The sequence below is a fragment of the Rhizobium sp. LjRoot98 genome, from assembly GCF_964252935.1.
Lineage (GTDB): Bacteria > Pseudomonadota > Alphaproteobacteria > Rhizobiales > Rhizobiaceae > Pararhizobium.
In genome coordinates this window covers 278,511-322,072 of the sequence record NZ_CAXUPW020000006.1, presented here as the reverse complement: position 1 = coordinate 322,072, position 43,562 = coordinate 278,511, and the positions used below count along the sequence as shown (strand labels likewise).

The 43,562-nt window shown below is 58.2% G+C and carries 38 protein-coding genes and 1 tRNA gene (1 of these 39 only partly in view); 16 read left to right on the top strand and 23 right to left on the bottom strand.

Going from position 1 to position 43,562, the window contains the following annotated elements:
- Positions 1-141 precede the first annotated feature (141 nt).
- On the top strand, positions 142-1,086 hold the full coding sequence (locus ACSQ3J_RS20700; RefSeq protein WP_060505634.1) for a phosphoribosylaminoimidazolesuccinocarboxamide synthase: 945 nt from the start codon (positions 142-144) through the stop codon (positions 1,084-1,086).
- A gap of 10 nt (positions 1,087-1,096) precedes the next feature.
- On the opposite strand, the gene ACSQ3J_RS20695 is transcribed toward ACSQ3J_RS20700, so the two are convergent.
- The 7 genes from ACSQ3J_RS20695 to ACSQ3J_RS20665 form a co-directional block, all read right to left on the bottom strand.
- Positions 1,097-1,933, bottom strand: coding sequence for an MBL fold metallo-hydrolase (locus ACSQ3J_RS20695; RefSeq protein ID WP_060505420.1), 837 nt, complete (start codon positions 1,931-1,933; stop codon positions 1,097-1,099).
- 1 nt (position 1,934) lies between these two features.
- Entirely contained in the window at positions 1,935-2,714 is a 780-nt protein-coding gene (locus tag ACSQ3J_RS20690; protein ID WP_060505419.1) for a TatD family hydrolase, read from the bottom strand.
- A gap of 12 nt (positions 2,715-2,726) precedes the next feature.
- Entirely contained in the window at positions 2,727-4,277 is a 1,551-nt protein-coding gene (gene metG / locus ACSQ3J_RS20685) for a methionine--tRNA ligase (protein WP_060505418.1), read from the bottom strand.
- Positions 4,278-4,399: 122 nt separating this feature from the next.
- Positions 4,400-5,443: a DNA polymerase III subunit delta' gene (locus ACSQ3J_RS20680; protein ID WP_060505417.1), complete on the bottom strand. Its 1,044-nt coding sequence runs from the start codon at positions 5,441-5,443 to the stop codon at positions 4,400-4,402.
- Positions 5,440-6,138 carry a dTMP kinase gene (gene tmk / locus ACSQ3J_RS20675; protein WP_060505416.1) on the bottom strand — a complete coding sequence of 233 codons (699 nt, stop codon included), beginning with the start codon at positions 6,136-6,138 and terminating at the stop codon, positions 5,440-5,442. The genes ACSQ3J_RS20680 and tmk overlap by 4 nt, the downstream gene beginning before the upstream one ends.
- A 124-nt stretch (positions 6,139-6,262) precedes the next feature.
- Positions 6,263-7,417: a D-alanyl-D-alanine carboxypeptidase family protein gene (locus ACSQ3J_RS20670; RefSeq protein ID WP_060505415.1), complete on the bottom strand. Its 1,155-nt coding sequence runs from the start codon at positions 7,415-7,417 to the stop codon at positions 6,263-6,265.
- A gap of 68 nt (positions 7,418-7,485) precedes the next feature.
- Positions 7,486-8,520 (bottom strand): septal ring lytic transglycosylase RlpA family protein, encoded by a 1,035-nt coding sequence (locus ACSQ3J_RS20665; protein WP_060505633.1) that lies wholly within the window; start codon positions 8,518-8,520, stop codon positions 7,486-7,488.
- A 706-nt stretch (positions 8,521-9,226) separates the two neighbouring features.
- On the opposite strand from ACSQ3J_RS20665, the gene ACSQ3J_RS20660 reads away from it, so the two are divergent.
- Both ACSQ3J_RS20660 and ACSQ3J_RS20655 read left to right on the top strand, forming a co-directional pair.
- Positions 9,227-9,316, top strand: a tRNA-Ser gene (locus ACSQ3J_RS20660).
- 263 nt (positions 9,317-9,579) lie between these two features.
- Positions 9,580-10,413 (top strand): calcium-binding protein, encoded by an 834-nt coding sequence (locus ACSQ3J_RS20655; protein WP_060505414.1) that lies wholly within the window; start codon positions 9,580-9,582, stop codon positions 10,411-10,413.
- Positions 10,414-10,804: 391 nt separating this feature from the next.
- Here ACSQ3J_RS20655 and ACSQ3J_RS20650 read toward each other — a convergent pair whose 3' ends face one another.
- Both ACSQ3J_RS20650 and ACSQ3J_RS20645 read right to left on the bottom strand, forming a co-directional pair.
- Positions 10,805-11,488, bottom strand: a complete 684-nt coding sequence (locus ACSQ3J_RS20650; protein WP_060505413.1) for a glycine-rich domain-containing protein — start codon at positions 11,486-11,488, stop codon at positions 10,805-10,807.
- Complete coding sequence (locus ACSQ3J_RS20645) at positions 11,485-11,940, bottom strand: hypothetical protein (RefSeq protein ID WP_156393870.1); 456 nt, start codon at positions 11,938-11,940, stop codon at positions 11,485-11,487. The genes ACSQ3J_RS20650 and ACSQ3J_RS20645 overlap by 4 nt, the downstream gene beginning before the upstream one ends.
- On the opposite strand from ACSQ3J_RS20645, the gene ACSQ3J_RS20640 reads away from it, so the two are divergent.
- The 3 genes from ACSQ3J_RS20640 (at position 11,933) to ACSQ3J_RS20630 (ending at position 14,264) form a co-directional block, all read left to right on the top strand.
- Positions 11,933-12,319, top strand: coding sequence for a hypothetical protein (locus tag ACSQ3J_RS20640; RefSeq protein ID WP_156393871.1), 387 nt, complete (start codon positions 11,933-11,935; stop codon positions 12,317-12,319). The genes ACSQ3J_RS20645 and ACSQ3J_RS20640 overlap by 8 nt on opposite strands.
- Positions 12,320-12,557: 238 nt before the next feature.
- Entirely contained in the window at positions 12,558-12,980 is a 423-nt protein-coding gene (locus ACSQ3J_RS20635) for a DUF4864 domain-containing protein (RefSeq protein WP_060505411.1), read from the top strand.
- A 96-nt stretch (positions 12,981-13,076) separates the two neighbouring features.
- A complete protein-coding gene (locus ACSQ3J_RS20630) occupies positions 13,077-14,264 on the top strand; it encodes a class I SAM-dependent methyltransferase (RefSeq protein WP_060505410.1) in 1,188 nt (395 codons plus the stop codon).
- A 10-nt stretch (positions 14,265-14,274) separates the two neighbouring features.
- Here the strand turns inward: ACSQ3J_RS20630 and tgt are convergent, their stop codons facing one another.
- The 5 genes from tgt to coaD form a co-directional block, all read right to left on the bottom strand.
- Positions 14,275-15,405, bottom strand: coding sequence for a tRNA guanosine(34) transglycosylase Tgt (tgt, locus tag ACSQ3J_RS20625; RefSeq protein ID WP_436040031.1), 1,131 nt, complete (start codon positions 15,403-15,405; stop codon positions 14,275-14,277).
- The gene (queA, locus tag ACSQ3J_RS20620) at positions 15,402-16,487 is read right to left on the bottom strand and encodes a tRNA preQ1(34) S-adenosylmethionine ribosyltransferase-isomerase QueA (protein WP_436040030.1); all 1,086 of its coding nucleotides are present in this window, start codon (positions 16,485-16,487) and stop codon (positions 15,402-15,404) included. Before queA ends, tgt begins: the two co-directional genes overlap by 4 nt.
- A 79-nt stretch (positions 16,488-16,566) precedes the next feature.
- Entirely contained in the window at positions 16,567-17,076 is a 510-nt protein-coding gene (locus ACSQ3J_RS20615) for a peptidylprolyl isomerase (protein ID WP_436040029.1), read from the bottom strand.
- Positions 17,077-17,117: 41 nt separating this feature from the next.
- On the bottom strand, positions 17,118-17,687 hold the full coding sequence (locus tag ACSQ3J_RS20610; RefSeq protein WP_436040028.1) for a peptidylprolyl isomerase: 570 nt from the start codon (positions 17,685-17,687) through the stop codon (positions 17,118-17,120).
- 29 nt (positions 17,688-17,716) lie between these two features.
- Complete coding sequence (coaD, locus tag ACSQ3J_RS20605) at positions 17,717-18,211, bottom strand: pantetheine-phosphate adenylyltransferase (protein WP_436040027.1); 495 nt, start codon at positions 18,209-18,211, stop codon at positions 17,717-17,719.
- A gap of 358 nt (positions 18,212-18,569) precedes the next feature.
- Here coaD and ACSQ3J_RS20600 point away from each other — a divergent pair, with 358 nt between their 5' ends.
- A complete protein-coding gene (locus tag ACSQ3J_RS20600) occupies positions 18,570-18,710 on the top strand; it encodes a hypothetical protein (RefSeq protein ID WP_156393872.1) in 141 nt (46 codons plus the stop codon).
- A gap of 195 nt (positions 18,711-18,905) precedes the next feature.
- Here ACSQ3J_RS20600 and gyrA read toward each other — a convergent pair whose 3' ends face one another.
- Entirely contained in the window at positions 18,906-21,701 is a 2,796-nt protein-coding gene (gene gyrA, locus ACSQ3J_RS20595; RefSeq protein ID WP_436040025.1) for a DNA gyrase subunit A, read from the bottom strand.
- 231 nt (positions 21,702-21,932) lie between these two features.
- Between gyrA and ACSQ3J_RS20590 the strand changes: the two genes are divergently transcribed.
- Complete coding sequence (locus ACSQ3J_RS20590) at positions 21,933-22,562, top strand: MarC family protein (protein ID WP_060505403.1); 630 nt, start codon at positions 21,933-21,935, stop codon at positions 22,560-22,562.
- A gap of 77 nt (positions 22,563-22,639) precedes the next feature.
- Here ACSQ3J_RS20590 and ACSQ3J_RS20585 read toward each other — a convergent pair whose 3' ends face one another.
- Entirely contained in the window at positions 22,640-23,176 is a 537-nt protein-coding gene (locus ACSQ3J_RS20585) for a single-stranded DNA-binding protein (RefSeq protein WP_436040024.1), read from the bottom strand.
- Between the two features lie 265 nt (positions 23,177-23,441).
- Between ACSQ3J_RS20585 and uvrA the strand changes: the two genes are divergently transcribed.
- Together uvrA and ACSQ3J_RS20575 are read left to right on the top strand one after the other, a co-directional pair.
- Positions 23,442-26,363, top strand: a complete 2,922-nt coding sequence (gene uvrA / locus ACSQ3J_RS20580; protein ID WP_436040022.1) for an excinuclease ABC subunit UvrA — start codon at positions 23,442-23,444, stop codon at positions 26,361-26,363.
- A 23-nt stretch (positions 26,364-26,386) separates the two neighbouring features.
- Complete coding sequence (locus ACSQ3J_RS20575) at positions 26,387-27,190, top strand: DUF72 domain-containing protein (RefSeq protein WP_060505400.1); 804 nt, start codon at positions 26,387-26,389, stop codon at positions 27,188-27,190.
- Here the strand turns inward: ACSQ3J_RS20575 and ACSQ3J_RS20570 are convergent, their stop codons facing one another.
- Entirely contained in the window at positions 27,191-28,675 is a 1,485-nt protein-coding gene (locus tag ACSQ3J_RS20570) for a bifunctional ADP-dependent NAD(P)H-hydrate dehydratase/NAD(P)H-hydrate epimerase (protein ID WP_060505399.1), read from the bottom strand.
- A gap of 336 nt (positions 28,676-29,011) precedes the next feature.
- Between ACSQ3J_RS20570 and ACSQ3J_RS20565 the strand changes: the two genes are divergently transcribed.
- Both ACSQ3J_RS20565 and glnA read left to right on the top strand, forming a co-directional pair.
- Positions 29,012-29,350, top strand: coding sequence for a P-II family nitrogen regulator (locus tag ACSQ3J_RS20565; protein WP_018324798.1), 339 nt, complete (start codon positions 29,012-29,014; stop codon positions 29,348-29,350).
- A gap of 60 nt (positions 29,351-29,410) precedes the next feature.
- A complete protein-coding gene (glnA, locus tag ACSQ3J_RS20560; protein ID WP_060505398.1) occupies positions 29,411-30,820 on the top strand; it encodes a type I glutamate--ammonia ligase in 1,410 nt (469 codons plus the stop codon).
- Between the two features lie 101 nt (positions 30,821-30,921).
- On the opposite strand, the gene ACSQ3J_RS20555 is transcribed toward glnA, so the two are convergent.
- Entirely contained in the window at positions 30,922-31,959 is a 1,038-nt protein-coding gene (locus ACSQ3J_RS20555; protein ID WP_436040020.1) for a TAXI family TRAP transporter solute-binding subunit, read from the bottom strand.
- Between the two features lie 45 nt (positions 31,960-32,004).
- On the bottom strand, positions 32,005-33,036 hold the full coding sequence (locus tag ACSQ3J_RS20550; protein WP_436040018.1) for a hypothetical protein: 1,032 nt from the start codon (positions 33,034-33,036) through the stop codon (positions 32,005-32,007).
- A gap of 188 nt (positions 33,037-33,224) precedes the next feature.
- Between ACSQ3J_RS20550 and hspQ the strand changes: the two genes are divergently transcribed.
- Positions 33,225-33,554 carry a heat shock protein HspQ gene (hspQ, locus tag ACSQ3J_RS20545; RefSeq protein ID WP_436040033.1) on the top strand — a complete coding sequence of 110 codons (330 nt, stop codon included), beginning with the start codon at positions 33,225-33,227 and terminating at the stop codon, positions 33,552-33,554.
- An 87-nt stretch (positions 33,555-33,641) separates the two neighbouring features.
- Here the strand turns inward: hspQ and ACSQ3J_RS20540 are convergent, their stop codons facing one another.
- Positions 33,642-34,280, bottom strand: coding sequence for an invasion associated locus B family protein (locus tag ACSQ3J_RS20540; RefSeq protein WP_060505395.1), 639 nt, complete (start codon positions 34,278-34,280; stop codon positions 33,642-33,644).
- Between the two features lie 224 nt (positions 34,281-34,504).
- Here ACSQ3J_RS20540 and ACSQ3J_RS20535 point away from each other — a divergent pair, with 224 nt between their 5' ends.
- Together ACSQ3J_RS20535 and ACSQ3J_RS20530 are read left to right on the top strand one after the other, a co-directional pair.
- The gene (locus tag ACSQ3J_RS20535) at positions 34,505-36,379 is read left to right on the top strand and encodes an extracellular solute-binding protein (protein WP_436040017.1); all 1,875 of its coding nucleotides are present in this window, start codon (positions 34,505-34,507) and stop codon (positions 36,377-36,379) included.
- Between the two features lie 99 nt (positions 36,380-36,478).
- Entirely contained in the window at positions 36,479-37,144 is a 666-nt protein-coding gene (locus tag ACSQ3J_RS20530; RefSeq protein WP_060505393.1) for a DsbA family oxidoreductase, read from the top strand.
- A gap of 57 nt (positions 37,145-37,201) precedes the next feature.
- Here ACSQ3J_RS20530 and mfd read toward each other — a convergent pair whose 3' ends face one another.
- Together mfd and ACSQ3J_RS20520 are read right to left on the bottom strand one after the other, a co-directional pair.
- Positions 37,202-40,708 (bottom strand): transcription-repair coupling factor, encoded by a 3,507-nt coding sequence (gene mfd / locus ACSQ3J_RS20525; RefSeq protein WP_436040015.1) that lies wholly within the window; start codon positions 40,706-40,708, stop codon positions 37,202-37,204.
- Positions 40,708-41,022 carry a succinate dehydrogenase assembly factor 2 gene (locus tag ACSQ3J_RS20520; protein ID WP_060505391.1) on the bottom strand — a complete coding sequence of 105 codons (315 nt, stop codon included), beginning with the start codon at positions 41,020-41,022 and terminating at the stop codon, positions 40,708-40,710. Before ACSQ3J_RS20520 ends, mfd begins: the two co-directional genes overlap by 1 nt.
- A 118-nt stretch (positions 41,023-41,140) precedes the next feature.
- Here ACSQ3J_RS20520 and recG point away from each other — a divergent pair, with 118 nt between their 5' ends.
- Entirely contained in the window at positions 41,141-43,243 is a 2,103-nt protein-coding gene (gene recG / locus ACSQ3J_RS20515; protein WP_436040013.1) for an ATP-dependent DNA helicase RecG, read from the top strand.
- On the opposite strand, the gene ACSQ3J_RS20510 is transcribed toward recG, so the two are convergent.
- Positions 43,230-43,562: the 3' end of a DUF502 domain-containing protein gene (locus tag ACSQ3J_RS20510; RefSeq protein WP_060505389.1), read on the bottom strand. 378 nt of this gene lie beyond the right edge of the window; 333 of the gene's 711 nt are visible here — the last part of the coding sequence; the start codon falls outside the window, past its right edge; its stop codon occupies positions 43,230-43,232. The two genes, recG and ACSQ3J_RS20510, sit on opposite strands and share 14 nt — an antisense overlap.

Below are 43,562 nucleotides of genomic sequence, written 5' to 3'. Positions count from 1 at the left end.
GATAGATTATGGAACTAATATGCATGAAGAGCGATCTCAATGTTCGTATTTCAGGCTTATGCTGCCTTGACCTTACCGGGTCCCAAGGCTTAAGCGATACCGGTCTCCACCGCTAGCGAAAGACCCCGCCCGATGAGCGATTTGCGCATTCTTTCAGATGCTTTCATTCCTGAATTGCCAGGACGCTACAATGGCAAGGTGCGCGAAAATTACGATCTGCCTGATGGTAATCGCATCATCATCGCCACCGACCGGCTGAGCGCTTTCGATGTCATCCTCACCGCAATTCCGTTCAAGGGCCAGGTCTTGACCCAGACAGCGCGGTACTGGTTTGAGGAAACCGCCGACATTTGTCCGAACCATGTGGTGTCCTATCCGGATCAGAATGTCGTCATCGGCACGAGGCTCGACATCCTGCCGGTCGAGATCGTCGTGCGCGGCTATCTCGCTGGCACGACCAGCACATCGATCCTCACCAAATACAGGAACGGCGAGCGCGAGATGTACGGTATCCGTTTGCCAGACGGCCTGAAGGACAACGAGAAACTGCCGCAGCCGATCATCACGCCAACCAGCAAGGCCTTTGACGGCGGTCATGACGAGCCGCTTTCTGCCGATGAAATCATCGCGCAAAAGCTGCTGACGGCCGAACAATGGGAAACCGTCTCGCGATACGCGCTGGCGCTGTTCGCCCGCGGCCAGGAACGTGCTGCCGAGCGTGGCCTCATCCTCGTCGATACCAAGTACGAGTTCGGCACCGACAAGGATGGCCGTATCGTTCTCGCCGACGAGATCCACACGCCGGACAGCAGCCGGTACTGGATTGCCGAGAGTTACCAGCAGAGCTTTGCTTCAGGCGCGCGGCCAAAGAGCTTTGACAAGGATTTCGTCCGCGCCTGGGTGACCGAACGCTGCGATCCCTACAAGGATCCGATCCCGGAAATTCCAGCCGATCTCGTCGAGCAGACCTCGAAAGTCTATATCGAGGCCTATGAGACGATCACTGGTAAGCGTTTCATCGCCGACCTATCCGGCGCCACCGTTCTCGATCGAATCCGGAAGAATCTGCAGCCTTATTTCAGCTGATCGATCCCGGTTAGCAAGCGACGCCGGCCTCGCCGCTGATATCGAACGCAATTTGCATACCGTCATAGGCCGGCTCGATATGATCAGGCGTCTCGCGCATCACCGTTTCGTAGTCGAGCGGTGTGTGCATATGAGTAAGCACGGCACGCCTGGGGGCAAAGCGCGCGATCCATCCGAGCGATTGCTCGAGCGACAGATGGCTCGGATGGGACTTGTATTGCAGCGTGTCGATCACCAGAGTGTCCAGTCCGGCAAGCTTGCCGATGGTCTCCGGCGGAAAATCGCTGACATCGCTGCAATAGGCAAAATCGCCGATGCGAAAGCCCATCGACATGATGCTGCCGTGGTTTTGAAGGACCGGCTGGAACAGGATCGTGCCGCCTGCGCCGCTGATGGCCACAGGCGCCAGCGATGGATCGATGATTTTTGGTTCGACGATCGGCGGATAGCCGCTGCCTTGCGGCGTCTCCAGGCAGTAGCGAAACCCTTCGCGAATGCGTTCCATGGTCAGCGCATCGGCCCAGATCGGCATGCGTCTGCCGGTGTACTGGACATAGCCGCGCAGATCGTCGATGCCGTGGATGTGGTCGGCATGCGGATGTGAATAGAAGACGGCGTCGATATTCTTGACCTTTGCCGCAATCATCTGCTCGCGAAAATCGGGGCCGGTATCAATAACGACCGTGGTGGTGCCGCCGTCGTCACCTATCTGTTCGATCAGCAAGGCGGCGCGGGTGCGGCGGTTTTTCGGATTGGCGGGGTCACAAGCACCCCAATCGCCGTTGATGCGCGGCACGCCCGGAGACGAACCACAGCCAAGAATGGTGAAGACCCGCCTCACCGCCATCTCACAGTCTCGGCATTTTAGAAAAGACGCGGAACGCGTTGTCGGTGGTGATCGCGGCAATCTCTTGCGTCGAAACGCCGATCGTCTCGGCCAGAACCTGCGCGGTATGCGCCACATAGGCCGGCTCGTTGCGCTTGCCCCGGAACGGTTTTGGCGCCAGATATGGCGCATCGGTTTCGACGATCATCCGGTCATGCGGCACAGTCTTGGCAATTTCGCGCAGCTCTTCCGATTTCGGAAACGTCAGGATACCCGAAAAGGAGATGTAGCCGCCCAGATCGACGCCGACCTTGGCCAGTTCAGGACCGGAGGAGAAACAATGGAGAAGAAAAGGGAAGGCCCCCTTCCCTGTTTCCTCGGTCAGGATCGCCGCCATGTCATCGTCAGCCGAACGGCTATGGATGACCAGCGGCAGCTGCGTCTCCCGGGCGGCAGCGATATGGCGCCTCAGGCCGATCGCCTGGGCGTCGCGCGGCGCATTATCGTAGAAATAATCGAGCCCGGCTTCGCCGATCGCCACGACCTTCGGATGCGCCGACAACCGCACCAGATCGTCTGTCTCTATATCCAGTTCCTCATCGGCATTGTGCGGATGCGTACCGACGGAACAGAAGACGTTGGCATAGTTTTCGGCAATGGCCAAGATCGTATCAAACTTCTTCACGCGCGTCGAGATGGTGATCATCTGCTCAACGCCGACCGCACGCGCCCGCTCGATGATCGCGTCACGCTCGGCGTCAAAGTCCGGAAAATCCAGGTGACAATGGGTATCGATCAGCATCGCTGGATGTCCTCAAACTTCCGGCGGAACATAGCGCGGGAACACAGGCTTCGGTGCTTCCAGCACCGTTCCGGCGGTGAGGCGTCCGGCTTGGCCGAGCGAGGCGAAACTGCGGTTATCCGCAGGCACAGCCACGAGATCGAGCAACTTTCCGGCCGATTCCGGCATGATCGGCTGCAGAAGGATGGCGATCTGGCGCACGACTTCCGCAGTCACGTAAAGCACGGTTCCCATGCGGGCCGGATCGGTTTTTTTCAGTGCCCACGGCTCCTGACCGGCAAAGTAACGATCGGCCTCGGAGACGACGGCGATGATCGAGGCCAGTGCCCGGTGGATCATCAGCGCATTCATGTCGTCGCGGGTCGAGGCATGCAGCGCATCGGCCGCCGCCAGCATCGCCTTGTCTTCATCGGTGAGCGGCCCGCACACAGGGATCTGCCCGTCGCAATTCTTGACGATCATCGACAGCGACCGGCTGGCGAGGTTGCCGATACCGTTGGCGAGGTCGGAGTTAATGCGGGTGGCAATCCCCTCCTCGCTATAGCTGCCGTCCTGGCCGAAGGAGACTTCGCGCAGGAAGAAATAGCGGATCGGGTCGAGACCAAAATGCTCCACCAGATTGACCGGATCGACGACGTTGCCGAGCGACTTCGACATCTTCTCGCCCTTGTTGAGCAGGAAGCCGTGGGCAAAGACCTTCTTCGGCAAAGGCAGGCCGGCCGACATCAGGAAGGCGGGCCAGTAGACGGCGTGGAAGCGGATGATGTCCTTGCCGATCATGTGGATGTTGGCCGGCCAGTATTTGGCGCGCGGGTCTTGCGGATCGGTGAGATATCCGGTCGCGGTAATATAGTTGGTCAGGGCATCGACCCAGACATACATGACATGGCTCGGGTCGTTGGGAACCGGAATACCCCAATCGAAGGTCGTGCGCGACATGGACAGATCACGCAGGCCGGACTTGACGAAGGAAATCACCTCGTTGCGGCGCTCGGCCGGGCCGATGAAGTCCGGATTTTCTTCGTAGTGCTTTAACAGCCTGTCCTGATAGGCAGAGAGCTTGAAGAAATAGCTGGCCTCCTCCACCCACTCCACCGGCGTTCCCTGTGGCCCGTAGCGTACGCCATCGGCGCGCACTTCGGTTTCACCCTCCTGGTAATAGGCCTCGTCACGCACCGAATACCAGCCGGAATAGCTGTCCTTGTAGAGATCGCCCGCCTCGCCCATGCGGTTCCAGATATTCTGGACAGCCTCGTGATGACGCGGTTCGGTCGTGCGGATGAAATCGTCGTTGGAGGCATTCAGCAGAACGGCCATGTTCTGGAATTCGGCCGAGTTGCGGTCGGCCAGTTCCTGCGGGGTGATGCCTTCCTTGCGGGCCGTCTGCTGCATCTTCTGGCCGTGTTCGTCGGTTCCCGTCAGGAAGAAGACGTCGCGCCCGTCCAGCCGCTGGTAGCGGGCCACCGCATCGGTCGCGATCAACTCATAGGCATGGCCGATATGCGGCTTGCCGTTCGGATAGGAGATCGCGGTGGTGATGTAGAATGGGGACGTGTCGGTCATGATCGGGTTTCGGCCTGTGTCTGATCTTGGGTGTCTGGCTATTAGCGCATCCAATGGCGGGATGAAACAGTGCACGCCTAGAAAAGCAGCAATGTGATGCCGCAACGAAATACAATGGAAACTCAGGCCATCGTGCGCGATGCTGCTTTCACGTCGTCCAGAATCGATAAAACCGTTTGCTTGCGATCGAGATTGTAAGCCTGCGCCACGGCAATCCGCTCGTTAATGCTGCTCGACAAACGTGCAAACCGGTCCGCCCTGTCGAGATCGCCAGAGAGCGCGGCGCGGCGTGCCTCCCCCATCAAGTGCCCTGTCACCAGCGCCAGGAAGAACGCGAAAATTGTTTCACTGTCCTTTCCAGCCAGCACGTCGGCAAGTTTGTGCATATCCTTGCGGATACCCGGCTCCTGGCCCGCGATGATCGCCTCGAACGTCGCCATGATGTCGAGGCCGCCATAGTTGATCAGCTTCAGCGCTTCTGAAACGCTGCCGTCGGCCGATGCCAGCACCTTTTGTCCATCCGGCCCGGAAAGATCGAAGCCGAGATTGTTCATCGCGTTGCGCATGGCCTCTGGCGCCAGCGGCTTTAGCTGCAACGGTAGGCAACGCGACCGGATTGTCGGCAAAAGCTTACCCGGTGCATGGGTCAAGACCAGGAACAACGAGCGCTTCGGCGGTTCCTCGAGGATTTTCAGGATCGCGTTAGCGGCGTTACGATTGAGGTCATCGGCCGGATCGACGATGACGATCCGCCAGTTGCCCGTACCCGACGTCTGCGAGAAGAATTTACCAGCCCGGCGCACCTCATCCACCGTAATAGCGCTCTTGACCTTGCCGGTTTTCTCGTCAACGGGCCGCGTCAGGTGCAGAAGGTTGTGCGACGCACCGGAGGCGATCTGTCGGCTGGCGATCGAGTCCGGATCAGGATCGGCAAGCTCCGCTGGAGCTTGCGCCGGATCGGGATGGGTGAGCACGTGATTGGCGAAGCGGAAGGCAAGCGTCGCCTTGCCGATGCCTTCAGGCCCTTCGATCAGGATGGCGTGATGCCCTTTCCCCGACCGGTAGCTTTGTGCCAGAAAATGCCCGGCCTCCCGATGGCCGAAAAGCCGCGTGTTTTCAGCCGGGGAGATGGCGCCGTCGAGAACGTCGAACCTGTCTGTGCTCATTGGGCCGCTTCCGTATCCGGTCCATTACCCGATCCAGGCAACATCGGCTCGATGATCGAAAGCACATGGGCTGCAATGTCGCTGGCCGAGGCAGAGGCATCGACCACGTGGCAACGCCTGGGGTCGGCACTGGCGATATCGAGAAAGGCCTCACGGCGCTTTTCATGGGTCTCGAGTTCTTCTTTCTCGAAGCGGTCGAGTTCGACTTCCTGGCCCGTCAGGACCTCCGCGGCCCCGGCCCTCCGGCGCACCCGCTCAAGACCAAGGGCGGCCGGCAGGTCGAAAACGATCGTGCAATCGGGCACCACGCCATTGATTGCCACGCGCTCCAGAGCTTCGATAAAGCCAGGCTCCAGATTGCCGGTGACGCCCTGGTAGACGCGCGAAGAATCCATGAACCGGTCGCAGATGACGACCGTGCCTTTCAACAGTGCCGGCCGGATCACTTCTTCGACGTGATCGCTGCGCGCAGCGGCAAACAGGATTGCCTCCATGCGCACGCCGAACTCCTGGGCTGCACCGGATAAAAGCACGTGCCGAACGGCTTCCGCCCCCGGCGAACCGCCAGGCTCGCGCGTCGTCAGGACACTATAGCCACGCTCGCGCAAGGAATCGGCAAGCAGGCGAATCTGGGTGGATTTTCCAGCGCCCTCGCCGCCTTCGAATGTAACAAACACGCCTGTTCCGACTGACACTGCTCGATCCCGTATATTATTTTCAATGGAACGCCCGCACAGCGCGGGCGTCCTATCTGTGCCGGGCACAGGGCCTGTTTAACTGATTGTGCCCGGCCGCGAAACCGCTTGCGGCGTCATTTCATCAGAGCCAGAAGAACAACAGCTCCTGTAGTGCATCCAAGGCCCTAGTGGAGAGCGATCCCTGCCCTACCGCAGCATTGGTCTCGACCGGCACCTCACGCAGGAGCCGTTCACCGCTCCAGATTCTCAGCGTACCTGCCTGCTTGCCAGCCTCGACCGGCATCGCCAGCGGCCAGCGGTAGATCACCTTAGCCGAAAGCCGCTCCGGATTATTGACTGGCACAAGCACATCGACAGCCGTGGCCGTGACGAGTTGAACATGCGACACCGCACCGCCATAGACGCTCGCCTCACCGACGCTATCTCCGGCCTCGAACAGCCTCTTTCTTTCAAATGCCGTCATCGACCAGTCGAGGATCTTACGCGTTTCCTCGACGCGCTCCTTGTCGGTCGCAAGGCCACCCAGCGCCAGAAACACGCGTCTTGTGTCCTTCTGCATCGTGGCGACCATGCCAAAGCCGAACCCTTCGGCAAATCCGGTGACAAATCCGTCGACACCGATATTGGCCGAGATCAGCGGCGTGCGGTTACGCTGAAGGATCTTGTTCCACTGGAATTCCGTTTGGGAGTAATATTTGAACAAGTCGGGATAATTGGCCTGAATGTGCTGCGCCAGCAGCGCCATGTCGCGCATCGTTGTCTTGTTCTGAGGATCCGGCAGACCGGTGGCGTTGCGGAAGACCGAACCGGTCAGCCCGAGTTCCCGGGCGCGGTCTGTCATGCGCTTGGCAAAGGCTTCCTCGCTGCCGGTCATGCCTTCGGCGAGAATGATGCAGGCGTCGTTGGCGAGCTGGACGGTCACACCCTGGATCAGGTCGACAACACGAACACGTGATTTCAGCGCGGCAAACATAGTCGACGTTCCCGACGGCGCGCCGCCGGTTCGCCAGGCATGCTCGGAAACGGGGAATTCGGTATCGAGCGTCAGCTCGTTCTTTCGGATTGCGTCGAAGACGACTTCCATGGTCATCAGCTTGGCAAGTGATGCCGGTGGGACGACGGCGTTTTCATCCTTGGCGAACAGAACCGTGCCTGTTTCGGCATCGATCAGGTAGACCTGCTTCGCCTTGGTTTCGAAAGCCTGCGCCTGCGCCACCGACGGAGCGCAGACAATCAAGACAAGAGAAAAGAGAACCGAGACCAGTCGTGTATGCATTCCAAACTCCGGCGCCTTCTCCGGCAATAGCAGCCGGTCCACCGGTGATCAATCACGAAGGATCGGGATTAGCGCGTGACACTCTTGCGCTTGGCATATTCGACAATCGAATTCGGCGTCAGCGGGTTTTGGTCAACGAGAATGGCATCGAAAGCCGTTTCGGAATCGCTGACACGCGCTTCGACGTAGGCCGCCGCATAGGCCATGTTGCCAGCGGGCATCGGAATATAGTCTGGGCGCTCGCGCGGGATCGGGCCGATCTCCGGCAGCATCGCGAATGCGTCGAGCCCGGCCGGCGATGGGCGCGGAATTGCGGTTTCGGCAAGCGCGGTCACCGGCACTCCCATCTCCAGGTTCGATTTGGCCGGAATGGTCAGGGTTCCGAGATTGCCGGCCTGTTTGCGCAGCGGCTCATTCGAAGCGACCATCACGCCCGTGGCGATCTGGCCTTCTGGGAATGCGTTCGGAGTGCGATCGCCCTTCTTGACGTAGGAAGCCATCAGATAGGGCATATCGTTGCCTTCGAGCGGCGCCTTGCCGATATACTGGACGCGAACCTGGGCGCTACCCTTGCGCTTCATGTCGAGGAAGTCGGCGGTTTTTGACGAAACGTCGATGATGCGCCCGTATTCATAAGGACCGCGATCATTGACCCGGACCACGACAGACGTGCCGTTTTCGAGATTGGTAACGCGGGCATAGCTCGGCAGCGGGAATGTCGGATGCGCAGCCGACAGGTGATACTTGTCGTAAACCTCGCCGTTCGCGGTCAAGCGGCCGTGAAAGGCGGACCCGTACCACGAAGACATACCGGTCTTATTGTAACCGAAATCCTCTTTCGGCTGGTACCATTTACCCTTGACCTGATAGGCCTTACCGACCTGGTAGCGGCCGCCGCCCTTGGGAACAGCCTTCCCCTCGCCAACAACGCGCGGACTGGCCTTCACGCCATAGATCGACTCGGCAAAATATTCCTTGCTGCGCGGCTTGTCTTTTTTGATGCCTCCGGTCGATCCGCACGCGGTCAACCCGACGCAAAGCATGGGAATGGCGGCAACCCGCAATCCCTTGAAGAAAAAAGCCGCAGTCAGATTGGAAGTCATGTGCCCCACATCGCCATTCGCAAAACTCGTACGCAGCATTTTCCCGCGCTTGCCCCCGCGAAAATACCGGCGTCACGAAATGTAACAGTCGATTAATCATGACAACAACGTGGCGAAAATGCGAACGGTTAACCGTGCCGGAATGAAACAATTGAATTTATGGTTTATGAATAGTTAATGGAGGTCCAGCCCAGATATTATCGAGATCTGTCGAAAGGCGACCGAAAGCACAGGTGATAGGAGAGTAAAATCAGACGAATACGTTCTCCTAGCAGACATATTCGATATTATGATAACGAATATCGATTATGGCGCTGCCGGCGTTGCGAATAAATGTGGAAAATACTGAGGCTGACGGTAAATTGCGGCCACGTCCTGCGTGGAGGTATCGGGCGTATCGCGGGCGGCATGGGCTTCTGACACGGCCGAGAAAACCCGGTGCATCCTATCACGGCTCATCAACATCGCATGTCCACACAATCTAAACACGGTGTGACGAACCGGACAGCGGTTGTTTTGTTGCACAGCCGCAACGCGCGTCAGCGACACCTATCAATTGCACCGCCACCAGCTACGGCCTGCCACAGGACCGGTTGACGTTCGCAATCGGCAAGCTATAAAGCGAGCCGTGACAGGCTGATGTCAAAAGTTTGCTCGGGAAAACCACCGCCCGGCCAAAACGGCATCACATTCATGCCCGTTATCAGGAAGAGTGTCCGAGTGGTTTAAGGAACCGGTCTTGAAAACCGGCGTGCGGGAGACCGTACCGTGGGTTCGAATCCCACCTCTTCCGCCAAAAAAACGGCCCAAATTCAGAAAAATAATCAAGAAAAATCAACAGTTTATGGAAGAGCAGGGATTCGAACGGATCTTAGAAATCTAATGTCCCGATTTTCTTTGAAACTTGCCAGAGAACATATACTGTCGCAGATAATAACGTGAGACGGGTTCTGCTACCGAGGGCACGCCCACAAACAGGATATCTTTGATTTTCATCAAGCTAAACGTTGTGTCGCTCGTTTTAAAGCACATCTTATTTGAAGTTATGGAGGAATTTAAATGCCCACGAACCTCATTATCACGATGCTCTTGAACGATTTGCCTGAAAATACGCCGTTGGGAACCGAGATTGCCACCATCTCCCCTGAAGGGTTGGGAGTCTCGATTACTTCAGCGGCGATCTCGTCATATGAGCGTGTCAATTATGGCGGCATGCTTGAAACGGAAAATTATCCATCCGACTTATTCGAGATCATTGGGGCGAAGATCGTCCTAAAATCCGCACTCGACTACGAGAAATATCCTGACAGCTTCCACGCTTATAAGGCTAATTTTACCGTAGACGCTACTTTCTCCGATGGCACAACCGGGAGAGCAATCGCAGGGCTTCAAGTTACGGACGTTATTGAGGAAGTCCGTGGAACTGGTCAAGCTGACAAAATCTTTGGCACCAATAGCATGGACTATATCATCACCGGATCGGGTAATGACCAAATCCGTGGCTCTGCTGGCAATGATGTGCTGTACGGCGGTACCGGGGGCGATAAGCTATGGGGCGGTGAAGACGCTGATACCTTCCTCTACAAAGCCATTAACGAAAGCACGCTGAAAAACCCCGACATCATCTACGATTGGCAGCATGTTGCCGGTGGTGGAACCCGTGATGTCATCGACCTACGTGCCATTGATGCTCGCTCCGACTATTCGGGTAACCAGCCTTTCAAATGGCTCGGTGCGAAAGACTTCAGTGGCAAAAAGGGCCAGTTGAACTACAAATATGAAAAGGACGGCGACACTCACGTCTACGGCGATCTGAACGGCGATAAGAAAGCTGATTTTGAGATAATTCTGGACGGCAAGATCAAGATGTATGCCGACGATTTCTTCCTCTGAACCCGGATAGCACGTCATTTCATCGAAAAGATGATTGGCGAAGTCGCTGAAATCAGAACGACAAGCTGCCAACTGAGGCGGCTTTTTTGTGCCCACTGGCTGCTACATTCCTGATGCATCGATTGCTGCATTTACGCTGGACGACTAATGCAAATTAAGCAACGAAAACAACGACGAAATTCACCCCATAGCTCTCACCTCTTCCGCCAGAACCTTTCCGCAACCTCGTTAAAAATTGCAGAAGTTTGCGTTGATGAGCGATTGTCGAAAACAATTACCGGTCGCTTTTTGGAGAGCAAGAAATCAGAAATAATTTCGAGCCAGACGCTCACGGCGGCAATGCGCCCATGCAGTCATGCTGCGGTGCTCTGGAACCAAGCCCGACCTTCGATCAACTCGCCAAATTAAGGAGCTTGCATTCGATCAACGTCGAAACGAGCGCGACCCTCTGCTCATCGCTGATTTCGCCTGGCAATTCGCGCACGAAAAAGCTGCCATTGTATGTAATGAACTCCAGAGCTGCACGGGCCGTCTGGTCAACAGCGAACACGGCTTCCCCCTCATTGCTCAAAAGTTCGACCATGTCGTCATCATCCTGCAGGTAGAAGGCGTGGCGGCGAGAATTGACGATGCGCCGATCCAGCGTGACATTTTTCTCGTCGTACCACAGGTCAGGCAGCGGCTCGCCGAACAACTCTTCGTACCGCTGCGCGAACATAGCCAGCGTGGAGGGCGTCATTTTAGGCAAGCCTTCTACCGTCGGCGCGGTACTGGGCGCATGCTGAATGTACTTTCCGAAATTTGCGCGGCAGTATTCGATATACTGACGTGTGAATAGAATGAACTGGTGCCAGATCTGATCGATTCTCAGCGAATACATACCCCATGCGACTGCGGGGCTGGACGCTGTCAAAACGAGGTAGCGCTTTACCTCGCGAAAGAGGGCTTCAGCCTCTTCGCGGGAACGGACGACGTCGTCTTTCAGCAGTTTCTCGGAAAGATAGGGGGCCTCGAACGCCAAAGCTTCGGCATGAACGTCCGCAGCACCTGATGCATTCTGCACGGCCATGGTCATTGAACTTGCGCCAGGCATTGGCAGGTGCAGGGCACGCATTGCGTTCCATCGCAGATAATGAAACAGGTGCAGGTATCGCGAGCCTGTGACCTTACTTTCATGCGAAGCCCTGCCCGCCGTACATCCGCCAAGGCGCCGTTCTGTCTCGGGAACGCCGCACCTTGTGCGCTCGTGGAGTTCGTCTGGCTGATTACCGCGTCTCGCCGGACCCAGACGGCGACCGCTCCGAGACTGGATTTAGGCAAGTCGGCAGTTGCGACGATGTCGCTTTCGGCGATCTCGATACCACCAGATAGGTCATTGAGCCGGAAAATCAGCTTTATGTGCCCCTCGCGGCGAGACGGCGCAACAAATCCGGTGAATGCAACGGCATTTTCGCTGCCCGCCTCCAGCAGGCGCGACACCAATGCGTTCGTCTTCAGCGCTTTTCCCGAATCCGGTTCCTTGGCCATCATGATCTCCTTGTGGCTTGCCAAGCTGCTGCGGCAATTAGACATGTCCGCGATCGCGATCGACATTAAGAAAACTTCATCTCTGGCAGAAAACGTGGCGATAGAACGCTCGACCCGCGCAATCAAACTGAGCCAGTTAGGTCACGCCACGTTTAAAACGGCATGCTTTCGTTTGGCGGCGAATCCAGCCGCCCTGTTTCACCCGGATAGGTTTCGGCTCCCTCTGAAATTGGATGAAACCAATTCTTTATATTCATCAATACTCACATATGCACGAAGTTGCGATGTTCGGCAACAGGTTGCATTGATCATCGTAGCGGCTTCCCCGAAAGCACGGGAGCAAATTCTGCTTTCTTTCCATGCAACTCCCTCTGGTTGATCGACCGGCATTCTCCTATGATCTGGGACAGGATGAGGGATCGACTGGTGTTACACCCAATCTACCGAAGAAGCTCTCACGCCATTGGCAAACCTCAAGAATTTAATTCAATAAATAAAAACAACCAATTGATATTAGTGTGTATTTGTAAAATACGAAAAACCTAACTCCAGTGAAAAACCATTTTCTCTCGACATACGTATCCTGTCTATCGCGATGGTCAGCAAGGAGATGGCAAATGATCCGGACATTCAAAGCCTGCGCATGCATTGCCATTCTCTTGGCTACGGCGCCGCTATCCCAGGCGGCGGAGCCTGTCGATACGGCCCAGTCGATCATCCAGAACCAGATCGAAGCCTTTCTCCACGATGATGCCGAGACGGCCTATTCTTTTGCCTCCCCGCAGATCAGGCAAAAGTTTCCAGACAAAAGCGTCTTCTTCGATATGGTCAAACGTAGCTATGCGCCGGTCTACCGCCCCGGCAATTTCGCCTTTGGGCGCAACAAGATCGAGAGCGGTACGGTGGTGCAGGAAGTGCTGATATCCGGGCCAGACGGCAAGGATTGGACGGCATTGTATTTTCTCGTCAGGCAACCCGATGGCACCTACAAAATCAACGGCGTACAGCTGCTTCGGCAAACGCCAGGCCCCGAAATTTAAACAACCGAAATAACGCAACTCTGCACTGTGGTGCATTGACGTTAACGCGCACGCTCCCTTAGACATAACAGCCTAATTAAGCCGGGAGAATTAAGCGTGAATTTGCCACTGCAGAAAGTTTGCGACATTTATGATCTCTTCGATCCGGAGATCGATAGTATCCTTCGGGACGATCTGAAATCCATTCCCTTCGGTTCGCGGCGTGCATGGGAGTTCGCAATGATCTTCCGGGCCTTGGCCCAAAAGGGTAAGTTGACCCCTGTGGCCCAGGGCCTTGCGATGGGTGCCGGGACAGAAAAGCTAATTTATGCGATTGTTCCACGCGTCGCGAAGACGATGGTTACCGATCTCTACCTGCCGAACAGCGGCTGGGTCGGCGTGCGCACGGATAATCCGCGCGATCTTATCCTGCAGAAGGCACCTTGGCCGATTGACGCGCAGAAGGTCGATGCCATGGCCATGGATATGCGTAAACTCGACTTTCCTGACGAGAGCTTCGATTTCTGCTGGTCGACGGGTTCCTTCGAGCACATCGGACGCGACGAAGATTTCCTCCGCCACTTTAGCGAAGTCGAACGTGTGCTGAAACCGGGGGGCGTCTACGCCTTCACCACCGCCATTACGTTTGGCGGCGTCACGGAGCCTATTCCACACAACTACTATTTCGATCCCAATCATCTGATTGACCTGATCCATGCATCGCCGCTGCATGCGGAACCGGTTTTCGATTGCTTCGTGCGCGATCACATCTTCAACCGCCCTCATCCCGAACGTCTCCAGGATTACGGGTTCGATCCTGGCAGGAAGTTCTCCAAGCCGATCGTCTCCTTCCGCCGCGGGATTCTTCTGGCGGCGAATGTGATGGTACTGACAAAGGACGCCAGCCGCGCGAAGGTGCGACCCGAGGTGCGTGGACTTGAGGAATCGCGCAAGCGCCTTACGAGCCAGGCAGACGGCTATCTGCGCGATCTCTGGTCGGAGTTCCAATATCTTCAGACAACAGCGGAAAAAGGCGGCCTGAGCATCCAGCCTCAAGTCTTTGGCAACGGCGCTGCGCTGATCGACGTCATCATTCCGAAGGGCGGTCCTGACAAGCTGAAATGGACCGTCAAGCATCGCCCGATTTCCGGGAGCGTGACCTGGGAAACGTTGCAGACAGGCAAGCTGACCGCGAATGACAGCACTTTCCGCTTCGAGACGAAACGCGATCGTCTGTACTCCATCAAGCTGTCAAATGCGGCAGGCGACCTCAGCCGCATCATCGTCAAGGCGAAATTAGCCTGAACTCAGCCTCTCAGAGTGGCGCCAGGTCTCCTTGGCGCCATTCTTCCTGCGTCTCTTCCATGAAGGCGGCATAGCGGCCCTCCTCGATTGCCGTGCGGATACCTGCCATCAATTCCTGGTAATAGGCCAGGTTGTTCCAAGTCAGCAGCATGCCACCCAGGCTCTCGTCGGCACGCACGAGATGATGCAGGTAGGCGCGCGAATAGTCGCGTGACGCCGGGCAGGCCGACTGATCGTCGAGCGGTCGGGTATCCTCCGCATGACGGGCGTTGCGCAGGTTGACGCGCCCGCGCCGGGTAAACGCCAAGCCGTGACGGCCAGCGCGTGTCGGCATGACGCAGTCGAACATGTCGATGCCACGGGCCACGGATTTCAGGATATCGTCAGGGGTACCGACACCCATCAGGTAGCGCGGCTTTTCGACTGGCAGTTCCGGGCACGTGATGTCAAGCATGTCGAGCATGACGGCCTGCGGTTCGCCGACAGCAAGGCCGCCGATCGCATAACCCTTGAGATCAAGCCCAGACAGCGCCTGTGCCGAACGGACACGCAGCGCCGGCACATCGCCGCCCTGAACGATACCGAACATCGCCTTGCCCGGCTGATCGCCAAAAGCAGTCTTGCAGCGGTCGGCCCAGCGCAGCGACATTTCCATTGCGCGTTCAATATCAGAGGGTTCTGCCGGAAGTCTCACGCATTCGTCGAGCTGCATCTGGATATCGCTGTCGAGCAAACCCTGGATTTCGATCGAGCGCTCCGGCGACATGTGATGCAAGGCGCCATCGACATGGCTCTTGAACGTTACGCCCTTCTCGTCAAGCTTGCGCAGGCCAGCGAGCGACATGACCTGAAAGCCGCCGCTATCGGTCAGGATCGGATAGGGCCAGCGGATCAGCTCATGCAGGCCGCCCAGACGCGCCACCCGCTCGGGGCCTGGACGCAGCATCAGGTGATAGGTGTTGCCGAGAATGATATCGGCGCCGAGATCGCGGACCTGATCGAGATACATCGCCTTGACCGTGCCGACGGTTCCGACCGGCATGAAGGCCGGCGTGCGGATTTCCCCGCGCGGCATCGATACCGTGCCGCGACGGGCCTTGCCATCGGTTGCCTTGATGTTGAACTGAAAAGTTTCGGTCATGTTGCATCCCGGAAAAGCAGGCTGGAATCGCCGTAGGAATAGAATCGGTAGCCGGTTTCGATGGCGTGCTCGTAAGCGCGCCGCATGGTGTCCATGCCACTGAAGGCCGAAACGAGCATGAACAGCGTCGACTTCGGCAGATGGAAATTGGTCATCAGCATGTCGACGGCGCGGAAACGATAACCGGGCGTGATGAAAATACCGGTCGGGCCGGACCATGGGCGAATATTGCCATTCTCTTCAGCTGCACTTTCGATCAGCCGCAGCGACGTGGTGCCGACGCAGACGACGCGCCCGCCCCTCGCCCGGACTGCGTTCAGGCGTTCGGCAACGTCAGCGCTGACATGACCGATCTCCTGGTGCATGACATGATCGTCGGTGTCATCGACCTTCATCGGCAGGAAGGTGCCAGCGCCGACATGCAGGGTGACGAAATGACGTTCGATGCCGAGTGCATCCAATGATTCAAATAGGCGATCGGTGAAATGCAGGCCGGCGGTAGGCGCTGCAACGGCCCCATGCTCGCGCGCATAAACCGTCTGGTAGTCGGTATGATCCTGCTCGTCTTCGGGGCGCTTGGAGGCAATATAGGGTGGCAGCGGAATATGGCCGACGGCAAGGATTGCCTCATCCAGCGCCGGGCCGGAAAGATCGAACTGCAGGGTCACTTCGCCGGCTTCGCCTTTCTCCTCGACGGTCGCGTCCAGAGCGCCCATCAGGCAGGTATTGGAGCCGTGGCCGAACTCGATGCGATCCCCAACCTTCAAACGTTTGGCAGGACGGGCAAAAGCCTTCCAGCGGTCGGCGGCAATGCGCATGTGCAGCGTCAGCGAAACCTGGGTCACCACGTCCTCGCCGCGCCGGCGCAAGCCTTCCAGCTGGGCGGGAATGACCTTGGTATCATTGAAGACGAGAGCGTCACCGGGGCGCAGGAACGAAGGCAAGTCCAGAACGCTATGATCGGTCAGTTCGACGCTTGCCTCCGGCTGCACGACAAGCAGCCGGGCGCTGTCGCGCGGGCTGACAGGCCTCAGCGCAATATTATCCTCGGGGAGATCGAAATCGAACAGATCGACGCGCATCAAAACTCTTCTTTAAACGGCAAACCCGCCCCGGCGCCTTTGCAAGGCGATCCGGGACGGGTTTTGGCAATAGCCTGAATTAGGCGTTGGCGGCAAGTTTCATCGACACGATGCTGTCGGGATCCTTGACAGGCTCGCCCTTCTTGATCTTGTCGACATTTTCCATGCCCGAGATAACCTGACCCCAGACCGAATACTGCTTGTTCAGCCACGGGCTGTCGGTGAAGCAGATGAAGAACTGCGAATTGGCAGAATTCGGCATCTGGCTGCGAGCCATCGAGCACGTGCCGCGCACGTGGCTCATGTTGGAGAATTCAGCCTTGAGGTCCGGCTTGGACGAGCCGCCCATGCCGGCGCGGGCCGGATTGAAGTCCTTGCCACCCGTCTTGCCGAACTGCACGTCGCCGGTCTGCGCCATGAAGTCGTCGATGACGCGGTGGAAGACGACGCCGTCATAGGCGCCTTCGGCACACAGTTCCTTGATGCGGGCAACGTGGCCCGGTGCCAGGTCCGGCAGAAGCTGGATGACAACCTGCCCCTTGGTGGTTTCCATGATGATGGTGTTTTCAGGATCCTTGATCTCTGTCATGGCCTTCTCCTTCTTGTTAAAGCGGGCGTTTAAAACGGGGATTACTTGCCGACCTTGACGCTGATCATGCGGTCTGGATCGGTAACGGAACCATTGTTGGCTTCGTCCCCCTTCTTGATCTTGTCGACATTGTCCATGCCTTCGATAACCTTGCCGACAACCGTGTACTGGCCGTTGAGGAAATCGCCGGGGGCGAACATGATGAAGAACTGCGAATTGGCGGAGTTCGGATCCTGGCTGCGCGCCATGCCAACTGTGCCGCGCGCAAACGGAACCTTGGAAAATTCAGCCTCGACGTTCGGCTTGGACGAGCCGCCCATGCCGGCCATCTCCGGCTTGAAATCCTTTTCCATATTGCCGTACTGGACATCGCCGGTCTGAGCCATGAAGCCCGGGATGACGCGGTGGAAGGCGACATTGTTGTAATCGCCTGCCTCGGTCAGTTCCTTGATGCGCGCGACATGCTTGGGCGCAACATCCGGCATCAGCTCGATGACAACCGGGCCGTCCTTCAGCGTGATGGTGATGTATTCCTTGGCCTGGGCGAAGGCATTGCTGGTCAGGGATGCGAGGACAACGGCGCCTGCGAAAGCGAGTTGGAGAATTTTCATATGAGCTCCCATGGAAATAAAAGAAAACGTCAGGATTTGCGTTTTGCGTTCAGGGCCGAATGAACGGCCTTGGGTACGAAGGCGCTGACATCACCGCCCATGGCAGCGATCTGGCGAACCAATGTGGCGGTAATGGGCCGCGAGGCCGTACCGGCCGGAAGAAACAGGGTCTGGATATCCGGCGCCATTTGCCGGTTCATGCCCGCCATCTGCATCTCATAATCAAGGTCCGTGCCGTCCCGAAGGCCGCGGACCAGAAGCGAAGCGCCATGTTTTCGCGCGGCATCGACAACGAGATTATCAAAGGAAACGACCGAGATATCGGCGGCCCTTTCAGGAAGGAATTCCTTGAGCGACTGCGCAATGAGGGCGGCGCGCTCCTCAAAGGAAAACAGTGGAGTCTTGCCGGGATGAACACCGATCGCAACGATAACCGCCGACGCAACATTCAGCGCCTGCACCAGCACGTCGAGGTGGCCGTTCGTCATCGGGTCGAAGGAGCCGGGATAAAAAGCAGTGGTCATCGCGCCTGTTTCCATTTCGAAGCCTTGTGTCACGGACTGCGGGCAATCGCAAGGGAGCACGCTTGCCGCTCCACGTGTTCCCTTTGGAACAGCAGCCCGATGACATGAACGCTAAATGAAGGGTGTGTTCAAGGTTGTTTCAAGGACGGGCTTGTACATCGTCAAGTAGAGAACGGAACTTTTTCCAGTCAAGGCCGTTTACTGGCTGAAAGGATCACCGCTATGGCACTTATTCTTCTGTCTATGACCATGTTCTTTGTCATGCTTTTTGCAACGGCAAACGCAATCAGAAACGAAGCGCGCAATGACGGGTCTGATCTTAATCGTACGCGTGTGTTAAAGTAGAGGATGAACTGCAATGGCCATCACAATGATGATCATATCGGCAGTGATTAGTATCGTGTTCCTGGTCGATTTCGCCAAAACAATTTTCGAACTTCAGCGCGACAGAAGCGCAATGAAAGCAATGAGCCGCGACGCCGGCGGTTTCAGCGTCTGACATTTTCAAAGTTCCCCAGCGGCAACCTCCAGTGTCCGCTATCGTAAAAGCCGGACGGTTCCCCTGCCAGTCCGGTTTTTCTTTGCCTTAATCAGCCCTGCGGCAGCAGTTTTGCATCACTGCCCCGCAAAATCGGGCCAAAGAAAAAGCCGGGCGAAGTGATCACCCGGCTTTTCAATCATGAGACGAAAGACTTTACTCTTCGGTTGCAGCCGGCGGATCGATGGCCGGAGCATCGTCATCCGGCATCTCCGTCTGGCCTGCGGCGTCCTCGTCCTCTTCTGCTTCAGGCTCGCTGATGCGCTCGACCGAAACGACCTTTTCGTCCTTGGCGGTGGAGAAGATCGTCACACCCTTGGTGGCACGGCTTGCAAGCCGAATGCCGCCAACCGGAACGCGGATCAACTGGCCGCCATCGGAAACGAGCATGATCTGGTCATTGTCTTCGACCGGGAAGGCCGCGACCAGTTCGCCGATTTCGCCGGTCTTCGAGGTATCCGTCGCGCGGATACCCTTGCCGCCACGGCCGGAGGTGCGGAAGTCGTAGGTGGAGGAGCGCTTGCCAAAACCCTTGACGGAGACCGTCAGCACGAACTGTTCGCGTGCTTTGAGTTCCTCATAACGGGCGTCGTCGAGCTGACCTTCTTCGGTAACTTCCTCGCCGACGAGCGCGATTTCCTCGTCTTCGCCGGTTGCCGCCCGCCTTTCGGCGGCGGCGCGCTTGAGATAGGCTGCCCGTTCCCACGGCTCGGCATCGACATGGCCGACGATGGTCATCGAGATGATCCGGTCGCCTTCGCCGAGCGTGATGCCGCGAACACCGATCGAGTTGCGGCCGGCAAAGACACGGACGTCATCAACCGAGAAGCGGATGCACTGGCCGAGCGCCGTCGTCATCAGCACATCGTCATGTTCGGTACAGGTTTCGACGGAGAGGATCTCGTCACCCTCTTCATCCAGCTTCATGGCAATCTTGCCGTTGCGATTGACCTGGACGAAATCCGACAGCTTGTTGCGGCGGACCGTTCCACGTGTTGTCGAGAACATCACGTCGAGGTTTTCCCACGTCGTTTCGTCCTCGGGCAGCGGCATGATCGTGGTGATGCGTTCGCCGGGCTCCAGCGGCAGCATGTTGATCAGCGCTTTGCCGCGTGATTGCGGCGTACCGACCGGCAGGCGCCAAACCTTTTCCTTGTAGACGATGCCGCGCGAGGAGAAGAACAGCATTGGCGTGTGTGTGTTGGCAACGAACAGGCGCGTGACGAAATCCTCGTCGCGCGTCGCCATGCCAGAGCGGCCCTTGCCGCCACGGCGCTGGGCCCGGTAGGTCGCCAGCGGCACGCGCTTGATATACCCAAGGTGAGACACGGTGATGACCATGTCTTCCTGGGCAATCAGGTCTTCGTCGTCCATATCGAGACCGCCTTCGACGATCTCGGTGCGGCGCGGCGTGCCGAACTCGTCGCGAACGGCAATCAGTTCGTCCTTGACGATGGTCATGATGCGAATGCGCGACGACAGGATATCGAGATAGTCGCTGATCTCGGCGCCAATCTTGTTCAGTTCGTCGCCGATTTCATCGCGGCCAAGGGCCGTCAGGCGGGCCAGACGCAATTCGAGAATCGCCCGGGCCTGCTCTTCGGACAGGTTATAGGTGAGGTCCTCGTTGATACGGTGGCGCGGATCGTCGATCAGACGGATCAGGCTTTCGACATCCGATGCCGGCCAACGGCGTGTCATCAATTGTTCGCGGGCCGTGGCCGGATCCGGCGCTTCGCGGATCAGCTTGATGATCTCGTCGATATTGGCAACGGCGATGGCAAGACCGACCAACACATGCGCGCGTTCGCGCGCCTTTCGCAGCAGGTACTTGGTACGGCGGCTGATGACTTCCTCGCGGAAGGCAACGAAGGCGCGCAGCATGTCGAGCAGCGTCATCTGCTCCGGCTTGCCGCCGTTCAGCGCCACCATGTTGCAGCCAAACGAGGTCTGCAGTGGTGTGTAGCGATAGAGCTGGTTGAGGATGACCTCGGCATTGGCGTCGCGCTTCAGTTCGACGACGACACGGTAACCTTGGCGGTCGGATTCGTCGCGAAGGTCGGAAATACCCTCGATGCGCTTGTCCTTGACCAGTTCGGCCATCTTCTCGATCATCGTCGCCTTGTTCACCTGATAGGGAACTTCGGTGATGATGATCTGTTCGCGGTCGCCGCGCATCGGCTCGATGGTGGCGCGGCCGCGCATGATGACCGAGCCGCGGCCCGTCTCATAAGCCGAACGGATGCCGGACCGGCCAAGGATGAAAGCGCCGGTCGGGAAGTCCGGCCCCGGAATGATCTCCATCAGCTGCGGCAGTTCAAGGCCAGGTTCATCAATCAGCGCGATACAGCCGTTGATCACTTCGATCAGATTGTGTGGCGGGATATTGGTCGCCATGCCGACGGCGATGCCGCCTGCCCCGTTGACCAGAAGGTTCGGGAACTTCGCAGGCACGACGGACGGCTCGCTCAGCGTGCCATCATAGTTGTCGCGAAAATCGACCGTTTCCTTGTCGAGATCGTCGAGCAGCGCATGGGCGGCCTTTTCAAGCCGGCACTCGGTATAACGTTCGGCCGCCGGCGGATCGCCGTCGATCGAGCCGAAATTGCCCTGACCATCGATCAGCGGCAGCCGCAGCGACCAGGGCTGCGCCATACGGGCGAGCGCATCATAGATCGCCGAGTTGCCGTGCGGATGGAATTTACCCATCACGTCCCCGGTGACGCGGGCGCATTTGACGTATTTCTTGTTCCAGTCGATGCCCAGTTCGCTCATCCCGAACAGGATGCGCCGGTGCACGGGCTTCAGACCATCGCGGACATCGGGAAGAGCACGGCTGACGATAACGCTCATGGCGTAATCGAGATACGAGCGCTGCATTTCCTCCATGATGGAAATGGGCTCGATGCCTGGTGGGTTCTTGCCGCCGCCTGGTGTGCTTTGTTCAGTCAATTTCGATCACGATCTTTGTTCAGAATCAGACAGATTTTTATAGCCGAATGCGTTGGCGAGCGCCAATTTCGGGGCCGGGTTGTGAACAGCCTTTTAGGCTCATCGTCGCTCTTGCAGGCATTTGCAAGGCAAAAGCGGCTAAACAGTGAAGGACAGGTCTTTCATTCAGCGATCCCCTCGCCTAACAATTCATCAGACGGTCATCATAAACAAGGCCGCGAGGGGAATGGGATGTCTCATATCGACCTTTTGATCAATGCGCTGACCACGATCCTGGTCACCATCGATCCGCCCGGCCTTGCGCCGATCTTCCTGAGCTTGACTGTCGGCATGAGCCGTCAGGAGCGCTTTCTGGTGGCTCGGCGTGGCACGCTGATCGCTTTTTTCATCCTGTCGGCGTTCGCTTTGTTCGGAAGCAGTATACTTGGCCTGCTCGGCATCTCCATCGGCGCCTTCCGGATTGCCGGCGGCCTGCTGCTGTTCTGGATCGCCTTCGAAATGATCTTCGAGAAGCGCAACGAGCGCAAGGAAAAGACCGGCGAAACGGCCATCACCCGCGATCACATTCACAATATCGCGGTTTTCCCCTTGGCACTGCCGCTGATTGCCGGCCCCGGCGCCATCTCGGCGACGATCCTGTTGTCCGGTTCGTTTTCGGCAACCATCGACCGTGTGCAGCTGATCCTGGTCATCGCCTTCTGCCTGGCCGTCCTGTTTGCCTCACTCGTCATTGCCGAACGCATCGACCGGTTTTTAGGTGTCACCGGCCGCGCCATCCTGACACGCCTGCTCGGCGTCATCCTCGCGGCCTTGGCGGTGCAGTTCGTCGTCGATGGCGTCAAATCGACCATGGGGTTGTGATCACGCTCAATTGTGGCAGGTCCCATTGACGAAAAAGGCCCGGTTTCCCGGGCCTTTTTGACTGTAGATCACTTGGATCAAAAGGGAATATCGTCGTCCATATCGCGCGAAAAATTCCCGCCGCTGTTGCCGCCGCCGCTGCGCCCCGCCGGCGCCGAGGATGGACGATCGTAATCGCCGCCATAGTTGCTGGAACCGCCGCCGGCATTGCCGCCGCCATATTCGGAGCCGCCGCGGCCACCGCCAGCACCCTGCCCGTCACCACGGCCACCAAGCATGGTCAGTGTGGAGTTGAAGCCCTGCAGCACGATTTCCGTCGAGTATCGGTCCTGGCCGTCCTTGTCCTGCCATTTGCGGGTCTGCAGCTGGCCTTCGACATAGACGGTCGAGCCCTTCTTCAGATACTGCTCGGCAACCTTGCAGAGGCCTTCGTTGAAGATCACCACGCGATGCCATTCGGTCTTTTCCTTGCGCTCGCCGGAATTGCGGTCGCGCCAGCTTTCCGAAGTCGCAATGTTGAGGTTGGCGATCGGCTTGCCGTCTTGCGTGCGCCGGATTTCCGGGTCTGCCCCGAGGTTGCCGATCAAAATCACCTTGTTGACACTGCCTGCCATCTTGCTTTTCCCGCTGTCCTGCCCGGCCTTTCAGCCCGGCTACCAAATTCAGAGCGCGCATCTTAGCGGCTGACGGCCAAGCATACGCCCCTGTGCATTGTGTCATCCACAACAGATTTTAAATTATGTTCTTTATTTGTTCTATTAAATTTGCAATAACCTGTCAACCGACTCGGAAAGCCTGCTGTTTTTCTGCTTGCGCCTCGACATGGGCGCTGGCGTACTTAAATAGGAGCTTTCCAATACCTGTACAAAGCTGGGCACGATGAGCAAACTCGAGACCATTTCCATCCGCGGCGCGCGCGAACACAATCTCAAGGGCATCGACCTTGATCTGCCGCGCAACAAGCTGATCGTCATGACCGGCCTGTCGGGCTCGGGAAAATCCTCGCTTGCCTTCGATACGATCTATGCGGAAGGACAGCGCCGTTATGTCGAGAGCCTGTCGGCCTATGCCCGTCAGTTCCTCGAAATGATGCAGAAGCCGGATGTCGACCAGATCGACGGTCTGTCTCCGGCCATCTCGATCGAGCAGAAAACCACCTCGCGCAATCCGCGCTCGACGGTGGGCACTGTCACCGAAATCTACGACTACATGCGCCTTCTCTTCGCCCGCGTCGGCGTACCCTATTCGCCCGCCACCGGTTTGCCGATCGAAAGCCAGACAGTCAGCCAGATGGTCGATCGCGTCGTCGATTTCGGCGAAGGCACCCGTCTTTATATTCTCGCGCCGATCGTGCGTGGCCGCAAGGGCGAATACAAGAAAGAACTTGCCGAGTTGATGAAGAAGGGGTTTCAGCGCGTCAAGATTGACGGGCAGTTTTACGAGATCGCCGAGGCACCAGCGCTCGACAAGAAATACAAGCATGACATCGACGTTGTCGTCGACCGTGTCGTCGTGCGCCCCGACCTGACGACGCGCCTCGCTGACAGCCTGGAAACCTGCCTGACGCTGGCCGACGGCCTGGCGATTGCCGAATTTGCCGACAAGCCGCTGCCGCCTGAGGAAACCGCAGCTGGTGGCGCGGCCAACAAGTCACTCAACGAAACGCATGAGCGTGTGCTGTTTTCCGAAAAATTCGCCTGCCCCGTATCCGGCTTCACCATTTCGGAGATCGAGCCGCGGCTGTTCTCGTTCAACAATCCGTTCGGCGCCTGCCCGACCTGCGATGGACTTGGTAGCCAGCAGAAAATCGACGAAGCACTGATCATCCCCGAGCCCGATAAGACGCTGAAGAGCGGCGCCATCGCGCCCTGGGCGAAATCGTCGTCACCTTATTATAATCAGACGCTGGAAGCGCTCGGCAAAGCCTTCGGCTTCAAGCTGTCGAGCAAATGGACCGATCTTTCCGACGAAGCCAAGCACGCCATCCTGCAGGGCACCGAGGAAAAGATCAGCTTTCACTACGAGGACGGCGCCCGCTCCTACAACACGACCAAGAATTTCGAAGGCATCGTGCCCAATCTGGAGCGGCGCTGGAAGGAGACCGACAGCGCCTGGGCACGTGAGGAAATCGAGCGCTACATGTCGGCCGCGCCATGCCCGTCCTGTAACGGTTTCCGCCTGAAGCCCGAAGCACTCGCAGTCAAGATCAACAAGTTGCATATCGGCGAAGTCACGCAGATGTCGATCCGTGTTGCGCGTGACTGGTTCGACGTTCTGCCCGAGCATATGAACGCCAAGCAGAACGAGATCGCCGTGCGCATCCTCAAGGAAATCCGCGAACGGCTGCGCTTCCTCAATGATGTCGGGCTTGAGTATCTCAGCCTCTCACGCAATTCCGGCACCCTGTCGGGCGGGGAGAGCCAGCGCATCCGGCTGGCCTCGCAGATCGGCTCGGGCCTTACCGGTGTACTCTACGTTCTCGATGAGCCCTCCATCGGCCTGCATCAGCGCGACAACGCCCGCCTGCTCGATACGCTGCGGCATCTGCGCGATATCGGCAATACGGTGATCGTCGTCGAGCATGACGAGGATGCGATCATGACGGCCGATTATGTCGTCGATATCGGTCCGGCTGCCGGTATTCATGGCGGCGAAGTGGTGGCACAAGGCACGCCGCCGGAAGTTCTTGCCAATCCGAATTCGCTGACCGGAAAATATCTCTCCGGCGAACTATCGGTCGCCGTTCCGGCAGAGCGGCGCAAGCTGAAAAAGAAAAAGGAAATCACTGTTGTCGGCGCCCGCGCCAACAACCTGAAGAACGTCACGGCGTCGATCCCGCTCGGCGTGTTCACGGCTGTCACCGGCGTGTCGGGCGGCGGCAAATCAACCTTCCTGATCGAAACGCTCTACAAGGCAGCCGCCCGCCGCATCATGGGTGCACGCGAAAATCCGGCCGAGCATGACCGGATCGACGGGTTCGAGCACATCGACAAGGTCATCGACATCGACCAGTCGCCGATCGGCCGCACGCCGCGCTCCAACCCGGCCACCTATACCGGCGCGTTCACGCCAATCCGCGACTGGTTCGCCGGCCTGCCGGAAGCCAAGACCCGCGGCTATCAGCCGGGCCGCTTCTCCTTCAACGTCAAGGGCGGCCGTTGCGAAGCCTGTCAGGGCGATGGCGTCATCAAGATCGAGATGCACTTCCTGCCGGATGTCTATGTCACCTGCGACGTCTGCCACGGCAAGCGCTACAACCGCGAAACGCTCGACGTGCATTTCAAGGGCAAGTCGATCGCCGACGTGCTCGATATGACCGTCGAGGAGGGCGTCGAGTTCTTCGCCGCCGTTCCCGCCGTGCGCGACAAGCTGCAGGCGCTGCAAGGCGTTGGCCTCGGCTATATCAAGGTCGGGCAGCAGGCCAACACCCTGTCGGGCGGCGAGGCACAGCGCGTCAAGCTAGCCAAGGAACTGTCTAAGCGTTCGACGGGCCGCACGCTCTACATTCTCGACGAACCGACCACCGGCCTGCATTTCCATGACGTCGCCAAGCTTCTGGAAGTGCTGCACGAACTGGTCAACCAGGGCAATTCGGTCGTTGTCATCGAGCACAATCTCGAAGTCATCAAGACAGCCGACTGGGTGATCGATTTCGGTCCGGAAGGCGGTGATGGTGGCGGCGAAGTGATCGCCGCGGGTACGCCAGAAGATATCGTCAAGGAGAAGCGCTCCCATACCGGCGCCTTCCTCAAGGAACTTCTGGAGCGGCGGCCGATCCGCAAGATGGCGGCGGCGGAATAAGGGATACGGGGAGAGGAAAGCGCATGTCGACATCAGGCACAATCCGCTGCGGCATTGGCGGCTGGACCTTCGATCCTTGGGAAGGAACGTTTTATCCGGAGACGCTGGCGAAGAAGCGGCAGCTGGAATATGCCAGCAGCCAGCTGAAAGCCATCGAAGTCAACGGCACCTATTACGGCTCTCAAAAGCCGGAAACATTCGCCAAATGGGCGTCGGAAGTGCCGGACGACTTTGTCTTCTCGCTGAAAGCCAGCCGCTTTGCCACCAACAAGAAGGTGCTGGCGGAAGCCGGTGAATCGATCGGCAAATTTCTCGGCCAGGGACTGACGGAACTCGGACCGCATCTCGGACCGATCCTCTGGCAGTTCATGCCAACCAAGAAATTCGATGCCGATGATTTTGGTGCGTTTCTAGCGCTGCTACCGGAGAAGCAGGACGGCCTGACGCTGCAACATGTCGTGGAAGTACGGCATGATTCTTTCTGCACGCCGGAATTCACCGCCTTGCTTGCCAAGCATAAGGTTGCTGTCGTCTGCGCAGACCATTTCGACTATCCGATGATCGCCGACGTCACTAGTGATTTCGTCTATACACGTCTTCAGACCGGCAGCGATGACGTCAAAACCTGCTATGATGAAAAACGCCTCGATCTCTGGGCTGAACGGCTGAAGATCTGGGCAGCAGGCGGCGATGTCAGTGATCTCGCGCATGCCGATCCCGGCCACAAGCCGGAAAAGAAGCCGCGCGACGTGTTTGCCTTCTTCATCACCGAGGGCAAGGTCAATGCCCCGAACGGCGCGCAGGCGCTGCAGAAGCGGGTGAACTGATCAGCGGACTGGCGGCAACGGCCCGATCGCTGCGGCGAGATCGTCTGCAGTCAAGCCCTCGCCTGCCTTAGCGCCTGCCTGGCCGTGTCTCCAGACGCCAGCGGCGGCCGCTTCAAAGGCCGGCATGCCCTGCGCCAGGTGTGCGCCGATGATGCCAGCGAGCGTATCGCCCGATCCCGCCGTCGCCAGCCACGGAGGCGCATTGGCGTTGATTGCGGCGCGGCCGTCTGGTGCCGCAATGACCGTATCGGCGCCTTTGTAGACAATCACGGCATGGCTGCGTTTCGCAGCCGCGAGGGCACGATCAATCTTCGAGAGCGTCTGGTCGGCGTCGATATCGGCAAACAGCCGGGCGAACTCGCCCTCGTGCGGGGTCATCACCAGCCGGGGTTCGCCACCGGAAAAGGCGTTGAAAAGTGGGGCTGGATCATCCTTGAACGCGGTAATCCCGTCGGCATCAAGCACCAGCGCCCTGTCGCAGAGCATTAGAGTATATTGCCGCGCCTTCTCCAGATCGCCAAATCCCGGGCCAAGCACGAAGGCGCTGATACGCCTGTCGGCAAGCCAGTCGGACAGAGCGGCGGCATCCTCGATCTGCTTCAGCATGACGGCGGTCAGATGAACTGCATTGGCGGTGAGCGCTGCAGAGGCGGACGCCACCGTCACCAATCCGGCGCCCGCCTTCAACCCAGCCGCAGCCGAAAGCCGTGCCGCCCCGGTCGAAAGCGACCCGCCTGAAAAGATTGCGAGATGGCCACGCTTGAATTTATGGGCCGAGGGATCAAGGATATGGGCCAGTCCGGCCCAGAGATGCGGGCCATTTTCGCAAAGCCCGCTTGTATGGTTGAGCAGAATACGTTCGGGTATGCCGATATCGAACACCTCAAGACTGCCGCACAATGTGCGTCCCGGCAACAGCAGATGCCCCGGCTTTCGCGCCATGAATGTGACGGTATGCCCGGCTCGAAAGCTCTCGCCGAGCACCTGCCCGGTGAGGCCATCAAGACCGGACGGCAGGTCAACAGCGATAACGGGAATTCCGGCCCGACCCACGGCCTGCATCACCAAAGCTGCGTCATCCGGAACGGCACGGGACAAGCCGGCGCCAAACAAGGCGTCAATGACAACATCTCCAGGTTCGGGCTGGTAGGCCGCAAGTGTTTCAACACTTTTTGCCCACTGCGCATGGGCGCGGGCTGCATCGCCCGTAAGGCGGGCGCTGCAGCCCAATGCGTGAACGGCGACCTCCGCGCCGCTTCGCTGCAACGCGGCAGCGGCGATATAACCATCGCCGCCATTATTGCCAGGCCCGCAGAGAACGACAAACCGCAGCGCCTGTGGATAAAGCCGCAGGGCAGCTGCGGAAACGGCCAGCCCCGCCGATGTCATCAATCCAAAACTGTCGATCCCGGATACTGCCGCATCGCTGTCGATCGCGGACATTTCCGTAGGAGTGATAATGGATACTGTGCGGTCGAAGGACATGCCTCAAAATGCCCGCAAGCAGAAGAGCCGACAAGCTTAAAACGCGATCTTACTTTGTTTACTTTTTAGGCATTTGCACAGAATCCGCACTGACCTGTGCTGGCTTCCGCAGCAACAGCCAATGCACCCTGAGGACAAAGCGCGTTCAGGCAGAAAAATTCATAAAAAATAGGCAAATGACGCTGTTTATTCCGGAGAAAGAGATATGATCATCGCAGCTGAGGGTGTTTTAACCCGAAACAGCATCGCATTTGCCATATCTGGCATATAAAATGCATATTGAGGGCGAGCGGGCATAAGCCTGCCATAACGGGAGAAGCGGAGAGATATTTTCTCATGAAAAAGATCGAAGCGATCATAAAGCCTTTCAAGCTGGACGAAGTGAAGGAAGCCCTTCAGGAAGTTGGCCTGCAAGGGATCACCGTCACCGAAGCCAAAGGCTTTGGGCGCCAGAAGGGTCACACGGAGCTTTATCGTGGGGCAGAATACGTTGTTGATTTTCTCCCGAAGGTGAAAGTTGAAGTCGTATTGGCTGACGAAAATGCGGAGGCCGTGATCGAGGCCATACGGAATGCCGCGCAGACCGGACGTATTGGCGACGGAAAAATCTTCGTCTCCAATATCGAAGAGGTCATCCGCATCCGTACCGGCGAAACCGGCATCGACGCCATCTAATCCGCCTAACCGGTTCGGTTTAGGCCTACCTCGTCATCTCAAAAGAGGGACTTTCAAAACATGACGACTGCAAGTGATATCCTCAAGCAAATCAAGGAAAACGACGTCAAGTTCGTTGATCTGCGCTTCACCGATCCGAAGGGCAAGCTGCATCATCTGACCATGGACATCGGCTGTGTCGACGAAGACATGTTCGCCGATGGCGTCATGTTCGACGGCTCGTCGATCGGCGGCTGGAAGGCCATCAACGAGTCCGACATGGTGCTGATGCCGGATCCGGCGACCGTCCACATGGATCCCTTCTTTGCGCAATCGACGATGGTTATCGTCTGCGACATTCTCGACCCGGTCTCCGGCGAAGCCTATAACCGCGATCCGCGCGGCATTGCCAAGAAGGCCGAAGCTTACCTGAAGGCATCCGGCATCGGCGACACCGTCTATGCAGGCCCTGAACCCGAATTCTTCGTCTTCGACGACGTCAAATACAAGGCCGATCCGTACAATACCGGCTTCAAGCTCGACTCATCCGAGCTGCCGTCGAACGACGATACCGATTACGAGACCGGTAACCTCGGTCATCGTCCGCGCGTCAAGGGCGGCTACTTCCCGGTTCCGCCGGTCGATTCGTGCCAGGACATGCGCTCCGAAATGCTGACGGTGCTCACCGAGATGGGCGTCACCGTCGAAAAGCAGCATCACGAAGTAGCGGCCGCCCAGCATGAACTCGGCGTGAAGTTCGACACGCTCGTTCGCAGCGCCGACAAGGTGCAGATCTACAAGTACGTCGTCCACCAGGTCGCCAATGCCTATGGTAAGACGGCAACCTTCATGCCCAAGCCCATCTTCGGCGATAACGGTTCGGGCATGCACGTCCACCTGTCGATCTGGAAGGACTCAAAGCCGCAGTTCGCCGGCGATGAATATGCCGGCCTGTCGGAGAGCTGCCTGTTCTTCATCGGCGGCATCATCAAGCATGCCAAGTCGATCAACGCCTTCACTAACCCGACGACCAACTCCTACAAGCGTCTCGTGCCTGGTTATGAGGCCCCGGTTCTGCTGGCCTACTCGGCCCGCAACCGCTCGGCTTCCTGCCGCATTCCATTCGGCACGGGTCCGAAGTCCAAGCGCGTCGAAATCCGCTTCCCCGATCCGCTGGGCAACCCCTATCTCGGGTTCGCCGCCATGTTGATGGCCGGTCTCGATGGCATCAAGAACAAGATCCATCCTGGCAAGGCCATGGACAAAGATCTCTACGACCTGCCGCCGAAGGAACTGAAGAAGATCCCGACCGTCTGCGCTTCGTTGCGCGAGGCACTGGAAAGCCTGGACAAGGATCGCAAGTACCTGACCGCCGGTGGCGTCTTCGATGATGACCAGATCGATTCCTACATCGAACTGAAGATGGTCGAAGTCATGCGCTACGAAATGACCCCGCACCCGGTCGAATTCGACATGTACTACTCGGCCTAACAGCCGGATTACGGTCCCGCGTTTGGTGGGTCCGGACGATCAATGCAAAAGGCCGGATTCGCGAAAATCCGGCTTTTTTTGTTCTTGGACTTTTGACCAGGTTATTGTTTTTTCAGCCGCTGTTTCAGCAGGTTGAGATATTCCTCGTTGCCGTCCTGCCCTTGGTCTGCTGCCGCTGGCGCCTTGCATGCAGGCTTGTAGTCGAGCGCCATGCCGGCCTTGACGCAGACGCCGACCTGCCAGCCGGGCGGCAAGGCCGTCAGATCGACATCCTTCCATTTCGGATGGCCGCTCGCCTGCAGCTTGTCGAGATTGTTGAGGATGAGGTTGGAGAACTCCGAGACCGCCTTACAGCTTTCACGCTGATAGGCGTTGCGCTTGACGTCGTAATCATAGGTCATCATCACAGCCTTGACCGCGATCAGCTCGACCGGTTCCTTCTGGAAAGCATAGGTTCCACCGTCGATCCGCGACGGTGTGTAGGTCGCCAGAAGCGGCGCTTCGGTAATCGGCACGAGATGGAATTTCGCGCCGTCGATCGGATTGTTCTTGAACAGCGCTGCCGGTGCGCCGGCGACGTAGAAGAAGGCATCGATCTCACCAGCGAGAAGTTTTGGCAGGGCTGCGTCCGGATTGAGCGGCACCCGCTCTCCGGTCTTGACCTGCAGGATATCTAGGACCAGCGAGGACGTCAGAAATGTGCCGCTATCCTTGACGCCGACGGCCACTTTCTTGCCCGCCAGATCGCCCATGTCCTTGACATCTGTGCGGGCGAGAACATGGATTTCCTCATTGTAGAGCGGATACATGATGCGGACGCCACGCACGGCTTGCTGCACTTCCAGGTCATCGGCCTCGAATGTTTTCAGATATTCAAGTACATCGCTCTGGACGATGCCGAACTGGGTATTCCTGCTGTTGCGCACGCCGACAAAGTTCTCAAGCGAGCCAGCCGATTCCTTGACGTTGAGTGTTAAGCTACATGTCTTGCCGAGGGCTGCAATATCGCGCCCGATCTGGATATAGGTACCCTGCGGCCCGCCGGTCATGATGTTCTTTTCGAACTCGGCTGCCGATACCGGAGTAAGCGCGAGCGCTGTCAGCATCGTCGCGGCTACAAAAGCCTGTCGGAACATCATGTTTCTCCCCGTAAGGCGAACCGCCAAGCTGGCAGACACCGGTTGTCAGCAATCACTCTTGAAATCACGCATCAGGTTGCGCATCAGGACCAGCGGCACTTTGTCAAAGACGCTCTCCAGCGCATCCGTAACACAAGCCCCTGATACCAGCTGGTTTTTCAGCCGCTGCTTCTTCTCGTCATCCAGGAAACCGATGCCGCGCGTCGTGCCAATGATGTTGTCCACCATCAACCGGTCACGCGGCACCAATTCGACGCTTGGGGCCGGCTGACCAGTCTCCGGTACAGGCTTGCCGATCACAGGCCCATTGGATGGCGTTTCGGCAGTCATTCTGGCTGCGGCTTCGAGCTGCTTTTGCAGCGTCTCCACTTTGCGGCGTTCTTCGCCAAGGCTCTGTTCCAGCGTCTTGATCTGCGCGTCACGGGCAAGATCAAGCGGCGACTCGAATGTCGAAGGTTGTTTCCCGGCTTCCGATACCTTCTGCTCCAGCGCTTTTTGCGCCGCAATCGCATCGGCCGTTGCCTTTTCGAGACCCGCCTTCAAACCGTTTATCTGATTGTTCAGGGCAAGTTTGTCGGCGCCAAGATTTTGCGCCTGCGTTCTGGCGTCGGTAAGATCATCCCTGGCTGCGCTCAACTGCGCGTTCAGCCCGGCAATCGTCGCCGTAAAATCATCGGAGGCAGATTTCGCACTCGCTTTCTCGGTTAACAGCAGTTTTTCAAGCGCCGAAATATCCGCATCGCGCTTGTCCAGCAGCCGGGTGAGCTTCGGAACCTCATTGAGTTTCAGCTCGGCATAGTCCTTTTCCAGCTCCTCGGCCCAGTTGCCGGAATTCTTCTTGAAATTGACGAGATCACCGTTCGCCTTGTCTCGCTGTGCCGTGGCTTCGGCGAGTTCGACAGTGAGTGAGGCCGTACTGGTCTTCAGCGCCGCAATTTCGGTTTGCATCGCCTGCCGTGCGAACCAGAAATAGCCACCGGCAGCAATCAGCGCCATGCAGAGTACAGCCGGCAAAACGAGACCGAACGAGCCGCGGCCGCGTGTCACCTGTTGGTCCCTACCCCACTGATTGCTCATGCTTTATCCGCCATCGAAGAACTCCTCTTGTTTGAGGTACGATGATTTTCCAGGAGAGGCAAGCAATGGCGCGCGGCAACGCTGCCTTGTGTCTATCCATGACGTTTAGGGCCCGCGCCACGTCTGAGCGTAACACTTGATGTTTGAGGAAAAACCACCACATACTACAGCGAAAGGAACCTAACATGATGAAACAAAGAGACGCAAAATTTCAGATTGGACAGGTTGTTCGCCATCGCGTGTTTCCATTCCGCGGCGTCATTTTCGATGTCGATCCGGAATATGCCAACACCGAGGAATGGTGGAATTCAATTCCCGCTGAAGTCCGCCCGACCAGGGATCAGCCGTTTTACCACCTGCTCGCCGAGAATGAGGAAACGGAATACGTTGCCTATGTCTCCGAACAGAACCTCATTTCGGACGAGAGCGGACAGCCCTTGCGTCATTCCCAAGTGAACGCATTTTTCGATCCGGAGACTGTCGGCCAATACAAGCCGAAAGCGGTTGTCCAGCACTGAGGTAAGCCATCCGGTACGGCTTTGCCTGAAAAACAAAAAGCCGCCGCGAGATTGTCGCGGCGGCTTTTTGTTTGATGGTACAGGCAATCAGTTTGCGGTGGCAGCCTTCTGGGCGTCTTCCAACTTCTTGCGGGCGTCTTCAGCCTTCTTCTGCATTTCTTCCTGCAGCAGGCGCTGGCGCTCTTCGAGCTTGGACTGTTCGATCGGCTCGCCGTCGAAAACGCCGGTGAAGCCACCGAGCGAAATCTTGATCGGATTCGGCGCACGCTGGAAGTTAACCGACGTGAACACGACTTCGCCGCCCTTCTTCAGGCTGGCCAGAACGGCGTCGCTGAGGGGCACTTCGGCAACGCACTTGTCAGGCATGCAGATAGCGTAGTCGAGCTTGGCGCCCTTGCCACCGTCGATCTGCATCTGGATGCCCGGCGGGATCAGGCGTGCGGATGGAACCGACACCTGCAGAACCTTGCGGTTGACCTTGCCCTGAACGCTGATCAGGCCGACGGCAGTAATCAGCTGACCATTGCTGGCCGTCAACAGATTCTGCACGATGCAGACATCATTGTCTTCCTGCTTGGTGCAGACCTTGAACCAGCCCTGCGGCGGGCGGGCGGCGCCGGCAGCAGCCTGCTGTGCAAAAGACGCGGCCGGCATCGCGGCAACAGCAACTGCGCCGGCAAATGCCGACAAAGCAGCCTTTTTGGTGAAGTTCGACTTGAAGATCATAATGATACCCGTCTCCTGAATTCCGGTGTCTGAGCAGTCTTAAAGACGCTCGTGATCAATGGTCAGCTGCCCGCTCTCCTGTTGGGCAAATGAGGCAATTGCATGACCCTCGTCTCCGGGAACACCTGTTACAGCGAGCGGCGACGGATATCCAGCCTCTCCGCCATTTTTTTGCATTCCGTCCTTGGGCCGGTATCGGCTTTTAAAGTATCGGTTGGTTGGAAATGCTGATCAACGTGTTAATTTGCCGTGATTCACGAGATGACGACAGCAGGAGGCGGGCTTTGCGCGCATTATTTTTGGGTTTGATTTCGGTGCTAGCCACGCTTGGCACCGTTGTAGCTGCACAGGCAGAGCCGGTTCACGGCATCGCCATGCACGGCCAACCCGCCCTGCCCGCCGATTTCAAGAACTTCCCTTATGTCAAGCCGGACGTCAAGAAGGGTGGCCGCGTCTCCTACGGCGTGGTTGGTACGTTCGACAGTCTCAACCCGTTCATTCTGAAGAGCATGCGCACCACAGCGCGCGGCATGCTCGACCCGGAATACGGTAACCTCGTCTATGATTCGCTGATGCAACGCTCGCGAGACGAAGCCTTTTCGCTCTACGGGCTGCTGGCCGAGACAGTGGAGTGGGATGACGACCGCACATTTATCCAGTTCAATCTCAATCCGAAGGCGAAATGGGCCGATGGACAGCCGGTGACGCCAGAGGATGTCATCTTCACGTTCGAACTGTTTCGCGACAAGGGGCGCGTCCCGTTCAGCACGCGGCTTGCAAAGGTCGACAAGGTCGAGAAAATCGGCGAGCGCAGCGTCCGCTTTACATTCAACGACAAAGCCGACCGCGAATTCCCGCTTTTGATCGCCATGACACCGATCCTGCCAAAACATGCGATTGACGTTGCGACATTTGATCAGACCTCGCTCAAGTTCCCACTCGGCTCCGGCCCCTATCGTGTAGCCGAGGTGAAACCCGGAGAGCGGATCGTCTACAAGCGCAATCCTGATTATTGGGCAAAGGATCTGCCGGCAAAGATCGGTTTCGATAATTACGACGAGATTTCCGTCGAATATTTCCTGCAGGATAATTCGCTATTCGAGGCCTTCAAAAAGGGTGAGATCGACATTTATCCGGAAGGCAGCCCGACAAAATGGGCGCGCAGCTACAATTTCCCGGCCGTCCAATCCGGCAAGGTCATCAAGGACACGTTCACGCCGAAGACCCCGTCTGGCATGCTCGGTTTCGTCTTCAACACACGCCGGCCGATGTTCGAAAACCCGAAACTGCGTCAGGGCCTGGCATTGGTCTTTGATTTCGAATGGGCAAACAAGAACCTCTTTGACGGAGCCTATACCCGCACGCAAAGCTTCTGGCAGAACTCGGGACTTTCCTATCTCGGTGTTGCTGCCGATAGCCGTGAACTGGGCCTTTTGGGCGACATCCGAAACCGCATCAACCCATCGGTCCTTGATGGTACATACCGCCTGCCCGTGACCGATGCCTCGGGCCGCGACCGCAATGTGTTGCGTGAAGCCGTGACGCTGCTGCGTGAAGCAGGCTACGGTATCAAGGATGGCAAGATGCTCAGCGCGCAGGGCATACCGCTCGCCTTCGAGATCATGACCCAGAACGAGGGCCAGGAAAAACTGGCGCTGACCTATCAGCGCTCGCTCGCAGCACTTGGGATTGCCGCATCCGTGCGTACGGTCGATGATTCGCAGTATCAGCAGCGCACCCAGTCCTTCGACTACGATATCATCATGAAATCGTTCCCCTCATCGCTCTCTCCGGGCATCGAGCAGGTCACCTATTGGGGATCGCAGTCACGCGACCAGCAGGGCAGCTCGAATTTTGCCGGTGTCGCCGATAAGGATGTCGATACGCTGGTCGACCATATCCTGCGCGCCGTCAGCGTCGAAGATTTTACGGCAGCCGTGCGAGCACATGATCGCCTGTTGGTTTCCAACTTCTATCTGGTGCCGCTCTACCATGTCGGCTCGCAATGGGTGGCGCGTGAAAAGCGGATTGGCCGTCCGAGTATCGTACCACTCTATGGCTACCAGTTGCCGGCATGGTTTGACGAAACTGTGCAATAACGTGGAATTGGCGGCGGTATACTTTTGGTAACGCATTGAAAGCGCAAAACGCTGCGCCTATGTCGCTGTTCAACGATATTCCGCGCAAGGAGCAAGTGCATGAACCATGTCAATATCGACGTCGTCTCGGACGTCGTCTGCCCCTGGTGCTATCTTGGCAAGGCGCGGCTCGATCAGGCGATCGCGAATGTCGCCGGCGATGTCCTCGTCACGGTTAACTGGCGGCCGTACCAGCTCAATCCGGATCTGCCGCAGGAAGGCGTCGATCACAAGATCCATCTTGCCGAAAAGCTTGGCGGGCAGGCAGCGGTGGATCGCGCCCATGAAATGCTGGCCGGCCTTGGTGAACAGGACGGAATCGCCTTCAATTTTGATGCCGTGAAGATCAGCCCCAATACGCTTGATGCCCACCGCCTGATCCGATGGGCACTGACCGAAGGCGGCGACACCCAGAGCGAAGTTGCCACCTTATTGTTCAAGGCGAATTTCGAAGAGGGCCGCAACATCGGCGATCACGCGGTATTGCTGGACATTGCAACCGAGGCCGGCCTCGACCGCACAGTGATTGCCGCACTGCTTGCGTCGGATGCGGACAAGGACGCGGTTTCCGAGGAAATCGATATGGCCCGCGGCATGGGCGTCACCGGCGTTCCCTGTTTCATCATCGACAGTAAATATGCCGTCATGGGCGCACAGTCGGTCGAAGTTCTGGAGGATGCACTGCGTGACGTCGCCAAGATGAAGGACACGTCGCAGATCAATTGAAGGATAATCCGCACAGCAAAAAGCCGCGCAGAGTTTTGCGCGGCTTTTTGTTTGCGATCAGCTTTTTGCCAGACCGGCCAGCTGCGTCATCACGACCGCTGAGCCTGCCAGCCGCTTTTCCGGCGTTGGGAAATCACGCTGGAAGAAGATGCTGTGATCCGGGCGGATCTTGGCCATGATGCCCTGCTTGGCAATGTAGCCCACCAACGCGCCCGGATTGGGGAATTCGCGATTGCGGAACTGCACGACGACCCCCTTCGGGCCGGCATCGAGTTTTTCGACATTGGCGGTGCGGCAGAGCGACTTGATATAGACGATCTTCAACAGATGCTGGACTTCCAGCGGCAGCGGACCGAACCGGTCAATCAATTCCGCGCCAAACGCATCAATATCGGAAAGCTCGGTAATTTCGCCGAGGCGGCGGTAAAGGCCAAGGCGCAGATGCAGGTCCGGCACATACTCGTCGGGGATCATTACCGGCGTGCCAACGGAAATCTGCGGCGACCAGCCGCTATCGGCGATCTCTTCGTCACCCTTCAGCTCGGCCACCGCCTCTTCCAGCATCTGCTGGTAAAGCTCGAAGCCGACCTCCTTGATATGGCCCGACTGCTCGTCACCCAACAGATTTCCTGCACCGCGGATATCGAGGTCGTGGCTTGCCAGCTGGAAACCTGCCCCCAGCGTATCTAGAGACTGCAACACCTTGAGGCGGCGCTCCGCCATGCCGGTCAGCGTCCGGTTGACCGGCAACGTGAACAGCGCAAAGGCACGGACCTTGGAACGGCCAACGCGGCCGCGGAGCTGATAGAGCTGCGCCAGGCCGAACATATCAGCGCGGTGCACGATCAGCGTATTGGCCGTCGGCACGTCAAGGCCGGATTCGACGATTGTCGTCGACAGGAGAACATCGTAGCGGCCTTCATAGAAGGCGTTCATGATGTCCTCGAGTTCGGTCGCAGGCATCTGGCCATGGGCGACGGCGACCTTCAGTTCCGGCACATCCGACTTGAGGAAGTCGTGAATTTCCGACAGATCGGCCAATCTTGGGCAGACATAAAAACTCTGGCCGCCGCGATAGTGCTCGCGCATCAGAGTTTCGCGGATCACCAGGGCATCGAACGGCGAGATGAACGTGCGAACCGCCATGCGGTCGACCGGCGCCGTGGTGATCAGCGACAGTTCACGAACGCCCGTCAGTGCCAGTTGCAGCGTGCGCGGGATCGGCGTTGCCGACAGCGTCAGCACGTGCACGTCGGATTTCAGCTCTTTCAGCCGTTCCTTGTGCTTGACGCCAAAATGCTGCTCCTCGTCGATGATCAACAGGCCGAGATTGGCAAAGTTGATCGAAGCGCCGAGCAGCGCATGCGTGCCGACGACAATATCGGTCTTGCCGTCTGCCACTTCCTTCTTGGTCAGCGCCAGTTCCTTGGAGCCGACAAGGCGCGAGGCCTGAGCAATGCGCACCGGCAGTCCGCGAAAACGCTCGGTAAACGACTTGAAATGCTGGCGGGCAAGTAACGTCGTCGGCACGACAACGGCCACCTGGACGCCGTTCATGGCGGCGATGAAGGCGGCTCGCAGTGCCACCTCGGTCTTGCCGAAGCCGACGTCGCCGCAAACGAGCCGGTCCATTGGACGGCCAGCACCAAGATCGTCGCGAACGGATTCGATCGACGTCATCTGGTCTTCGGTTTCATCATACGGGAAGCGTGCCGCGAACTCGTCGTACAGCCCTTCCGGCGTCGTCAGTACCGGCGCATGCCGTGTCAGACGTTCGGCAGCAATGCGGATCAGACCGCCGGCCATGTCGAGCAGGCGTTTTTTCAGCTTGGCCTTGCGCGCCTGCCAGGCGACACCGCCGAGCTTGTCGAGGACAGCATCGCTGCCTTCCGAGCCATAGCGCGACAGAAGCTCGATGTTTTCGACCGGTAGGAACAGTTTTGCTTCATCGGCATAGACCAGCTCAAGACAGGCATGCGGGGCACCGGCGGCCTCAATGGTGCGCAGGCCGATAAACCGGCCGATGCCATGTTCGGCGTGCACGACAATGCTGCCCTCATCCAGACCAGCCACTTCCGCGATGAAATCGGCACCGCGCTTGCGGCGCTTCGAGCGGCGCACCATGCGGTCGCCGAGGATATCCTGCTCGCCGATGACAACCAGATTGCCCGTTTCAAAGCCGCTTTCGAGACTGAGGACAGCGGATGCGGCTTCTCCGGGTTTCAGGCTGTTGACTTCGGACAGCGCCTTGACCGGCTTGATATTGGCAAGACCGTGTTCGGCCAGCACCTGCAACAGACGGTCAAGCGATCCCTCCGACCACGCTGATATCAGCACCCTGGCGCCCTTGGCGCGACGGTCGGCGATATATTTGACGGCCTGATCGAAGACGTTGACGCGCTCGGCGTCGCTGGTCGATTCCGTGGCGTTTTTCGCCCAGCGGACGCCGAGACGTGCGTCGACGGTGATCACCTGGCGCGCTTCGCCTTCGTGTTCGCTGAACGGCGACAGACGCACCGCATTGCGCGACACCAAGGCGGCATTGAACGCCTCGGCACTGAGATACAGCATCTCCGGCGGCACCGGCTTGTAGGGCGTGCCCTGCGAAATCTGCGATTTTCCCGGCGAGGCCGACGACTGGCGGGCCTCGTAATAATCCTGAACCAGCTTGGACCGCTCGGCAGCGGCTTCGCGAACAACATGATCGGTGACGATATGGAAGCCAGCGAGATAATCGAACACGGTATCGAGCGTGTCGTAGAACAATGGCAACCAATGTTCCATGCCGGCATAACGGCGGCCTTCGGAAACCGCCAGATAAAGCGCGTCATCGCGGGTGGCCGCGCCGAACATCGACAGGTACTGCGTGCGGAAATGGCTGATCGTTTCCGGCGTCAGCGATACCTCGCTCATCGGGTTGAGATCGAGCGAACGCGCCTTGCCGGTGGTGCGCTGGCTGGCCGGATCGAACGAGCGGATGCTTTCCAGGGTATCGCCAAAGAAATCCAACCGCACCGGCTCATCATTGCCGGGGACGAAGACATCGAGAATGCCGCCGCGCACCGCATATTCGCCGACCTCGCGAACCGTGGCGACGCGCTCGAAGCCATTGCGGCCAAGCCGGGCGGCGATATCGTCCATGCGGATAATCGCACCCGGGCGCGCCGAAAAGGCGAGATTTTCGATGATATCCTGCGGCGCCATCTTCTGCAGGGCAGCATTGACAGTGACGAGCACGATGGCCGGATGCGGTTTTTTCGCGTGCGCGATCAGGCCGCTCAGCGTTGCCAGGCGCCGCGCTGACGTGTCGGCACTGGGGGACACGCGGTCATAGGGCAGGCAGTCCCAACCCGGCAGGGTCAAGACGGGAATATCAGGGGCGGCGAAACCCAGCATCTGCTCGACATCGGCGATGCGCTGACCGTCAGACAGAATATAGGCGACCGGGCCATTGGCGCGGGCAAGCTCGGCAAGGATCAGCGGTTCCACCCCGGCCGGAACCGGGCCGATGGTCAGCTCGCGGGTGGCGCGGGCAACTTTCTTGGGGTCAAAACCGGCGATCATCAGGCGTTTTTGTCCTTGTCGGCAAGCAGCACATCAAAATCGGGGCGATAGGACACGATCCGATTGAACAATGGCGTGCGATAGCGCTCCGGTACCGGCTGCGATCCAAGCACCCACTTGAGCAAGTCGGTGTCCTCTTCGCCCATGATCGTTTCGAGCTCGTCGAGCTCGGTCTCTGCCAGATCAGCAAGCTCATTATCGGCGAACTGTCCGAAAACCAGATCCATCTCGCGCACTCCCCGGTGCCAGGCGCGGAAAAGAATCCGTTTGCGGCGCGGATCGAGATCGGCGCTGGTGCGTGTGATGCCGGTCATGAAAAGTCCTTCCTGCCACCGCTTCGCGAAAGGCGGCGTTTCGCTATGGCTCTATAAACGCTGAAAAGATAAATGTCAGCCTTGCCAAAGACCTAATCCTAGTTTCAGTCTGCCCCGCATGCGCCCTGCCCTTCTCGATCCGCTTTTTGCTCCGCTCAACTCGCTTCCCGGCATCGGCCCGAAAGCCGGCGAACTCTATGCGCGGCTGCTTGGCCGAGAAAGTATTGACGATTGCCGGGTGATCGACCTTGTCTTTCACGCCCCGCATTCATTGATCGACCGGCGTCATCAGCCCGGTATTGCGCGCGCCCCCCAAGGCGTCATCGTCACCATTACCGGCCGGGTTGATCGGCATCAGCCACCACCGCCGCGCACCAGCCAGCCCTACCGCGTCTTCCTTCATGATGATACCGGCGAACTGGCGCTGACCTTCTTCCGGGTCAAGGGAAACTGGCTGGAAAAGGCGCTGCCGGTGGACGAGACCATCACCGTCAGTGGCAAGGTCGATTGGTTCAATGGTCGTCCATCGATGGTTCATCCGGATTACATGGTGCGGGCAACGGAGGCTGAAAACCTGCCGCTGGTCGAGCCCGTCTATCCGATGACCGCAGGCTTATCTGCCCGTATTCTGCGCAAGGCGATCGAGGCGGCCCTGCCTCGCATTCCGGACTTTCCAGAATGGATTGAAGAAGCCCTGATGCAGAAACAGGGCTTTCAGTCTGCGCGTGATTGTTTCCTCGCCTTGCACGATCCGCGCGATGGCACCGATCTCGATCCACAGGCGCCCGCCCGCCGGCGGCTTGCCTATGACGAATTCCTCGCCGGACAGCTCTCGCTGTCGCTGGTGCGTCAGCGGCTGCGCAAGGTTGCCGGAATACCGGTTCACGCAACGGGAAAACTCAGCAAGCCGGTGCTTGCAGCCCTGCCGTTTTCGCTGACCGGCAGCCAGGAGACAGCAATCGGCGAAGTGCTGAAGGACATAGCGGGCACAGAACGCATGCTGCGGCTGCTGCAAGGCGACGTCGGCTCTGGAAAAACCGCGGTGGCGCTGATGTCGATGCTAGCTGCCGTCGAGGCTGGCGGTCAGGCCGTGCTGATGGCACCGACCGAAATTCTCGCACGCCAGCATTTTGCAACACTGTCGAAGATGGCGGCACCTGCCGGTGTAACCATCGACGTCCTGACCGGCCGCACCAAGGGCCGCGAGCGCGACGCCATTCTGGAACGCATCGCATCCGGCGAAACGCAGATTGTCATCGGCACGCATGCGCTGTTCCAGGACACCGTCGTCTATAACAATCTTCTGCTTGCGGTCGTCGATGAACAACACCGCTTCGGTGTGCACCAGCGCCTGCGGCTGACGGCCAAGGGCATTTCCCCGCATATGCTGGTCATGACAGCAACTCCCATCCCACGCACGCTGGTTCTCGCCGCATTCGGCGACATGAACGTCTCGAAACTTACCGAAAAGCCGGCGGGGCGAAAGCCGATCCAGACCGTGACGGTATCGACCGAACGCACCGGTGAAATCGTCGACCGGTTGCGCACCGCGCTGGCCGAAGGCAAGAAAGCCTACTGGATATGCCCGCTGGTCGAGGAATCGGAAGCTTCCGACCTGATGTCTGCCGATGAGCGCTTCCAGAGCCTCGACAAGCAGTTCGGCCCGAATGTCGGCCTCGTGCATGGACGCATGAACGGCGCGGAAAAGGATGCGGTGATGCTCGCCTTCAAGAATGGCGAGATCCGGCTTCTTGTTGCCACCACTGTCGTCGAGGTCGGGGTCGATGTGCCGGACGCAACGATCATGGTGATCGAGCATGCGGAACGGTTCGGGCTGGCTCAGTTGCATCAGCTGCGCGGCCGTGTCGGACGCGGTGATGAAGCCTCGACCTGCATCCTGCTCTACAAGGGACCACTCAGTGAGAACGGCCGCGCACGCCTGTCGATTCTACGGGAAACAGAAGACGGTTTCCTGATCGCCGAAGAGGATCTGAAACTGCGCGGCGAAGGTGAATTGCTTGGCACGCGGCAGTCCGGAACACCGGGTTTCCGCATCGCCAGCCTGGAAGCGCATGGCGATCTGTTGGAAATTGCCCGCAAGGATGCCGCGTATGTCATCGAGCGGGATCCCGACCTGACGACTGAACGGGGTGAAGCATTGCGAACTCTGCTCTATCTGCATCGCCGCGACGAAGCGATCCGTTTTCTCAGGGCCGGCTAAGCGTCTTGCCGCGTTTTGCGGGTGTTTCCTGCTGCGGGACTGCCAGAGTTTTCGGCAGATATTCGGGCGAGACCAACCCACCCGACAGAAGCAGCTTGGCAGCATCTTCCGGGCTCATATCGAGCGGCACAATTTTTTCACGCGGTACGAAAATCAGGAATCCGGCGGTTGGTACCGGCGTCGGTGGCAGGAAGACGGCAACCATGTCGAGGCCGCGTTCGGTAAATTTCACCGCTATCTCGCCCTTGGCATCCGTCGCAATGAACACCAGCGCCCAGAGACCAGGGCTTGGATATTCGATCAGCCCTGCCTTCTTGAA

Coding starts and splice junctions, on each gene's coding strand:
- ACSQ3J_RS20695 (WP_060505420.1), bottom strand. CDS start 1,933: ATGGCGGTGAGGCGGGTCTTCACCATTCTTGGCTGTGGTTCGTCTCCG.
- ACSQ3J_RS20690 (WP_060505419.1), bottom strand. CDS start 2,714: ATGCTGATCGATACCCATTGTCACCTGGATTTTCCGGACTTTGACGCC.
- metG (WP_060505418.1), bottom strand. CDS start 4,277: ATGACCGACACGTCCCCATTCTACATCACCACCGCGATCTCCTATCCG.
- ACSQ3J_RS20680 (WP_060505417.1), bottom strand. CDS start 5,443: ATGAGCACAGACAGGTTCGACGTTCTCGACGGCGCCATCTCCCCGGCT.
- ACSQ3J_RS20670 (WP_060505415.1), bottom strand. CDS start 7,417: ATGCATACACGACTGGTCTCGGTTCTCTTTTCTCTTGTCTTGATTGTC.
- ACSQ3J_RS20665 (WP_060505633.1), bottom strand. CDS start 8,520: ATGACTTCCAATCTGACTGCGGCTTTTTTCTTCAAGGGATTGCGGGTT.
- ACSQ3J_RS20655 (WP_060505414.1), top strand. CDS start 9,580: ATGCCCACGAACCTCATTATCACGATGCTCTTGAACGATTTGCCTGAA.
- ACSQ3J_RS20650 (WP_060505413.1), bottom strand. CDS start 11,488: ATGACCATGGCCGTGCAGAATGCATCAGGTGCTGCGGACGTTCATGCC.
- ACSQ3J_RS20645 (WP_156393870.1), bottom strand. CDS start 11,940: ATGGCCAAGGAACCGGATTCGGGAAAAGCGCTGAAGACGAACGCATTG.
- ACSQ3J_RS20635 (WP_060505411.1), top strand. CDS start 12,558: ATGATCCGGACATTCAAAGCCTGCGCATGCATTGCCATTCTCTTGGCT.
- tgt (WP_436040031.1), bottom strand. CDS start 15,405: ATGACCGAAACTTTTCAGTTCAACATCAAGGCAACCGATGGCAAGGCC.
- queA (WP_436040030.1), bottom strand. CDS start 16,487: ATGCGCGTCGATCTGTTCGATTTCGATCTCCCCGAGGATAATATTGCG.
- ACSQ3J_RS20615 (WP_436040029.1), bottom strand. CDS start 17,076: ATGACAGAGATCAAGGATCCTGAAAACACCATCATCATGGAAACCACC.
- ACSQ3J_RS20610 (WP_436040028.1), bottom strand. CDS start 17,687: ATGAAAATTCTCCAACTCGCTTTCGCAGGCGCCGTTGTCCTCGCATCC.
- coaD (WP_436040027.1), bottom strand. CDS start 18,211: ATGACCACTGCTTTTTATCCCGGCTCCTTCGACCCGATGACGAACGGC.
- ACSQ3J_RS20600 (WP_156393872.1), top strand. CDS start 18,570: ATGGCCATCACAATGATGATCATATCGGCAGTGATTAGTATCGTGTTC.
- ACSQ3J_RS20590 (WP_060505403.1), top strand. CDS start 21,933: ATGTCTCATATCGACCTTTTGATCAATGCGCTGACCACGATCCTGGTC.
- ACSQ3J_RS20585 (WP_436040024.1), bottom strand. CDS start 23,176: ATGGCAGGCAGTGTCAACAAGGTGATTTTGATCGGCAACCTCGGGGCA.
- uvrA (WP_436040022.1), top strand. CDS start 23,442: ATGAGCAAACTCGAGACCATTTCCATCCGCGGCGCGCGCGAACACAAT.
- ACSQ3J_RS20575 (WP_060505400.1), top strand. CDS start 26,387: ATGTCGACATCAGGCACAATCCGCTGCGGCATTGGCGGCTGGACCTTC.
- ACSQ3J_RS20570 (WP_060505399.1), bottom strand. CDS start 28,675: ATGTCCTTCGACCGCACAGTATCCATTATCACTCCTACGGAAATGTCC.
- ACSQ3J_RS20565 (WP_018324798.1), top strand. CDS start 29,012: ATGAAAAAGATCGAAGCGATCATAAAGCCTTTCAAGCTGGACGAAGTG.
- glnA (WP_060505398.1), top strand. CDS start 29,411: ATGACGACTGCAAGTGATATCCTCAAGCAAATCAAGGAAAACGACGTC.
- ACSQ3J_RS20555 (WP_436040020.1), bottom strand. CDS start 31,959: ATGATGTTCCGACAGGCTTTTGTAGCCGCGACGATGCTGACAGCGCTC.
- ACSQ3J_RS20550 (WP_436040018.1), bottom strand. CDS start 33,036: ATGAGCAATCAGTGGGGTAGGGACCAACAGGTGACACGCGGCCGCGGC.
- hspQ (WP_436040033.1), top strand. CDS start 33,225: ATGAAACAAAGAGACGCAAAATTTCAGATTGGACAGGTTGTTCGCCAT.
- ACSQ3J_RS20540 (WP_060505395.1), bottom strand. CDS start 34,280: ATGATCTTCAAGTCGAACTTCACCAAAAAGGCTGCTTTGTCGGCATTT.
- ACSQ3J_RS20535 (WP_436040017.1), top strand. CDS start 34,505: ATGCTGATCAACGTGTTAATTTGCCGTGATTCACGAGATGACGACAGC.
- ACSQ3J_RS20530 (WP_060505393.1), top strand. CDS start 36,479: ATGAACCATGTCAATATCGACGTCGTCTCGGACGTCGTCTGCCCCTGG.
- mfd (WP_436040015.1), bottom strand. CDS start 40,708: ATGATCGCCGGTTTTGACCCCAAGAAAGTTGCCCGCGCCACCCGCGAG.
- ACSQ3J_RS20520 (WP_060505391.1), bottom strand. CDS start 41,022: ATGACCGGCATCACACGCACCAGCGCCGATCTCGATCCGCGCCGCAAA.
- recG (WP_436040013.1), top strand. CDS start 41,141: ATGCGCCCTGCCCTTCTCGATCCGCTTTTTGCTCCGCTCAACTCGCTT.